At 57.9% G+C, this 57,671-nt stretch carries 48 protein-coding genes (1 of these 48 running past the window's edge); 16 read left to right on the top strand and 32 right to left on the bottom strand.

The window, feature by feature from the left end; translation table 11 throughout:
- Positions 1-124: 124 nt before the first annotated feature.
- From AC13D2_RS05440 to ltnD, 11 genes are all read right to left on the bottom strand, one after another.
- Positions 125-502 (bottom strand): hypothetical protein, encoded by a 378-nt coding sequence (locus tag AC13D2_RS05440; RefSeq protein WP_482938310.1) that lies wholly within the window; start codon positions 500-502, stop codon positions 125-127.
- A gap of 392 nt (positions 503-894) precedes the next feature.
- Positions 895-1,767: an NAD(P)-dependent oxidoreductase gene (locus tag AC13D2_RS05445; protein WP_482938311.1), complete on the bottom strand. Its 873-nt coding sequence runs from the start codon at positions 1,765-1,767 to the stop codon at positions 895-897.
- Between the two features lie 29 nt (positions 1,768-1,796).
- Complete coding sequence (locus AC13D2_RS05450; protein ID WP_482938312.1) at positions 1,797-3,245, bottom strand: aldehyde dehydrogenase family protein; 1,449 nt, start codon at positions 3,243-3,245, stop codon at positions 1,797-1,799.
- 22 nt (positions 3,246-3,267) lie between these two features.
- Positions 3,268-4,542: a TRAP transporter large permease gene (locus AC13D2_RS05455; RefSeq protein WP_482938313.1), complete on the bottom strand. Its 1,275-nt coding sequence runs from the start codon at positions 4,540-4,542 to the stop codon at positions 3,268-3,270.
- Positions 4,539-5,051, bottom strand: a complete 513-nt coding sequence (locus AC13D2_RS05460; RefSeq protein ID WP_482938314.1) for a TRAP transporter small permease — start codon at positions 5,049-5,051, stop codon at positions 4,539-4,541. Before AC13D2_RS05460 ends, AC13D2_RS05455 begins: the two co-directional genes overlap by 4 nt.
- A gap of 73 nt (positions 5,052-5,124) precedes the next feature.
- Positions 5,125-6,126, bottom strand: a complete 1,002-nt coding sequence (locus tag AC13D2_RS05465) for a TRAP transporter substrate-binding protein (RefSeq protein WP_482938315.1) — start codon at positions 6,124-6,126, stop codon at positions 5,125-5,127.
- A 62-nt stretch (positions 6,127-6,188) separates the two neighbouring features.
- Complete coding sequence (denD, locus tag AC13D2_RS05470) at positions 6,189-7,151, bottom strand: D-erythronate dehydrogenase (protein ID WP_482938316.1); 963 nt, start codon at positions 7,149-7,151, stop codon at positions 6,189-6,191.
- 5 nt (positions 7,152-7,156) lie between these two features.
- Positions 7,157-7,972, bottom strand: coding sequence for a 2-oxo-tetronate isomerase (otnI, locus tag AC13D2_RS05475; protein WP_482938317.1), 816 nt, complete (start codon positions 7,970-7,972; stop codon positions 7,157-7,159).
- Between the two features lie 20 nt (positions 7,973-7,992).
- Positions 7,993-8,640, bottom strand: coding sequence for a 3-oxo-tetronate 4-phosphate decarboxylase (gene otnC / locus AC13D2_RS05480; protein ID WP_482938318.1), 648 nt, complete (start codon positions 8,638-8,640; stop codon positions 7,993-7,995).
- A complete protein-coding gene (otnK, locus tag AC13D2_RS05485) occupies positions 8,637-9,917 on the bottom strand; it encodes a 3-oxo-tetronate kinase (RefSeq protein WP_482938319.1) in 1,281 nt (426 codons plus the stop codon). Before otnK ends, otnC begins: the two co-directional genes overlap by 4 nt.
- 2 nt (positions 9,918-9,919) lie before the next feature.
- Positions 9,920-10,891, bottom strand: coding sequence for an L-threonate dehydrogenase (gene ltnD, locus AC13D2_RS05490; RefSeq protein WP_482938342.1), 972 nt, complete (start codon positions 10,889-10,891; stop codon positions 9,920-9,922).
- Positions 10,892-10,974: 83 nt separating this feature from the next.
- Here ltnD and AC13D2_RS05495 point away from each other — a divergent pair, with 83 nt between their 5' ends.
- The gene (locus tag AC13D2_RS05495) at positions 10,975-12,015 is read left to right on the top strand and encodes a LacI family DNA-binding transcriptional regulator (RefSeq protein WP_482938320.1); all 1,041 of its coding nucleotides are present in this window, start codon (positions 10,975-10,977) and stop codon (positions 12,013-12,015) included.
- Between the two features lie 312 nt (positions 12,016-12,327).
- Here the strand turns inward: AC13D2_RS05495 and uvrD are convergent, their stop codons facing one another.
- A complete protein-coding gene (gene uvrD / locus AC13D2_RS05500; RefSeq protein ID WP_482938321.1) occupies positions 12,328-14,493 on the bottom strand; it encodes a DNA helicase II in 2,166 nt (721 codons plus the stop codon).
- A gap of 312 nt (positions 14,494-14,805) precedes the next feature.
- Here uvrD and AC13D2_RS05505 point away from each other — a divergent pair, with 312 nt between their 5' ends.
- Both AC13D2_RS05505 and AC13D2_RS05510 read left to right on the top strand, forming a co-directional pair.
- Entirely contained in the window at positions 14,806-15,990 is a 1,185-nt protein-coding gene (locus AC13D2_RS05505; protein ID WP_292048595.1) for a hypothetical protein, read from the top strand.
- A gap of 14 nt (positions 15,991-16,004) precedes the next feature.
- Positions 16,005-16,436: a phosphate ABC transporter substrate-binding protein gene (locus AC13D2_RS05510; protein WP_482938322.1), complete on the top strand. Its 432-nt coding sequence runs from the start codon at positions 16,005-16,007 to the stop codon at positions 16,434-16,436.
- On the opposite strand, the gene AC13D2_RS05515 is transcribed toward AC13D2_RS05510, so the two are convergent.
- On the bottom strand, positions 16,433-17,887 hold the full coding sequence (locus AC13D2_RS05515; protein WP_482938323.1) for an NAD-dependent succinate-semialdehyde dehydrogenase: 1,455 nt from the start codon (positions 17,885-17,887) through the stop codon (positions 16,433-16,435). The genes AC13D2_RS05510 and AC13D2_RS05515 overlap by 4 nt on opposite strands.
- A gap of 171 nt (positions 17,888-18,058) precedes the next feature.
- Between AC13D2_RS05515 and AC13D2_RS05520 the strand changes: the two genes are divergently transcribed.
- Positions 18,059-19,072: a histone deacetylase family protein gene (locus AC13D2_RS05520; RefSeq protein WP_300495032.1), complete on the top strand. Its 1,014-nt coding sequence runs from the start codon at positions 18,059-18,061 to the stop codon at positions 19,070-19,072.
- Positions 19,073-19,075: 3 nt separating this feature from the next.
- Here AC13D2_RS05520 and thiI read toward each other — a convergent pair whose 3' ends face one another.
- On the bottom strand, positions 19,076-20,530 hold the full coding sequence (thiI, locus tag AC13D2_RS05525; RefSeq protein WP_482938324.1) for a tRNA uracil 4-sulfurtransferase ThiI: 1,455 nt from the start codon (positions 20,528-20,530) through the stop codon (positions 19,076-19,078).
- A gap of 161 nt (positions 20,531-20,691) precedes the next feature.
- Between thiI and ppnN the strand changes: the two genes are divergently transcribed.
- Entirely contained in the window at positions 20,692-22,086 is a 1,395-nt protein-coding gene (gene ppnN, locus AC13D2_RS05530) for a nucleotide 5'-monophosphate nucleosidase PpnN (RefSeq protein WP_482938325.1), read from the top strand.
- Between the two features lie 12 nt (positions 22,087-22,098).
- Here ppnN and AC13D2_RS05535 read toward each other — a convergent pair whose 3' ends face one another.
- Positions 22,099-22,437, bottom strand: coding sequence for a c-type cytochrome (locus tag AC13D2_RS05535; protein WP_300495038.1), 339 nt, complete (start codon positions 22,435-22,437; stop codon positions 22,099-22,101).
- A 195-nt stretch (positions 22,438-22,632) separates the two neighbouring features.
- Between AC13D2_RS05535 and AC13D2_RS05540 the strand changes: the two genes are divergently transcribed.
- Positions 22,633-23,736 (top strand): enoyl-CoA hydratase/isomerase family protein, encoded by a 1,104-nt coding sequence (locus AC13D2_RS05540; RefSeq protein ID WP_292048602.1) that lies wholly within the window; start codon positions 22,633-22,635, stop codon positions 23,734-23,736.
- 18 nt (positions 23,737-23,754) lie between these two features.
- Here the strand turns inward: AC13D2_RS05540 and AC13D2_RS05545 are convergent, their stop codons facing one another.
- From AC13D2_RS05545 to AC13D2_RS05555, 3 genes are all read right to left on the bottom strand, one after another.
- On the bottom strand, positions 23,755-24,450 hold the full coding sequence (locus tag AC13D2_RS05545) for an ankyrin repeat domain-containing protein (RefSeq protein ID WP_292048603.1): 696 nt from the start codon (positions 24,448-24,450) through the stop codon (positions 23,755-23,757).
- Between the two features lie 73 nt (positions 24,451-24,523).
- Positions 24,524-26,665, bottom strand: coding sequence for a tRNA(Met) cytidine acetyltransferase TmcA (locus AC13D2_RS05550; RefSeq protein ID WP_292048604.1), 2,142 nt, complete (start codon positions 26,663-26,665; stop codon positions 24,524-24,526).
- 4 nt (positions 26,666-26,669) lie between these two features.
- On the bottom strand, positions 26,670-27,050 hold the full coding sequence (locus AC13D2_RS05555; RefSeq protein ID WP_041336370.1) for a DUF2237 family protein: 381 nt from the start codon (positions 27,048-27,050) through the stop codon (positions 26,670-26,672).
- A 185-nt stretch (positions 27,051-27,235) separates the two neighbouring features.
- On the opposite strand from AC13D2_RS05555, the gene AC13D2_RS05560 reads away from it, so the two are divergent.
- The 3 genes from AC13D2_RS05560 (at position 27,236) to AC13D2_RS05570 (ending at position 31,537) form a co-directional block, all read left to right on the top strand.
- Complete coding sequence (locus AC13D2_RS05560; protein ID WP_482938326.1) at positions 27,236-29,566, top strand: ATP-dependent helicase; 2,331 nt, start codon at positions 27,236-27,238, stop codon at positions 29,564-29,566.
- Positions 29,567-29,713: 147 nt separating this feature from the next.
- Positions 29,714-30,922 (top strand): OmpA family protein, encoded by a 1,209-nt coding sequence (locus AC13D2_RS05565; protein WP_292048606.1) that lies wholly within the window; start codon positions 29,714-29,716, stop codon positions 30,920-30,922.
- A gap of 141 nt (positions 30,923-31,063) precedes the next feature.
- Positions 31,064-31,537, top strand: coding sequence for a hypothetical protein (locus tag AC13D2_RS05570; protein WP_292048646.1), 474 nt, complete (start codon positions 31,064-31,066; stop codon positions 31,535-31,537).
- Positions 31,538-31,542: 5 nt separating this feature from the next.
- On the opposite strand, the gene AC13D2_RS05575 is transcribed toward AC13D2_RS05570, so the two are convergent.
- Entirely contained in the window at positions 31,543-32,790 is a 1,248-nt protein-coding gene (locus tag AC13D2_RS05575; RefSeq protein WP_292048607.1) for a methyltransferase, read from the bottom strand.
- The gene (locus AC13D2_RS05580) at positions 32,787-34,058 is read right to left on the bottom strand and encodes a D-amino acid dehydrogenase (protein ID WP_292048608.1); all 1,272 of its coding nucleotides are present in this window, start codon (positions 34,056-34,058) and stop codon (positions 32,787-32,789) included. The genes AC13D2_RS05575 and AC13D2_RS05580 overlap by 4 nt, the downstream gene beginning before the upstream one ends.
- A gap of 118 nt (positions 34,059-34,176) precedes the next feature.
- Between AC13D2_RS05580 and AC13D2_RS05585 the strand changes: the two genes are divergently transcribed.
- Entirely contained in the window at positions 34,177-34,986 is an 810-nt protein-coding gene (locus tag AC13D2_RS05585) for a TatD family hydrolase (RefSeq protein ID WP_482938327.1), read from the top strand.
- A complete protein-coding gene (locus AC13D2_RS05590; RefSeq protein ID WP_482938328.1) occupies positions 34,983-36,191 on the top strand; it encodes a cyclic di-GMP phosphodiesterase in 1,209 nt (402 codons plus the stop codon). Before AC13D2_RS05585 ends, AC13D2_RS05590 begins: the two co-directional genes overlap by 4 nt.
- Before the next feature lie 4 nt (positions 36,192-36,195).
- On the opposite strand, the gene AC13D2_RS05595 is transcribed toward AC13D2_RS05590, so the two are convergent.
- From AC13D2_RS05595 to AC13D2_RS05620, 6 genes are read right to left on the bottom strand one after another with little or no spacing between them, the layout of a single operon-like run.
- Positions 36,196-37,107, bottom strand: coding sequence for a LysO family transporter (locus AC13D2_RS05595; protein WP_300495063.1), 912 nt, complete (start codon positions 37,105-37,107; stop codon positions 36,196-36,198).
- Positions 37,108-37,141: 34 nt separating this feature from the next.
- A complete protein-coding gene (locus tag AC13D2_RS05600) occupies positions 37,142-37,513 on the bottom strand; it encodes a PA4575 family protein (RefSeq protein WP_292048611.1) in 372 nt (123 codons plus the stop codon).
- Between the two features lie 18 nt (positions 37,514-37,531).
- On the bottom strand, positions 37,532-37,852 hold the full coding sequence (locus tag AC13D2_RS05605; RefSeq protein ID WP_292048612.1) for a DUF2288 domain-containing protein: 321 nt from the start codon (positions 37,850-37,852) through the stop codon (positions 37,532-37,534).
- A 2-nt stretch (positions 37,853-37,854) separates the two neighbouring features.
- Positions 37,855-38,250 carry a response regulator gene (locus AC13D2_RS05610; protein ID WP_300495066.1) on the bottom strand — a complete coding sequence of 132 codons (396 nt, stop codon included), beginning with the start codon at positions 38,248-38,250 and terminating at the stop codon, positions 37,855-37,857.
- Positions 38,243-39,388, bottom strand: a complete 1,146-nt coding sequence (locus AC13D2_RS05615) for a response regulator (RefSeq protein WP_292048614.1) — start codon at positions 39,386-39,388, stop codon at positions 38,243-38,245. The genes AC13D2_RS05610 and AC13D2_RS05615 overlap by 8 nt, the downstream gene beginning before the upstream one ends.
- An 11-nt stretch (positions 39,389-39,399) precedes the next feature.
- Entirely contained in the window at positions 39,400-41,097 is a 1,698-nt protein-coding gene (locus AC13D2_RS05620; RefSeq protein WP_482938329.1) for a diguanylate cyclase, read from the bottom strand.
- Between the two features lie 106 nt (positions 41,098-41,203).
- On the opposite strand from AC13D2_RS05620, the gene AC13D2_RS05625 reads away from it, so the two are divergent.
- From AC13D2_RS05625 to AC13D2_RS05635, 3 genes are read left to right on the top strand one after another with little or no spacing between them, the layout of a single operon-like run.
- Positions 41,204-43,015, top strand: coding sequence for an ATP-binding protein (locus tag AC13D2_RS05625; protein WP_482938330.1), 1,812 nt, complete (start codon positions 41,204-41,206; stop codon positions 43,013-43,015).
- Positions 43,012-45,444 carry an ATP-binding protein gene (locus tag AC13D2_RS05630; protein ID WP_421911561.1) on the top strand — a complete coding sequence of 811 codons (2,433 nt, stop codon included), beginning with the start codon at positions 43,012-43,014 and terminating at the stop codon, positions 45,442-45,444. Before AC13D2_RS05625 ends, AC13D2_RS05630 begins: the two co-directional genes overlap by 4 nt.
- A 21-nt stretch (positions 45,445-45,465) precedes the next feature.
- Complete coding sequence (locus AC13D2_RS05635) at positions 45,466-47,388, top strand: ATP-binding protein (protein WP_482938331.1); 1,923 nt, start codon at positions 45,466-45,468, stop codon at positions 47,386-47,388.
- Between the two features lie 52 nt (positions 47,389-47,440).
- On the opposite strand, the gene acnA is transcribed toward AC13D2_RS05635, so the two are convergent.
- Both acnA and AC13D2_RS05645 read right to left on the bottom strand, forming a co-directional pair.
- Positions 47,441-50,200 carry an aconitate hydratase AcnA gene (acnA, locus tag AC13D2_RS05640; protein WP_482938332.1) on the bottom strand — a complete coding sequence of 920 codons (2,760 nt, stop codon included), beginning with the start codon at positions 50,198-50,200 and terminating at the stop codon, positions 47,441-47,443.
- 201 nt (positions 50,201-50,401) lie between these two features.
- Positions 50,402-52,231, bottom strand: a complete 1,830-nt coding sequence (locus tag AC13D2_RS05645) for an ABC transporter ATP-binding protein (RefSeq protein ID WP_482938333.1) — start codon at positions 52,229-52,231, stop codon at positions 50,402-50,404.
- Positions 52,232-52,350: 119 nt separating this feature from the next.
- Between AC13D2_RS05645 and AC13D2_RS05650 the strand changes: the two genes are divergently transcribed.
- Positions 52,351-53,805 carry a hypothetical protein gene (locus AC13D2_RS05650; RefSeq protein WP_482938334.1) on the top strand — a complete coding sequence of 485 codons (1,455 nt, stop codon included), beginning with the start codon at positions 52,351-52,353 and terminating at the stop codon, positions 53,803-53,805.
- A gap of 124 nt (positions 53,806-53,929) precedes the next feature.
- Here the strand turns inward: AC13D2_RS05650 and AC13D2_RS05655 are convergent, their stop codons facing one another.
- The gene (locus tag AC13D2_RS05655) at positions 53,930-55,378 is read right to left on the bottom strand and encodes a rhomboid family intramembrane serine protease (protein WP_482938335.1); all 1,449 of its coding nucleotides are present in this window, start codon (positions 55,376-55,378) and stop codon (positions 53,930-53,932) included.
- 334 nt (positions 55,379-55,712) lie between these two features.
- Here AC13D2_RS05655 and AC13D2_RS05660 point away from each other — a divergent pair, with 334 nt between their 5' ends.
- Positions 55,713-56,159: an OmpA family protein gene (locus AC13D2_RS05660; RefSeq protein WP_292048623.1), complete on the top strand. Its 447-nt coding sequence runs from the start codon at positions 55,713-55,715 to the stop codon at positions 56,157-56,159.
- 54 nt (positions 56,160-56,213) lie between these two features.
- Here the strand turns inward: AC13D2_RS05660 and AC13D2_RS05665 are convergent, their stop codons facing one another.
- From AC13D2_RS05665 to AC13D2_RS05675, 3 genes are all read right to left on the bottom strand, one after another.
- Positions 56,214-56,615 (bottom strand): MAPEG family protein, encoded by a 402-nt coding sequence (locus tag AC13D2_RS05665; protein ID WP_292048624.1) that lies wholly within the window; start codon positions 56,613-56,615, stop codon positions 56,214-56,216.
- Positions 56,616-56,617: 2 nt separating this feature from the next.
- Positions 56,618-56,860: a GlsB/YeaQ/YmgE family stress response membrane protein gene (locus AC13D2_RS05670; protein ID WP_007154902.1), complete on the bottom strand. Its 243-nt coding sequence runs from the start codon at positions 56,858-56,860 to the stop codon at positions 56,618-56,620.
- A 103-nt stretch (positions 56,861-56,963) separates the two neighbouring features.
- Positions 56,964-57,671: the 3' portion of a lysophospholipid acyltransferase family protein gene (locus AC13D2_RS05675; RefSeq protein WP_482938336.1), read on the bottom strand. It continues 3 nt past the right edge of the window; only the last 708 of its 711 coding nucleotides appear in the window; its start codon lies off the right edge, out of view; the stop codon is at positions 56,964-56,966.

The raw sequence follows: 57,671 nt of genomic DNA on the forward strand, positions 1-57,671 counted from the left end.
AAGGACAAGAAAATGGCGGGTATCGCACCGATCTCAGCCAGCAGCCAGGATCTATTAACCAACACTTAAACGCCAAGGGTGGGTCAGTTTTCAACCGGCGATATTGCCAATAAGTGGGTCACTTTTAAACCGGCGTTGACAACTCGATGCCAAAATCAAGACTGGGCGTATAGCTGTATATCAGGTTCGCGGTAGCCATTTTGAACGTATCGTCGGACACGGAAGCATCAACCTCTTCCGCTTTAACCTGGCCGTATCGGAGCGTTCCCCGAAGTTTACTGGTGAATTGATGCGTTACCCCCGCAGACAGACCGGTCGTGCAGATGAGCTCCCCGGCAGAGTTAACATCAGAGGTACTTGCACCTCTGGAGCCATTAAATCCCCAACCTGCGTAAACTGCCTGTCCCTCACCGGTGTAGGCTGTCAGCGACAAGGCGGTCTGGCCGAGACTGAACTTACTTGCCAAAGAAACAGCAGCGCCCAATTCGGAATCTCCATTCAAGGTTCCAACCTCCCGGCCCGTTACAGCTAGACTGAAGGCATGCCCGCCATCCGTGCGAACCGTATAGGATCCAATCACATCTGGATAGGCGGCGTCGTCATAAATGGGACACGTGAGTCGGTTGAGTCGTGGATCAAATATCGCGGACTATCCGGCATGGATTATCTCTGGCCGAGCCGGATCAGGAATTGTGATCACATAGATAGCTGTTGCGGTTTGATCGAAATTCAAGCCAATAAGCTATTGGGCCTGCAGGCAACCGTAGTCACCAAAACAAGTATGTTATGAGGACACTACCTACGTAATCAGCGCAGATTACAGGCTCAAACCCGATGGCAGACGGCGAATCGAAAGCGATCCCTGGACGCCCTCTGAGGCATATACGTCAAAAATCAACGTGTTTGCAGGAGTCGAATCAGTTCGGGCACAGTGGCGTCTTGATCATCGATGGAGCGGTAGAGTTCGCCAACCGTATCCGCAATGGCACTGGCGCTTTTTAAATCTTCAAGCATATCTCGATAGTAACCGACATCCTTACTGGCATTGGCAATGCTGAATCGGAAACCCGACGGATCACTCCGTTCGATATAGGGGCGCAACCTCTCCAGAATCACACCGCCGCCTCCGCCATTGCTCAGAACAGAAAGAAGCGATTCGTCATCAATGCCCGCTTTGCGGGCCGCCGCGACCGCCTCGGAAAGAACCGCCGAGAAACCGAGGGACACGAAATTATGCACAAGTTTCAGGGTATGTCCTGCTCCCACGCCACCGGCATGCGTGATGGTCTCCGCGAAACTCTGAAGCAGAGGCAAGATTTCCGAGAACAGAGCGTCAGGCGCCCCAACGATCAAATTGAGCCGCCCTTCTTCTGCTTCCTTGGGAGTCCTGGTCATAGCGGTATCCATGAACCGGCCGCCAGCTTCATTCACTCGCCTGGCAACCTCTGCTGTCGAGCTGGGCAACGCTGTGGAACAATCAATGACTGTGGCTCCCGGCTGCAGTCCCTCCAATGCACCCTCAGACTCAAAGAGCACTGCATTGACCTGAGGAGAACCGGTCACGCACAGGATAACGATGTCGGAATGCTGGGCCACCTCACAAGCACTTTTCCGAGGTGTGGCCCCAGCAGACATTAGGTCCTCAACAGGTTGATTTCCGGGATGCTCAAGAAAACTCAGAGGATGCCCTGCTCGCTGAAGGTTCCGAGCGATACCGTGGCCCATCAAGCCAACACCAATAACTCCGACTCTGTCTTTATGCGCCATTTGCTCTCTCCATAACAGCTCGTTGACGGTCAGCCATGCCGGACCGCGACCGTTTTTATGCGGGTGAAGCTGCGCAATCCTTCAAAACCCTTTTCACGGCCATGGCCCGAACGCCCAACCCCGCCGAAAGGCAGCTCTATGCCGCCGCCGGCGCCGTAATTGTTGATAAACACCTGGCCACATTGGAGCTGTCTGGCCAGGCGCCATTGCCTCCCGCCATCCGTCGTCCACACGCCCGCGCACAATCCAAAGTCCGTTTCATTGGCTAATGCCAGAGCCTCATCTTCCGATCGGAAGCGTTGTACAACCAGCACAGGCCCGAACAACTCCTCCCTCAACAGCTCATGGCCCTCCGGAATGTCAACCAGAACCTGAGGCTCTACAAAATGTCCTCCTGCGGGCGCCGTATCGGCCAGGCTGCCTTTCGCAAGAACTTTCACGCCGCTGGAAAGCGCCGCTCTGAGCCTGGATTCCAGCACGGACTTTTGCCGCGCATTAATCAAAGGCCCGCAGTCCGCATTGGCCTCACCTGCATCACAGCGTAATGCGAGAAAGCGCTTGGAAAGTCTCTCTAGAAACTGATCCGCCACCGTATCGTCGATGAGCAACCGACTCCCCGCTGAGCAGGTCTGGCCCGCGTTCTGAACAATTCCTCTTACAACGGCTTCAGGTGCTGCATCGCCATCGGCGTCTGCAAACACGATTTGTGGCGATTTACCGCCCAGCTCAAGGGTAACGGGTACGTGATGCCTGGCCGCCGCTTGAGTCACCAGGGTGCCAGTCTCCGGTGAACCAGTGAACGACAGATGATCAATTCGTGGGTGGGACGCCAATGCTGCGCCAGCCTCGCGTCCAAGACCCGGAATCACATTGAGTACACCGGCAGGAAGGCCGCAATCCATCGCCAGTTCTGCCAGGCGCAACACGCTCAGGCAGGCATCTTCGGCCGGTTTTACCACCACCGTGTTACCGGCCGCCAGCGAGGCGGCAACGCAACGACCGAAAATCTGAGCCGGATAATTCCAGGGGATAATCTGTGCGCACACCCCGAAAGGTTCCCGCAACGTCACGACTGAAAAGCCACTTTCGAAAGGGATTGTTTCCCCGTGGAGTTTATCGGCGGCACCCGCGTAGAAGCGGAAGTAGCGGGCACAGGCCTTTATATCGCCACGAGCCTGCGACATCGGTTTGCCAGTATCGGCGCACTCCAGAGCCGACAACTGTTCCTCGTTTCGTTCAATCTCCTGGGCAAAGTCCAGAAGCCACTGGCCACGTGCACGCGCCGTCCACGTCAGCCAGCCAGGGAGTGCGCCCGAAGCCGCGGCGACCGCGGCGTCGACTTCACCCGCTCCACACCTGGCAATCTGGCCGATTGATACGCCGTAGGAGGGCGCCTCAACCGTGAGCGTTGAGCGGGCGGCAACCCATTCACCGCCAATCAATGCTTTTTCTGTAGGCATATCGGGTAACGAAAGCATGTCATATCTCCGAGGTTCGCGATCAGTAGAGCAAGTCCACCAGCCCCATAGAGATCCAGGGCATATAGGTGATGGCCAGGAGGCACGCCAATACAACGAGCACAAACCGCATCAACCAGGGTAGCAGCTGATCAATAGAGAGTTTCGCGACCGCGCATGCCGCAAACAGGTTCACGCCTAGCGGCGGTGTGAACATCCCAAGTGCCAGATTCACAACAACGATAAGGCCGAAATGAACCGGGTCGATACCGTACTGGATTGCAATAGGGGTAAATATCGGCGCCAGCACCAGAATTGCTGCAGACGTCTCAATGAACATTCCGACGATGAGCAACATCACGTTAACCGCCAGCAAAAAGGTAATGGGACTCTCGAAAATTTTCGTCACCCATGCGGCAACTTCACCGGGCAGTCCGGAACGGCTGATCAAGAAGCTGAACAGCGCCGCTGCGGCTATGATCAACATCACAGCCGCCGTTGAAATCACACTTTCCCGGAAAATAGGGAACAGTTCGGCCAGTGGCAATTCCCGATAGACCAGCCCCCCAACAATCAGGGCGTAAACCACGGCAACGGCAGACGCCTCCGTTGGCGTAAACACACCACCGTAAATGCCGCCAATAACAACGACCGGCATCAGCAAAGCGGCCCAGGCACGCTTGAAGGCGGTCATAAAATCGTGACGATCCTCTCTGTCTCGCAATCCATACCCGCGCTTCTTGCAGAACAGGAAAAGGAACAGCAGTAACGCACCACCAATCAGAAGCCCCGGGCCAATACCGGCAATAAAGAGCTTTCCAATAGAGGTATCCGTGCTCACGCCGTAGAGAATCAGGGGAATGGAAGGTGGGATCAAAACGCCCAGTTCAGCCGATGAAGCCTGAATCGAGGCGGCAAGCGGTCGCGGATAGTCGTGCTTAACCATGGCGGGAATAAGAATCAAGCCAATTGCAAAGGTTGTGGCCACGCTGGACCCTGACACCGCTGCAAACATCATGCAGGTCAGCACGCAGGTCATGGCAAGACCACCCTGGAGACCACCCACCATGGATTTGGCAAGATCCACCAGCCTTCGGGAGATACCACCCGCCGACATCAGATTGCCTGCCAGAATGAAGAACGGAATCGCCATCAACGGAAAACTGTCGATACCGACAAACATTTGCTGGGGAACAAGCAACAGGGGCAAAGGCGAAAAAAACTCAATGCCGATGATGGATGCCAGCACAATGGAAATGGCGATAGGAACGCCCAGGCTGAAAAGTATGATCAGTGACAGGCCAATAGCAGCATTCATACCGGCTCCCCCTCGTGGACAGGGCCAATAGACTCCTGGCCCCTGATTTGGGCAACCAGTCGAGCCACAACGGCGATCAGAGCAAAACCCGCACCTACCGGCATCGCGGCGTAAGCCCAGGCAATGGAAATTCCAAGCCCTGAGAGCATCTGCGATTGCACCCGGATCGTCATCGCCGTACCAAAGTAAATCAGCACCACCAGAACCAGAGCGCAGCAACTCGCAATGAAGAGTTCGGCCCATACCAGTTTCCGCCGTGGCACCAGCTTATAAATCACCTCTACCGACATCATGAATCCACCCCGGAACCCCGGTGCAGCACCGAGAAAAACACACCAGATCATCGCGGACCGGGAAATCACCTCAGACCAGGTAGACGGCGCATCAAAAACAAATCGTGTGAGTACCTGGTAGAAACCAAGGGTCACAGAAATCACCAACATCACGACGGCCCCCAAAAGGGCCAAACGAGTTGTCTGGCGTTCAATGCTAAAGAGAAGTTGCAGCATCGTAGCCACCATTAGCAAGCAATCCCGGCACCGTCAAAATAACAGACCTGTGCCGGGGAATTGGATTGGTGGTTTAGCAGTCGCTGGCGCGAATACGGTCCAGCATCTCGCTTCCATACTGATCTGTGTAGATCTTGTAGGCAGGCTTGACCGCCTCCTGGAAGGGCGCCTTGTTAATATCGGTCTTGACCGTCATTCCCTTCTCACGCAACAGCTTCACACCGTCACGCTCCAGTCGGGAAACTTCTGCACGGGTCGCTTCGGCAGATGCCTTGGCGGCCTGTTCGAACCAACCCCTCTGCTCTTCAGTGAGGCCATCAAGTAGAACCGGAGAACCAAGCACCACGGCTGGAGAATAGACGTGTCCGGTCAAAGAAAGATGATCCTGAACTTCCCAGAATTTCGTGGCGACGATCACGGTGATCGGGTTTTCCTGGCCATCAACCGTGCCCTGCTGCAACGCGGTAAACACCTCCGGAAACGCCATTGGGGTTGGATGAACGCCCATCTGCTCGAAGGCTTCCATATGTACCTTGTTTTCCATGGTACGCACCTTCAGGCCCTCAGCATCCGCCGGGCTGGTCACCGGTCTGACGCTGTTGGTCATGTGGCGAAACCCGTTTTCTGACCAGGCGAGCCCCGCCAGATTGTGGTCAGACATTTTGTTCAACAGGTCCTGCCCGATCTCACCATCGAGAACGCAACGGGCCTCCTCGTAATTCTTGAATAGAAACGGCAGGTCAAGAACGTAACTCTCTGGAACGAAATTACCCAAGGGGCCAGTCGACGTAATCACTACATCAACAGTACCGATCTGCAGGCCCTCGATCATGGCCCGCTCCCCGCCCAGCGAACCGGAAGGGTGCTCAACAACTTCGAACTCTCCACCGCTGAGACGCTCGAGGGTTTCCTCGAACGCATCGGCACCCACAGAATAGTGGGAGCTGTCAGACAATGTGTGGCCAAGGTTTATAGTTCTTGCTGCTTGAGCATTCATTGCTGTCACAGCAAACAAAGCTGAAGTGACACCGGCAATGGCGATAGTCAGGCTACGGCGTGCGAACGTTGCTTTCATTGTTGTTACCTCATTTTGCATTGTCACGCTTTGGGTAAATTCCGGGGTGCGTAGGCCCGGAATCAGGCATTCTCATCCATAAAAGCCCTTACGATTTCGCGAAAGTCCGTATCGCTTCTAAACCCGAGCTTGCTCGCCCGGAGGTTACTGAATCTTGATGGCCAGCTACCGACAATCGCCTCAATTTTCGGATCCGGCCGGAACTGAACGTGGGCGAGCGCCGATTCGCCACCCACCTCACGCAATGTTTCGAGCATCTCAGAAACGCTGACAGTGATCCCCGGCAACATGAATGCGCGGAAAGCACCAAGTTCTTCACCTGCAACTCCGGCCCCATGCACAAGGGCGTCAATAACTGTTGCGGGTGACATAATGAACAGGTCCAGATCGGGCGAAACCGGACAGATCGCATCCTCACCGTTGAGGGGTTCGCGAAGGATACTGGAAGCAAAGCTGGAGGCGGCTGCATTCGGGCGCCCAGGGCGAATAACAATGGTGGGCAGGCGCAGCACCAGTCCATCGACAATGCCACGGCGACTGTAGTCATTGATCAGTAGCTCGCTCATGGCCTTCTGGGCACCGTACGAATTCTGAGGGTGCAATGCCGTCATATCGTCCAGGGTGTGAGGCAGATCCCCGCCGTAGGCGGCCACGGAACTTGCCATGATCAGCCGGGTACGGCTGAGGCCGTGCTTCCGGCAACCTTCGAGTAAATCGCGGGTTGCATCGAAATTGACCCTCATCCCCAAATCCAGATCGGCTTCCGCAGCGCTGCTGACAACCGCAGCCAGGTGGTAAATCACATTCGGCTGCTCGGCAAGGACATCATCCAGTGCACCGGGTTGACTGATATCCAGTGCGAGCGTTTTAGTGGCCAACGCGCCGGTCTCCGGACGGGGTGGCTCAGTCTGATCAATCAGAGTCAGACGGCTCAGCGATTTACCGGCCAGTTGCCCGGCGCTGACGAGATGATTAACCAACCGCTGCCCGAGAAAGCCCGCGGCTCCAGTAATGACAATATGCATAACCTTTACTGCCCTCTTGTTGTTGTGTCGGTGCTCAGCCCGTAGGCCTGCCCCCATCCAAGGCCGGATCGGGTGTTACTGGCCGGTCGATACTCACAGCCAACCCAGCCGGTGTAACCCAGCGAATCCAGTCTCGCGAGCACCTCCGGGTAACAGACTTCCCCTACATCCGGTTCGTGGCGTTCCGGCACACCGGCAATCTGCACATGGCCGATGGCGTGGAACTGACGTTCCATGTGGCGAATCAGGTCGCCGTCCATAATCTGGCAGTGGTAGAGATCGAACTGCAGTTTCAGGTTGTCGGCGCCCACAGCCTCTATCACCTTGATGGCGTCTGCTTGCCTGGACAGGAAATACCCGGGCATATCCCGTTGATTGATCGGCTCGATCAGAAGATCCCTGCCCGCATTGGCGGCCTCCCCGGCAGCAAAGCGGAGATTGTTTAGGTAGGTATGGTGGTGAGCCTCGACGGTCTCCCGATCGGCGCCCTCCGGAAGCAGGCCCGCCATCGCATGGATACTGGGGCAATCCAGCGCCTCGGCATAATGCAGCGCCTCGGCCACTGACGCCTGAAACTCCGCCTCCCTTCCGGGCAGGCTGGCAAGCCCGCGTTCTCCGGCGTCCCAGTCACCGGGCGGAAGGTTAAACAGCACCTGTTCCAGCCCGGCCTCACTCAGGCAGCGCACCAGGTCTTCCCGGCGATAGGCGTAGGGGAACAGATACTCCACGCCCCGGAAACCCGCCTCCGCTGCGGCAGCGAACCGGTCCAGAAAGTCATGTTCCTGGAACAGCATGCTCAAATTCGCGGCCAGCCTGATCATCTCAAGCACCTCCTGAAGGTTCAGTCTCTGGGGAACCGCTGCTCCAGCGCCGCAACCTGTTCAGGTGTCAGCGCTCGTGGGTTTTCCCCGCGAAGAAGCAGAAACAGCTTTGCCGTCTCCTCCAACTCCTCGGTGGCATACACCGCTGCCGCCAGGTTTTTTCCAGCCACCACCGGCCCATGGTTAGCCAGCAGCACGGCACTGTGCTCGCCGGCCAGCCCCCTAACCGCGTCGCCAAGTTCAGGATCCCCGGGCATGTGGTAAGGCACCAGAGGCAGCCGGCCCACCCGCATCACGTAATAAGCTGTTAATGGGGGAATGCAGTCGCAGGGATTAATATCCGGCAGGCAGGACACCGCCACCGAATGGGTCGAATGCAAGTGCACAATGGCGCCCGACTGTGGCCGCTCCTCGTACATGGCCGTGTGCAGAAACTGCTCCTTCGTCGGCTTATCGCCCTCCAGTAACCGGCCTGAGTGGTCAAGCCGGGAAATTCGCTGAGGATCAAGCCGTCCAAGGCAGGCGTTGGTAGGCGTCATCAGCCAGCCGCCATCGTCCAGCCGAACGCTGATATTGCCGCTCGAACCCATCGTCAGCCCGCGATCAAACAGTGATTGGCCGAGCGTTGCAATCTGCTCTCGCAGTTGATTCACTTCACTGGCATTCATGGCAGCACCTCAAACGCTCGGGTAAAGAAATCCGGCCCGCCGAAATTGCCCGACTTCAAAGCCAGAGACAGCGGCCCTGCCCCGCCGACATCCGCGGTTTGGGTCCAAGGCACGCCCGGATCAATCTGGTTGCCGATCCGCAGCGTGCGAATACCAAGCGCAGACACAACCGCGCCAGAGGTCTCTCCACCAGCCACCACCAGGCGGCCAACGCCTTCATCAACCAAGGTAACGGCGAGGTGACCGAGCGCAGATTCAACAAGCTGGCCGGCACGCTCCGTCCCCAGGACCGCCTGAGCCTGCCGTACCTGATCCGGGTCCGAGGAGGTGTACACCAGAACCGGGGCTCCTTCCTTAAGTTTCTCCCGGGCGAAGGCCAGAGCCGCATCCAGATGATCAACGTGTTCCGCAAGCTTCAAAGGGTCTAGGGCAAAACCTTCCCCCTTGCCTAGAAAATTCGCAACTTGCCCCAATGTGGCCCTTGAACAACTGCCGGATAACGCCAGCGCACCTCCAAAACCCGGCTCCAGACGCCCGGCTTCGGACACCTCCGCCAGCCAGCCTCGCGACCGGTACTCTGACGGCAGCGCCTGGCCCAGGCCGGAGCCCCCAGTCACCAGCGGCTTATCAGCAACCGTACCGGCCAGGGTAGCCAGATCCGATTCATCCAGGGTGTCACAAATCACATGCCGCACGTGGTCAGATTCCAGGGCCTTCAGCCTCTCTCCGGCGACTCCGGCCCCCTGCCTCAGTACCGGCCATGGCAGCAGGCCCACATTGTTCGGGGTTTGCCGAGCAAGTACACGCACCAGATCAGCATCCTTCATTGGGTTGAGCGGGTGTTCCTGCATGCCGCTGTCGTTCAAAAGTCGGTCGCCTACAAACAGGTGCCCCTGATACACCGTTCGCCCATTCACCGGAAACGCCGGTACCATCACCGTCTGGCTCGCGTTCAGGGCATTCAGAAGAGCATCGCTGACCGGGCCAATATTGCCGCGATCCGTGGAATCAAACGTGGAGCAGTACTTGAAGAAAATCTGTCGTGGACCGAGACCTTGCAGCCACACCAGAGCCGCCAGCGACTCGCTGACAGCCTGCTCGGCGGGGCATGAACGTGATTTAAGCGCCACTACGACGGCATCAACGTCGCTTAGATCGGGTTTGCCCTCAGGCACGCCAATTACCTGAACACAGCGCATACCACTGCGAACCAGATTGTTGGCCAGATCGGTTGCCCCGGTGAAGTCATCGGCGATTGCACCTAGCACAATACTCATTCTCACTCCTCGCCACTGTCGTTGGCGGCATCCGGCAACTTGATGCCGGCAAGCCGTTCATAGACCTTGATGACCGCTGAATCGTCCTCTTTCCCGAACCCGGCCGACTTGGCGGCCGTAAACTGCTGAAGCGCACTGGCGGCCACGGGGGTTGGCATAGCCAGCTCCCGCCCGGTCTCGTGCACAATGTTGAGATCTTTAACGAAGATATCGACGGCTGAGAGAGGGGTGTAATCGCCCTTGAGAATATGCGGGACGCGGTTCTCGAACATCCAGGAGTTACCGGCCGAGTGAGTAATGACTTCGTAAACAACCTCGGGCGGCAATCCCATACGGATCGCCATAGCCATGGCTTCGGCAGCTGCGGCAATATGAACCCCGGCCAGCAGCTGATTGACCAGCTTCATACTCGAGCCGATTCCCGGTGCATCACCCAATCGATAAACAATCGCCGCCATAGCGTCAAGGACCGGCTCGGCAAGCTCAAACACATGCGAGCTTCCTGAAGCCATCACCGAAAGCTGGCCTGCCCTCGCTTTGGCGGCACCGCCGCTGATTGGCGCATCCAGCATCTCGATACCTTCCTGGCCGAGCCGATCAGCAATAGCTCGGGCAACCGCAGGCGCTACCGTCGCGCACTGAATGACCAGACTGCCCGGTTTTAAACCGCCAACAATTCCGAACTCGCCAAAAAGCACCTGTTCGACCTGGGCCGCGTTCACTACCACCAACAACACAACATCGCTCGTGGCCGACAAGTCAGCCGGCTCACTTACACTGCGACCTCCCGCTCGTTCAAAGCCAGCTCGCGCCGCTTCATTGACATCACACCCGGTTACCTCAAACCCTTGTTCAAGCAGCGCCGTGGCTGTTCCCATCCCCATGGCGCCCAGACCTATCACGCCAACGCGGGGCTTTGCTTCGGATAAGCTTGTCACTTGCTGGTCTCCCGATTCTTGTTTTGATTGTTTTATGGTAGCGCTACCATGTTAGCGCTACCATCCTTTTAGTTGATAAGATTGCAGTCAGCAAGTTACCGTCGCGAGGACTACGACCAATGTCTAACAAGGAAGCCCCGTCTCCAGAGCCCCGCAAGCGGCGAGGTTCTGACAAACCAACCCTGAAACAGGTGGCGGAAGCGGCCGGGGTTTCACCCATCACCGTGTCCAGGGCTCTGAACACCCCAGATCGTGTGAACAAAGAAACCCGCTTGCGAGTCACCGAAGCGGTGGATCGGCTGGGCTATGTGCCCAACCTGATCGCTGGCAGTCTCGCCTCGGCCAGCTCGCGGTTTATTGCGGTTATCGTTCCGTCACTCGCCAACGCCGTTTTCATCGAAGTGATCAAGGGGCTTCAGGAAACTTTCGAAGCAAAGGGCTACCAGATACTGCTGGGTAATACTGATTATGATCTTCAGAGGGAGCACCAGCTGGTGCGAACCTTTCTGGGGTGGTCCTGTTCAGGACTGGTGATTGCAGGGTTGAGGCATAGCAAAGCCTGCCAGAACCTGCTGAAGGCCTGGAACAAGCCAATCGTTGAAATCATGGAGCTTGGGGAGGGGCTAGACCTGAATGTGGGACTGGACCACCGGGAAGCGGGCGCCTGCATGGCCCGACACCTTCTGGACAGGCACTATCGCTCTATCGTCTATGTGGGCGCGTGTATGGACAGGGATTATCGGGCGAGCATGCGATATGAGGGGCACAAGGAAGTTCTGGCGAAAGCCGGGCTGGAAGCGCCGATAATTGAACTGGACAGGCTCGGAAGTCTGGAAGCCGGGGCGGCTGCACTTGACAGGGTTCTAGCGCAATATCCCAGAACTGACGCCATCCACTTCGCCAATGACGACCTCGCCACAGGGGCTTTGCTACACGCCCAACGGCTGGGTCTTGGCGTGCCACAAGACATTGCGATTGCAGGGTTCAACGGCCTACCCCTTGGCCAGCACGTAACCCCACGACTGACAACGATCCAGTCCCCCAGGGAAATCATGGGCCGACTGGCGGCCGAGCAAATACTCGGGCGCCTGAACGAAGAAAATATAACCGACAAACAAGTGAACGTGGCATTCCGCACACTCATTGGTGAAAGTACATGAGCTGATAGAAGTGGATTAACGGCTCAACCAGTAATCAATACTCTCGGTTGCGGAAGGCAATGATTCGGGTTCTGCCCCGTTACTGCGGATCTTTCTATAAAGAGGCGGAATTTCTCCCGGGGGAAATGTTGGTCTATCCGCCTGGACGTTCGCTTTGCGACCATAGCTATTCTATGGTTTCACCACCAGCGCGTGTACGGAGCAGCCTTTAAACAAATTTATGAAGCCATGGATGCCGGAAGGTAAGCGACCTAAGATGGCTGGAGCCTTTCTTTCCAAAGGCCGCCGTATGCACTGGGCCAACTCCCGAACTCAGCAGGCCTCCAAAGGCGCATAGGCAAGAACGAGCCACTTAGCCCCCTCATCAAAGTTCACCTGTACGCGGGTATGATGTCCAGAACCCTCGGAGTTCATCACGATACCCTCACCAAACTTGGGATGACGTACCCGCTGGCCCAGGCTGAACCCCGTGCCCACGTCCGGTTCCTGGCTGAACAGGCCCTCATTGGGCCGGGCCATCATGGCTGGCCGGCTGACCGTGTTGCGCAGCCGCACTTCCTGGATGCAGTCACCGGGAATCTCGCGAACAAAGCGCGACAGCGCGTGGAATTTCTCCTGACCATACAAACGGCGGGATTCGGCGTAAGTAAGCACCAGCTTTTGCATGGCCCGGGTGATGCCCACGTAAGCCAGGCGCCGCTCTTCTTCCATCCGCCCCGGCTCTTCCAGAGACATACTGTGAGGGAACAGGCCTTCCTCCACGCCCGCCAGGAACACCAGCGGAAATTCCAGGCCCTTGGCAGAGTGCAGGGTCATCAGTTGGACGCAGTCTTCGTTGACCTCGGCCTGGGCCTCGCCGGCATCCAGAGCCGCTTGGGCGATAAATTCGGATAACGGATCAACCCCCTCCTCCGCTTCAAAGTCCGACAGGGCATTCACCAGTTCGTCCAGGTTCTCTGCCCGCGCCTGACCTTTCTCACCCTTCTCGTTGGCGTGATAATCCCTGAGGCCGCTCAGTTCCAGGGTGCTCTTCATCAGCCCATGCAGGGACGCGTCGTCCACCATTTCCGTCAGGCGTTCGATGATGCCCATGAAGGATTGCAAACCGGTTTTGGCACGGCCCTTTACCTGCCCAGCCTCCAGCAAACGCTCGGCAGACTCCCACAATGAGATGCTGCGCTCAGTGGCGAACGTCCGCATGTCCGCCAGGCTCTTGGCACCAATTCCGCGGGCGGGAATGTTCACCACGCGCTCGAACGCTGCATCATCCCGGCGATAGTGCACCAGACGCAGATAGGCGATGGCGTTGCGGATTTCCTGGCGGTCGTAGAATCGCAGGCCGCCATAAACCCGGTAAGGAATGCCCTGTCGGATCAGGGATTCTTCCAGCACCCTGGACTGGGCATTGGAGCGGTAAAGAATCGCCGACTCGCTGCGCAGGTTGCCCTCACTAACCCAACTGCTGATGGTGTCAGCGATGTAGTTGGCTTCATCCTGCTCGTTGAAAGCCGCATACAGGCTGATGGGCTCACCATCTTTTCCATCAGTCCACAGCTCCTTGCCCAAGCGCCCCTGATTGTTGGCGATGACCGCGTTGGCAGCTTTCAGAATCATCTGGGTAGAGCGGTAGTTCTGCTCCAGTCTCACCATACGGGCGTTGGGAAAGTCCCGCTGGTACTGCTGGATGTTTTCGATTTTCGCGCCCCGCCAGCCGTAGATGGACTGGTCGTCGTCCCCCACCACCGTCAGCGGCACCCGGTTTCCGGCCAGAATCTGCAGCCATGCGTACTGGATGGTGTTGGTGTCCTGGAACTCGTCCACCAGGATCTGCTGGAAACGGCTCTGGTAATGGCTCAGCAGTTCCGGACGATACAGCCACAGTTCGTGGGAGCGCAGCAACAGCTCGCCAAAATCCACCAGTCCGCTCAGGTTGCAAAGCTTTTCGTACTGGCGGTAGACCGTCAGCATGGTGCTGGTGAAATGGTCGCCGGGGTTTTCCTGGATATGTTCCGCTCGCAGCCCCTCATCTTTCTGGCCGTTGATAAACCACTGGGCTTGCTTCGGCGGCCAGCGGCTTTCATCAATCTCAAGTTCACGCATCACGCGCTTGATCAGGCGCAACTGGTCGTCGCTGTCCAGCACCTGGAAGTTCTCCGGCAGGCCTGCGTCCTGATAATGCGCCCTGAGCAACCGGTGGGCAATGCCGTGAAAGGTGCCGAACCAGAGGCCTCGGGCCGGAATGTGCATCATCTGCTCGATGCGATAACGCATCTCCTTCGCCGCTTTGTTGGTGAAGGTCACCGCGAGGATGCCCGTTGGCGGCACCTTGTCCACCTGCATCAGCCAGGCGATCCGGTGTACCAGTACCCGGGTCTTGCCACTGCCAGCACCGGCCAGCACCAGCAAATGATCATTCTGGGCCGTCACCGCCTCACGTTGGGCGTCGTTCAGGGCGTCGATAATGTGGGAGACATCCATAGAGATCCGGTCGCTACTGGTTAAATGAACAGGTGCGGAATTATAACAGGAGAAAGGAGGGTTTGCCGGGTGGGGGTGTATTGGGTTTACCGCACACATGTAGGGTGCCGATACAGAAAATGTGAACACTTTTTATGAAACTGTCGTCAACTTGGGTATACTCGCCGCCGCGGGTTGCCCGGAAGAACCTTCAGTTCCTCCGCTGGCCACCGTTTTCCCGCACCAGACAATTTGCAGGGGCAAGACATAAGTCCCCTGAAGCCAGGAAGGCGCCCGCATCTTGCGACCAGACATCAAAGGAGATGATGTACGATGTACTCCGTATACCGAAGCACTGCTCGCGTTACCTTTACGTCCCTTGCACTGACCGCCACCCTGTCGTTTCCCTCCATGGCCGATGACAGCCAGCGAATTGACCAGCTGGAACAACGGCTGGATTCCATGCAAAAGCAGATGACCGAATCCAGCCTGGAAAAGGTTCGCCTTAACGGTTTTTTCAGCACCGGCTATACCCGTTCCAATAATGACGCCGGCTACGACGAGGCAACGGAACAATCCGACCTTGAAACACTCAGCCTGTTTGGCCTGCAGACCACCTTTGCCCTGGGCCGCAACACCGACGCGGTAATGCAGCTGGTGTCCCGTGGCAACGAGGATTGGGACACCGAACTGGAATGGGGCTACCTGCGACACCAATTCGCCAATGGCTCCGAACTGAGAGCCGGTAAAATGCGCCTGCCGCTGTTTATGGAGTCCGAGACTCTGGAAATCGGCTATGGCCAGCCTTGGGCACGTCCACCGGAGGCGGTCTACGATCCGGTGCCGGTCCGCAGCTACCTGGGTGCCGATGCGGCCTACACGCTGAACCTTTCCAGTTCCTCTATCCAGGCCCGCGCTTTTGCCGGCCACCTGGACGACGATGCCGATTCCCTCGGCCGGAGCGTGAGCGTGGAACTGCGCAATATCACCGGCCTGACCGCCAACTGGACCAATTACCTGTGGACTTTCCGTGGCGTGTACGCCCATGCAGAAGCCACCATCGGCGGAACACCACCGCTGGGCGACGAAGAGAAAACCGAGTTCATGGGAGTGGGCCTGTCCTATGACGATGGCAGCTGGCTGTTGATGTCGGAACTGACACGGGTTGAGGTGGACGGCTTTTACCAGGACACCGACTCCGCCTACATCACTCTCGGCTACCGGGTAAAGGAAGTCACGCCCTATATCACGGCCTCCTGGGTCGAAAGCCAGGACAACTACGAGCGCGACGGCACACCGCTTGAGGTGCTGGACGTACGCCGCCAGGCCTACAGCCTGGGCTTCCGCTGGGACATGACCACTTCGGTTGCCATGAAGGTGGACTGGACCCACGCAAGGGGCTTTGGCAAAACCACCGGGGGCCTGATTGGCAACCAGCTGGATGCCCTGGCCGGCAATCCCGGTGGCCGATTCGACAGCACCGACGTATACACCGTCCGGCTTGATGCCGCATTTTGATCAGGAGGGACACCATGGCGATTCGACGCGTATCCATGCCCGCATTGCTCATCGCGTTATGCCTGTTGAGCAGCGTCTCCTGGGCGGAATTGGTGATCATCGGCCACCACGGTGGCCCGGATTCCATCACCGTGCAGCAGGTGAAGGACATTTACCTGAACCGCAGCTCACGAATGCCTGACGGCCAGCGCGTGGTCGCGTTCCAGCTTCCAGCGGGCAACAGTATGCGGGATGAGTTCAATGACCTGATCACCAAGCGCAACGATGCCTGGCTGAAGTCGTTCTGGTCGCGGCAGGTTCTGACCGGCAAGGGCCATCCGCCGAGGGAGGTATCCTCGGCGAACAGCATGAAGAGCGTGGTGTCATCCACCCTGGGCAGTATCGGTTACCTCGATTCCACCCTGGTGGATGACTCCGTTAAGGTCCTGTTGACGCCGGAACCCTAGAAACCACGCGGGACGGTCTGGGCCTCGACGAACTCGAACAGGCCTTCCAGCCCCCCTTCGCGGCCGATGCCGGACGCCTTCATGCCACCGAACGGCGCTTCCGGCGTGGGGCCGGTACCGGTGTTCCAGCCGCAATGACCAAAGCGCAGCCCGGCGGCCACACGTTGGGCGCGTTCCGCATCCGCAGTAAACACGTAGGAAGCCAGACCGAATTCGGTGTCGTTACCGGCATCGATGACTTCTTCCTCCGTGCGGAAGATGGCCATGGGCACCAGCGGGCCGAAGGTTTCCTCACGGGAACAGCACATGTCCCGGGTCACGCCGGAAATGACCGTCGGCGGGAAGAACAGGTGGCCATCCCCCAGATCTGCCGGCTTCTTGCCGGCTACCAGCTCCCCGCCCCGTTCAAGGGCGTCTTCCACGTGGCGCTTCACCTTGTCGAACCCGGCTTTGTTGATCAGTGGGCCAAGGTCAACGTCTTCCGTCAAACCATTACCCACGGTCATGCGATTGACCCGGTCGGCAAGTTTCTGACCGAATTCATCCACCACTTTCTCGTGAACGAAAATCCGGTTGGCGCAGACACAGGTCTGGCCGCCACCCCGGAATTTGTTGGCGATCAGGTTATCGGCTGCGGCATCCAGGTCCGCATCGTCAAAGACAATAAACGGTGCGTTGCCACCCAACTCCAGGGCCAGCTTCTTCACCTGATCGGCCGTATCCAGTATCAACTTGCGGCCCACTTCGGTAGAGCCGGTGAAGCTGAGCATGGGCACGTCGGGGCTTTCGCACAGCACCTTGCCGATCACACTGGCTTTGCCCATCACCAGATTAACCATGCCATCGGGCAGGTCGACGTGTTTGTCCATCAGCGCGAACAGCGCAATCATGGTCAGCGGCGTTTCGCTGGCCGGCTTGATCACCGACGGGCAACCGGCCGCCAGGGCGGCGGACAGCTTCTTGGCGATCATGCCAATGGGAAAGTTCCAGGGCGTGATCAGGCCAGTAACACCAATCGGGCGGTAGTGCACCGTCCAGGTACAGTCTTTCGGCTTTTCGGGAATGGTGTGGGCGTCCAGCGCCTGGATGTGTTTGGAGCAGTAATCGAAGAACCCGGCGGCGTAGTCCACTTCGCCCTGCGCTTCCTTCAACGGCTTGCCGTGCTCCATACACAGGATACGACCCACTTCCTCTTTATTGGCCTTGAGTGCATCACGAATGTCTTCCAGCCACTTGCGACGGGTTTCGATGGAATAGGGACTGGTTAAACGAAGCGCAGACTTTCCCGCTTCAACTGCGTTGTACACTTCGCTTTCGGACATCGATGCCACACTGGCAACCACCTCACCCGTGGCCGGGTTATAGACATCGAAGGTGTTACCGTCCGGCGATTCAGACCAGCGACCGCCGATGTAGCCAATCAGCTTGGGAAGCAGTGGTGACTCGATCATATCGGCTCCTTTTCAGAATGTTCTCGGAATGTGTAAATTGGGGTTTGCGTCAGTGTGATATGTCTCTCATAGTGGATGCAGAAACCGCCACTGTAAAGTCAGACTATGGTGTTTTGACCAGCGCCGGCGGGGGCCTATACTCGAACCATGTCATTATCAGGAGGCAGGAACATGAAGGCGTTTTTTCATCCCTCTCAGGATCAGCATCTTCCGAAAACCTACTTCACCCGCGGCCAGATGCGACAGCCCCAGGAAGTTCCTGATCGCACCGCACAAATGCTGGAAGGGCTGAAGGCCATGGGCATTCCGGTATTGCAGCCGGCAGACCAGGGTGCCGGAGCGATTTCCAAGGTCCACGACCTGGGCTATCTGCGCTTCCTGGAATCCGCACATCGGCGCTGGTCAAAGATGGAAGACTGGGGTGACGAAGTGATTTCCAACATCTTCGTTCGGTCACCGAATGCCCTCAAGGGAATCCTTGCCGAAGCTGCCCGCTACCAGGCCGATGGCAGTTGCCCCATCGGGGCAAACACCTGGGACGCCGCCTACTGGTCTGCCCAGACAGCGCTCGGCGCTGCTGACGCCCTGGTTGCCGGCGAGCGCCACGCCTACGCGGTGTGTCGACCGCCGGGCCACCACGCCCGAAAAGATGCCGCCGGCGGCTTCTGTTACCTCAACAATGCCGCTATTGCCGCAGAGCACTTGAAGCCCCGTTATCCCAGGATTGCCATACTGGACACCGACATGCACCACGGCCAGGGCATCCAGGAGATCTTCTACGATCGCAGCGATGTTCTCTACGTGTCGATTCACGGTGATCCCACCAACTTCTACCCGGTGGTCAGCGGCTATGAAGACGAGCGTGGTGAAGGGGAGGGGTTTGGCTACAACATCAACCTGCCGATGCCCCACGGATCGTCAGAGCAGGATTTTTTCGACAAACTGGATGAGGCACTGGCTGCCATCCGTCTGTTCCAGCCAGATGTGCTGATACTTACCCTGGGATTCGACATCTACCACAACGACCCCCAGGCCAAGGTATCGGTTTCCTCTGAAGGATTCTGCCGCCTGGGCTCTGACATCCGTCGCACCGGCCTGCCCACACTGGTTGTGCAGGAAGGCGGTTACGATTTGGAAGCCCTGAGCGCCAACGTGCAGCAGTTCTTCAAGGGACTGGAAGGGTAGGCATCAACTTGCCGGGGCGTACACCTTGATATTGGTGTGCCCCTCGGCCTTCAGATGGCAGGCATGCATCCGGCTCATGGTGCCGCGGTCACAGTACAGCAGGTACTGCTTGTCGTCCGGCATAGACTGGATTCGCTCATTCAGCTCGTAGAACGGTATCTCCATCACCTGATTGCTGGTGAGCTGCAGCGGTGACTGCTCCCCCTCCGAAGGGTGGCGCACGTCAATAATCACATCATCCACAGCCGGTGTATGAACAAGCTCCACCTCTTCTGGCGTCCGGGTGGTTTCCAGAAGGCGGTTGACCGGTGTGTCCTGACGGCTGGCGATGGCCTGCTCCAATACGCGGGCGTCCATAGCGGCCTCATCTTCCTCTACCCGATGCAGCTTGGCACGGGTGGCCGGCTTACGGGAAATCACACCGCAGTACTCCGGCATGGTTCGAGCAAACGGCTCGGTACCGATGTCCCGGGCGATGTTGATAATGGTTTCCTTGTCCATGGAAATCAGCGGCCGCAGTACCACCTCGTTACTGGCCCGGTCCACCACATTGAGGTTTGACAGAGTCTGGCTGGACACCTGAGCCACGGCATCACCGGTCACCAGGCCAGCGGCGTTATTGGCGGCCGCAATGTCAGAAGCAGCTTTCAGCATCTGGCGTTTGAGTACCACCCCCCAGTGGCGCTGGTTGACTGAACGCATGATTTCAGCGACTACGCCTTCGAAGGGTACGGAAATGAACTTGGCGCCGTGGGAGGCGCCGTAACGATCCCACAGATAATGCACCACCTGGCGCACGCCAATTTCATGGGCGGGGCCGCCAAGACTGAAAAACAGGAAATGGGAGCGAAGCCCCCGACGCATCATCAGGTAGGCCGCCACCGAGGAGTCATAACCACCGGACACCAATGTCATCACCGTTTCCACCGCGCCCAACGGGTAGCCGCCAGCACCACGGTGTTTGCGGTGGGCAATGTGGTAATGGTCCTCGTGGACCTCAAGGCGCACTTCAATATCCGGGTTGCGAAGGTTTACGCCCTTGGGCTCGGAGGCTTCAAAAAGGGCGGCCCCAACAAAACGCTCCAGATCAATCGAGCGGAATTCTTGATTACCCTGTCGGCGGACCCGAACCGCAAATGTTTTGCCGCGGATACGGCCTGCATACGCTGCCACCGCCTGCTCCGCCACGTCGTCCATACTTATCCAGGGAAATACACCGATCTCCTGGATGGTCGAAATACCCGGAATGCGACACAACTCATCAATCACCGGGCCTGCCAGACCACGCCCGTCAGGGATCGCCACGTCAACCCGATCCCAGGAACCCTCAACGTGAATATCATCGTCCAGACGTGCCAGCAGTTTGCGGATATTTTGCCGCAGGTGCCGCATCTGTTGCCGGCGAACGGGTTTACTCTTGATGGCCACTTCAGCGGCGGGGCGTATAAGGAGTTTCATAAATCGGACGTCTGTCGGGTAGCGTAATTACAGTAAAGCGCTTAGTGTAACGGTTTCACGGTTTGCCTCAAAATCGGGCATTCCCGAGACCCGCTATACTGAAACAAAAAGGAACGCCCTATCGCCAAGGGCCCGCAGCACATTCAGGAGTTCTTCCGTTCATGACCGAATCCACCATCAATGCCCTGGTATCTCCAGAAGGCAGCCTGGAAATCCTCTCCAACTTTGAAGTCAACCGGCTCAAAGACCGAAGCGAAGGAGGGCTTTATCGGCTGTTCCGGCAATGCGCCCTGGCCGTGCTCAACACCGGCGTTGAAACCGATGACTGTAAAACCCTGATGGAAGCCCATGCGGATTTCGACGTTCGCCTGGTGCCGCAGCCTCGAGGCCTGAAACTGGAATTGGTCAACGCGCCCGCCCACGCCTTCGTGGACGGTCAGATGTTGCGCGCTATCCGCGAGCATCTGTTTTCGGTATTGCGGGATATCATCTATTCCTACTCCATTCCCCAGTCCGCGGTCGGTCTTCGCCGGGACGACCCTGAGGGCATCACCAACCTGATTTTCCACATCCTCCGTAACGCCCGCGTACTGCAGGCAGGGCGTCATCCGGACCTGGTGGTATGTTGGGGTGGTCACTCCATCAACGAGCGCGAATATCAGTACAGCAAGGAAGTGGGCCACCAGCTTGGTTTGCGAGGATTGAGTATTTGCACCGGTTGCGGCCCTGGCGCCATGAAAGGGCCAATGAAAGGCGCCACCATTGGCCACGCCAAACAGCGGGTGAAAAACGGCCGCTACATTGGCCTGACGGAACCGGGCATCATCGGTGCCGAAGCGCCAAACCCGATCGTTAACGAACTGGTGATCATGCCGGATATCGAGAAACGCCTCGAAGCCTTCGTTCGGACAGGCCACGGCGTCATTGTGTTCCCCGGTGGTGTCGGCACGGCAGAGGAAATTCTCTATCTGCTGGGCATCCTGCTGCACCCGGACAATGCCGACCTTCCCTTTCCGGTCGTCTTTACCGGCCAACAGGAAAATGCGGAATACTTCGAGATGATCGACCAGTTCATTCGCAATGCACTAGGTGACGAAGCTGCCAGCAAGTACGAGATCATCATTGACGATCCGGACAAAGTTGCCCATACCATGAAACAGGGTATGAAGGACGTGGAAACCTTCCGCCGGGCCATGCAGGACGCTTATTACTTCAACTGGATGCTGAGGATCGACCCGGTGTTCCAAATGCCTTTTGAGCCCACCCATAAAAGCATGCGGGCGCTGGAGCTACACCGTCACCAGCCAGTTCACCTGATTGCAGCCAATCTGCGCAAGGCGTTCAGTGGCATCGTCGCCGGCAACGTCAAGGAAAGCGGCATACGCCACGTGCAGGCCAAAGGGCCGTTTGAAATCTCCGGCGACCCTGAACTACTGGCCCCCCTGGAAGCGATGCTGAAAGAGTTCGTCGCCCAGGACCGTATGAAACTGCCCGGTTCGGGCGCTTACGAACCCAGTTACCGAATTGTCAGCGAAGCAACGCCCGCCACATCCTGACGATGATGGGGATTATTCCCCACCATCCGCCGGAAGGCTTGCGTAGTAGGCCGCCAGGTTGGCAATGTCCTCATCACTGAGGCCCGCCGCCTGGCCCTGCATGATGGCGGCCTGGCCACCGTTACGTTGCTTGTTTTTGTACGCCTTGAGCGAAGACACCAGATACTGCTCGTTCTGTCCCGCCAGGTTGGGGTAACCCGGGATGGCAGCGATGCCATTCTTGCCATGGCAGGCTGCACACACAGCGGCCTTGGTTTTACCGGCCTCAGCATCACCAGCGGCCATGGTAACGGCGGGAGCGGCAGCCCCCAACACAAACACGGCGGCCAGGGTGTGGTATTTCAGTCTCATTGGTTTTACCCTCTCATCGTTTTATAGCCCGACAGGACCCTGCCGGTGCGCAAGTTGCACGAATTTATAGCACAGCAGGAACAAAGCACAAATGTGATGGATCAATAAACCGTACGTAGCCGGACATCATTTACGTCACTATTCCCATCACCTGTAGCCACCTTTTATCACCCCATTCGATGCGGAGAAGTCGACATGCCCATTCAGGTTCAGGAAATCGCGTGCAGGGAAGGCAACATCGGTTTGATCACCCTGGATTCCCCGACCACCCTGAACGCCCTGTCCGCGTCGATGATCCACGAAACCCAGGCCGTACTGGATCAGTGGGCCGAAGCTGACCACATCAGCCTGGTTGTTTTCCGCGGCGCCGGTGAACGAGCGTTCTGCGCGGGAGGCAATATCCGCGAACTCTATGGCGCCCTGTCCGGCGACGAAAACCCGGACGCACCGGCCGAATTCTTTGCCAGTGAGTATCGCCTGGACTATACCATCCACTGTTTCCCCAAGCCGGTGATCGCCGTTGGCCACGGCGTGGTGATGGGCGGTGGACTTGGCATTTTCTCCGCCTGCCGCTACCGCCTGGTAACGCCCGATGTCACATTGGCCATGCCGGAGATCACCATAGGCCTGTTTCCCGATGTCGGTGCAAGCTGGTTCCTCAATCGGCTGCCAGGCCGCATCGGTTTGTTCATGGGCCTGACCGGAGCCCGGCTGAACGTCTCTGACGCGTTGAGGGTTGGCCTGGCTGACATGGCCATCCTCCCCGATCAGGTGGAATCATTGATCGAGCGGTTGAAGGAGGAGCGTTGGACCGGTGAATCAGCGGCGGATGACAACCGCCTGTTCCGGCTCGTCAAGCAACTTGAGCATCCCGACTACAGGGCACTGCCAACCAGTGAACTGGCGCGGCATGAACAGGACATCGCCAGGCTCAGCGCAGGCGATGAGCTACCGGCCATTGTTGAAAATCTCCTGGCGGCGGAGATCGACAGCGACTGGTGGCAAGGCTGCGTGAATAACCTGCGCAGCGGTTGCCCGGTCACCGCCTGGCTGGTCTGGACCCAGCTAAAGAAGGCGCAGCAAATGTCACTGAAAGACGTCTTCCGGATGGAATACACCATGGCCGCCCGCTGTACCCAGCGACCAGATTTGCGGGAAGGTATCAGAGCCAGGCTGATCGACAAGGACCATAAGCCCGCCTGGTCATTCCCGAGCGTCAGTGACGTGCCTGACGCAGTCGTTGAAGAGCACTTCGAGCCGGAACTGGACGACAGCAACGACCCCATGGCACTGCGCTGAACGGGCCGCAAGACCGCATCATAGCTGGGCGCCAGCCTGGATCAGCAACATCTCGATATCCCGGTTGTTGCTGGCCCGCGCCAGATCCAGCGCCGTTCGCCCATCGCTACCGCGATAGTTGACGTCTGCACCCGCCGCCAGCAGCATCTCGGCGGTCAGCAAGTCCCCACCCTCAACAATGTGCATCAGCAGCGAATGACCGCCCTGATGCACATTGACGTTCGCCCCGGCGGCCAACAGCACCTTCACCACGGAAAGATGACCGTTACGGGCGGCACGGATCACCGGCGTTGTACCCTCAGCGTCCGATGCATTTACGCGGGCGCCGGCCGATAACAACAGCTGCACGATCCGCCGGTGGCCATTCCCTGAGGCGATCATCAGGGGCGTGACGCCACTCACCGTGGCCAGGTCCGGCGCTGCACCTTCGCTGAGCAGGAACCATACAATTCGGTCCTCGCCCGCCCTGACCGCCGCCGAGAGCGGTGTGCCGACCTCGGTCAGTGTGTTCAAAGACATGCCAGAGGCTGCAAGCGACCTGGTCCGTTCGAGGTTTCCGTTGCCGACCGCTGCCATCAAGGGCGTATCCGCCACCGACGCGCGACGCTGTTCGAGATTGGATGGATCTGTGCCTGTCGCGCACGCCGTCATCAGCACGCTTGCGACCAGGACGGCCAGAAATCTCACGAGGATGGTGCCGGTTCCCTGGGCCATGGTGATTCAGTCTCTGTTGATTTATTTTTGCGGGTATTCTGGTCAGTCGCTGGCAGCAATGAAAGCGAGCGGTTCACAAGTCCGGCCGGTTCTGCAAAATATCGCCCACCAACGAGCGCAATTCCGCTTCGCCTGCCTCCCGGCCCACGCATTCACCGTCTGCCTGCAGATCGGGCCACGACCAGCCCTGTAGCACCGCCCTGGCCCAGAGGGAGCGCGAACGTTCGTCAGTCATCCCGTTGACGACGCCTGCCTGCAATGACAGCCGCCTCAGTACCGGCAAGGCCAGATCGAAGCCACGATGACCGTTGGCAAAACTGTGCAGGTCCCTGAAGTCATCCTTATTGAGCGGTCTGCCAGCGGGAAGGCTGCAGGTTATCCGCAGAATCAACTCCGGCTCTGCGTCCATCCAGTTGCGCGGTACGAGGGTGAGCCAGTGCTCCGTCAACCTGCGACGTAAATGATCAGTCAGCGCCTTACCCTGTGCAGACACCCCGGCAAGCAACTGCAGGGGATACTCGCCGCTGCTGGCTTCGCGCTTCAGGCCAAGCCGCACTGATTCCAACCCGCACCGCTGCCAGAACGACAACAGCCCGGCGTTGCCGCCAAAACTGGTACCGATACCGTCCAGTCCCTGCTTGCACGCATAATCATTCGCAGCCGCCACCAGTGTCTGACCCACCCCCTCACCGCGAACCTCGGCACTCACGGCAACCCGCACGATGCGCAACAGGCGCTGGCAGGCTGCTTCGGCAAATCCACTGTGGGTCGCCAGGGACTGGGGCAAAAGATGTCCCCGCAAGCGGCGCTTGCCCAACATGACCTGCTCAGCAAGCTCGCTGTCCAGCCCCCCTTCCACCGTCGCCCATAGCACGCCGACCAGAACACCTCCGCGCGTCAGGCGCCAACTCACCGCAACTGGGTCGTCCATCCACTGGCGCAAGTCACCGGGAGAGGTACGGTAGTGGGCATCCACCAACAAACCGAAGGCCTCCTCCAGTTCACTGTCTTCTGCGGTGCCCGGGTTCCAGCGTTCAACGGCGATATTCACATCGTCATGACTGACGGATGGCGACTGAGCATCCAGCAAAAACATCCGCCGCGTTAACGGTTCCAGGGGGTCAGAGACGGACCACCGTATGGGCGACGTAAGCGATGTATTGCGCCAGTGAGGCGTTTCAGCATCCAGTACCGAGCGAAACCGGATGGCAAAGCCTCTACCGGAACCTTCATAACCATGCACCGTGGACGCATAAATCACCCTTGGCCAACCCAGCAGTATCCGCTTGAGCAGGTCTGCCGGCACGGCGGCGGCTTCATCCACCATCACCACCTCCGCCTCCGGCTTTTCGGCAAGCAGCCGATCCAGGGGCCAATATTCCAGCCGCCCCTGATCGCCCACCGCAACATTGTCCGTGCCCATGCCAGGATCAGAGGTCTGCCCGCAGGCCAGGCGGGCGTGGTGAAACAATGTTTTCACCGCATCCGGCCCCGGCGCCGTCACAACCACACGCCGCCGCCCTTCATTCAGAAGACGAACCGCCGACAGGCCCAGTGCCGCAGACTTACCCCGCCCCCGATCCGCCGTCACCACCAGCGGTCGCCGACGCCGCCCCAGCCCCGTTCGAACCACCTCTTCCACAAGCGCGCGCTGGTCATCGGTGGCGCCTACCCGGAAGGCATCGCCGGGTGGTACAACCGTTGGCAGTGGCGGATGAGGGTCAACAGACGGGTTGATGCGAATAATATCAGGATCACCGGCCACAACCCCGGCCAGACGAGCCGCAAACGGATGCCGATCGATTCCATCCAACCCGGTACGCCGGTAATCCGGATCGTCGAAACCGCCCCACTCTTCCAGCTTCGGCATCAGCCAGAAAAACAGACCACCGGCCGCAAGGGTTCCCGACAACGCCGCAAAGCCGTCCGGCGGATTCCCCCGCCAGCCATCCCAGACCACGCAAGCCAGTTCCTGTCCCAGCCAGCGACGTCCCTCGACCGGTTTGATCAATGCCAGCGAGGATTCCGGCTGATCCGCAACCGGCCCAGTCCAGACTCCTGGCGCTACCGACAACGCTGGAAGAAGTTCCCCCAGCCACGCGAGAGAGGCGGCGCGATCCCCTTCTAAAACCACCAACCGCCGATGCCCGGCAGCCCGCAATCTGGCTTGCAGTTCCTGCCACCCGGCCAGATCAGGCCCGATTTGATCCGCCATTCACTTAGCTCAAATCCACGGAGTGACGCTTAAGATCTTCCAGCTTTGAATACTTCAACGCTGAACGATGCGTCGCACGCAACTTCACACGCGGCGCACTATCGGCCTCAAACGCCTCCTGCCAGCGGGAGGCACACAGGCACCAGGAATCCCCCTCTTTCAACCCCGGGAAGCCAAACTCAGGCCGAGGCGTGCTGAGATCGTTACCCTGGGCGCTGGAATATTCCAGAAAATCATCGGTGACGACTGCACAGACAACATGGGCCCCCAGGTCATCCGGGCCAGTGTTGCAACACCCATCCCGATAAAACCCGGTTTCCGGATCCGTACCACAAATTTCCAACTTCTCACCCAGCACGTTCACCGGTTCTGCAGTTGTAGCCATAACATCATTCTCCAAAATCAGAGGGAGGGTTTGGATAGCCGCTTCCAAAACTGTGCGGAGCCATGGATGGCGGAGCCCAAGCGCCACATGGATGTGCTTGAGCGTGTTTTGGGAGCGGCTATCCAAACCCTCCGGCACCCAATGAGCGATTTACTCCAGATGCCGTGCACGAAAGTAACAGGATTATGCGGCACTGGTATCAGCACTACCAGTCGCCGGGTACAATACGCAGCATGTCGCCCCCACCCCAAATACCTGAAACCTCCAACCTGCCCGATTACCTCACTGACGAGCAAAGGGCCATCATCACCGCAGGTTTTGAGCATGCGGTGATTACCGCCGTGGCGGGCAGTGGAAAAACGTCCACTCTAGCCTGGCGCATCCGCTACCTGCTCGAGCAAGGGCACGACCCGGACCGCATTCTGGTGTTGATGTTCAATCGCGCCGCCCGGGTGGATTTTGAGCACAAACTTCAGGACGTAACACGTCATTTGGGCCTGGCGACACCTGAAATTCGCACCTACCACGCAATGGGGCTACGGCTGTACAAACGGTTCGTGCGGGAAGGTTTTCTTCCGGGATTCTCAGACAAGATCCTCACCGACCAGGAAATCAGCTATCAGGCCTGGCAGCTTACGCGGCGATTGGCGCCCGAGGACCTGGCCGACGAGATCCGCCGTAACAAGAAAGACTTTGTCGAAACCGCCGTTAACTTCATCGATCTGGTAAAAACCACCCTGTCCCCGGTGGACATTGTCTTCGAGGAACTGGGTTATTCCGACAAGCACCATTACCTTATCGACCTGTTCCACAGCTTTGAACAGTGGCGCAAATCCCAGAGCCGAATCAGCTACGCTGACATGCTCTACGAACCGGTGATGGCCATCCACCAGAACCCGCCCTTACAGCGTCTGGTCGGCAACAAGATGGATCTGGTACTGGTGGACGAGTATCAGGACACCAATGAAATCCAGCATCTGTTGCTGCGATACGTGGCCGGCGACCGTGCACGGGTCACCGTGGTGGGCGATCCCGACCAGACCATCTACGAATTCCGGGGCGCCAGGCCCGATTTCATTCTCAAGCGTTTCAGCGAAGAGTTTGAAAGCCCGCTGGAGCAAACCCTGAGCTATACCTTCCGGTATGGCCACCAGGTGGCGCTGCTGGCCAATCATCTGATCTGCCACAACACCGGTCGCAAGGATGTGCTTTGTCATTCCCACCCGACCACACCGGCGACAGGGATCACTCTGCACCAGCACGACAATGACAGCGATACCGTTCTGAAACTGCTGCAACCCATGGACGATGATGCCCTTGGTAACACAGCGATCCTGTTCAGAGTGTGGAGCCAGAGTGTTCCCATCGAATTAAAACTGCTTGCCCGCCAGGTGCCCTATCGCATCGACGCCGGCAAAGGTGCCCTGTTCAGCCGCGAGGTTCAGGCCATTACCAGCCTGCTGATGGCAGTGTCGGGGCGTATTCGCAACCTGCCGGACGACGACCGGCTTGATATTGCCCGGCAAATACTGCGCTTCCCCCATGTTGGCCTCAAGGAGCCCGAACTCGAACAGCTGGCCCGTTTCCTGGCTGGGTTCGGCGACGGCTGGCACGAACGGCTACTGGCCATGGATTTCGATGCCCTGGCCCCCATGGCGGCCAAAAAGCTCCGCAAGCTGGGGGAAACATTGGCACAGCTGGAGCGCTTTAAAGGCTCAGTGGCAGACCTGATTTCCCGCTATGCGGAGGAAACCGAACTCTACGAGGGCATTCGCAGCCTGGCACTGACCCATGAAACCGCGGACGAACGCATCGAGACTATCCGCGGCTTCCGGCTGTACCTATCGGGACTCGATGTCAGCATTGACGGCGCACTGGAACACCTGAAGGCGCTAAAGAAACAGGCAGGCGAAAATCGCCAGGGCGGCGCCTTGCTCTCCACCATCCACCGTACCAAGGGCCTAGAGTGGTCGACCGTTATACTGCCGGGACTGCAGGAGAAATACCTGCCCTATAGCCCGCGAGCCCAGAACGATCCCAAGGCCTTCCTGGAGAGTGAACGCCGCCTGCTTTACGTGGCCATGACCCGCACCCGGAATCAACTCCATCTGATTACCCGCCCGTTCAGTGAAAAACGGCATCTTGACGGCGACCAGGGGCCGAGCCGGTTTATGGACGAGCTGTGTTTTCCTTTATCCCGGGAGTTTGGTCATTGGCTGGACGAGCATGCTAACGAAAGCGCTGACGCATTGACGGCAACCGTGCCACTGACCCCGACCGGTCTTCGCTATGCACGTCTTCAAGGCGTCACACTACAGACAAGTGTGGCAGCAACGACCGAAGAGACGACACCACTCTGGGCAAGAACCCGCCTCAGTCATGCCATCTTCGGTCCGGGCTCAGTGACGGGGGAGGACGAGCGTTCCTTCGAAGTGGCTTTCGACAACGGTGATACCCTGAATTTCAGCAAGAAAAGTGCCCACCTGTATTTTACAGCCATGTCGTCAAGGGACTGAGTATAATTGCGGACGTAACCCTGCCTCTCTTTTTCTGTTTTTTTTGAATCCTTTAACTTAAATTTCACGTAAGTACGCTGCAGCAATGCTTTATGCGAAAGTACGGCATGAGTAACTTAAAAACGATAATTGAACAGGAGGTTCTGCATGAACATCATGCGTCCACTGGCCATCGCGGCTCTGACGACATCCCTGACAACACCCGCACTCGCCGAACGCGAGCAAACGATCTATCTGAACCCGTTTGCCGGCTTCCAGCTTTTTGACGACAAGCGCGACCTGAGTGAAACCGGAACGCTGGGCATTGGCGCGGAGTTTCGCTTCCACCCCAACTGGGCCGTGGAAGGCGTATATTCCAGGGCCGATGCCGATCGTAAGTACGTGAATGGCAGCAGCGACTTTGAAGAAGTTCGACTGGACGGCCTCTATTACTTTGCCGGCCAGGATGAAGCCTGGAATCCGTACGTCTCGGCCGGCGCCGGTCACGCTGACTTCGGCGACGATGTGCTGAGCTACCAGACCGCTGGTTCCAATCACGATGAAACGCGAGTCAACGTCGGGGCGGGCTTTCGTTACAACGTCAGTGACAGCGTTTCTATTCGAGCCGACCTGCGTGAGTTTCATGGTATCGATGAGAGCACCTTCGATACCCAGGCAACTTTGGGCCTGAGCTTTGCCTTCTCTCGCACTGTCGCAGACTCGAAGCCTTCACCGCGCAAAGCCGCAGACAGTGACAACGACGGTGTGCCCGATAGCCGCGACCAGTGTGCCGGAACACCTGCGGGCGTCAGCGTCGACAGCAATGGCTGCGAGCGTGACAGCGACGGTGACGGCGTTGCCAACAGCGCCGACCAGTGCCCCAACACACCGGCGGGCGCCAGTGTGAACAGCCGTGGTTGTGAACTGGACAGCGACAACGATGGCGTGGTTAACAGCGCAGACCAGTGCCCAGGCACGACCGCAGGCGCAGACGTGGACGCCATGGGTTGTGAAGGCGTGACAGAAACCGTCGAGACCATCGAACTGAACGTACAGTTCCCGACCAACAGTTCGGTGATTGGCAACGCCTTCGATAACGAAATTCGTCAGGTTGCCAATTTCATGCTCGAATATCCGGAAACCGATGTGGAAATCGCCGGTCACAGTGACAGCATTGGCGAGGCGGAATACAACCGCTTCCTGTCCCAGCGCCGCGCTGAAGCGGTTGCCACCCGGCTGACCGATGCCCTGGGCATCAGTGAGGATCGTGTGAATGCCGTGGGTTACGGCGAGTCCGAGCCGGTTGCCAGTAACGAGACCGCTGCTGGCCGCGCTGAGAACCGTCGGGTTGAGGCTCGTATTCAGGTTCGCCGTTAAACGTCGACGTTGTTCCTGTAAAGAGTTCCTGTACAGACGTCCTGTGCAGATCAGCTCAACGGAAAGGCGCCTTCGGGCGCCTTTTTTATAGGCGGACAGGCGCCCTTAATTTCATGCTCGCGAGAGAATACTGTGAAGCGAATGTTGTTCGTCTTTATTCTCACTTGGGGTATACCCGCTGCTGCGTGGCCCCAGGTTTACCGATGCGATGCCGGTGGTGATACTCGCTTTTCGGACCAACCCTGCGGGGAGGACTCCAAGGAAATCACCATCCGTGACAACCGGATTGGCGGCAATTTTGGCCAGAATCTCCCTCCGTCACCCAAGCCTGATGAAACAGTGGAAGAACCGGAAAAGAGCACACAGAAGTCGACCGGCGACACCTGCCGCTTCATTAACTCCACCGACCTGAGGCGCTATCTGGTACGGGAACAGGTGGTGAAAGGCATGACCAAGGAGCATGTTCTGAAAGCGTTCGGGCGACCTCCGGAAACTTACCCCACACCCCAGGAAACCTGGGTATACCAGACGAAATACTATGGCGCGCTGTATGAACTGACCTACGTGTATTTCCGGGACGGCTGTGTGGAAAACGTGGTGTACCGAAAGCCCTGAGCACTCTAGCTGGCCGGAGTCCTCTTTGTGGCGTCGATCAGCAGATTGCGGGGGGTCAGCTGACGCTCGCAGAAGGTCCCCAGCCGAACGTCATAGCCCTGTTCCTCAAGAAACATTGAATAATCCAGCACCACCCACAGTTCCAGTGGCCGCCGGAACAGGTGGCGCACAAGCTCGTGGCGACGCACTTCCTGCAGTCGCCGCTCGCCATGACGTTCCCAAACACCAAAGTCTGTGTCCGCGGGCATTTCCAGCCCCCGATTGCCGGCAGCCCAGCGACAGAAGGTGGCAAAATCGCCGTTCGTCAGTCGCGACGGGTGCGACGGCACCGGCAGGTAGGCATCCACGCCTCGAAGCTGTCTTTGAAGACCATCGAACCCAAGGCGCCAACAACTGACCCTGCGGGTTTGCTCCCGCACACGTTTCGGTGCGGTCACGGTTTCCCTGACGGCCAGTCGCAGCTCGTTGCGGGTCAGCTCCAGACCGTTCTTCGCAGCCCGAACGCGCTTGGAAAGAGGCTGGTAGGCCAACGCTTCCGTCAGGTGATAGCAGCATGGTGAAACGCTCACCCTTGGCAGGCCCTCGCCAGCCACCTTATGCATCAACCTGCGATGAAGGTCGCCACAGGCGTGCAGGGCAACACCGTGAACGTCGGTAGGCATCGTCAGGTTATCGGCCATGACATCCTGGCACTGCAGGGTAACCGCATCCCCGAACTTTCGGGCCAGGCGGTTGCCGTCGTCTACCAGGGTCGCGCTCCATTCAAACCCGGTTACATCGCCCTGGCACAGGGGCGCCAGGGTTCTGGCCAGATGGCCCTTGCCGCAACACCAGTCCAGCACGTTGTGCTTCAGGGGATGGATAGCACTTGCAAATGCACCGGCCTGAAGCCGCTTACGGCCAGGCATATCCGTCGCCCGGACCTCAGGCAAGGTGTTCTGATCGGCGGATTCAGCGGCAAGCGGCGGATTGTCGGTCAGTTCGACGACGTCCCGTAGAGATGGCAACTCCCTGGCCAACCACTCTGCCAGCGCGACTGGATCATCGTCCCATTGCTCACAGTCGCTGTCGGAGAGCCGGGCAACCCGACCCGCCAATGCCGGCCAGTTCTTCGCCCAGGCCGGGCTCGGATCGGCGAATGGCGTCGGTTGCCAGAACTCGCGATGCTGCGCCAGCCAATCGTTCAAGCGCTGCCAGCGCCGGTAAAAAGTGTCAGCGCCGTGGTGTAACCCCGCCGCCGGAGGTATCGTCATTCGGTAAACCGCCCAGGCCGAAACGCATCCAGACACACCGAAGGCGCTTCCCCATCAATCAACTGGGAAATCACCGAAGCACTGCCCGCCGACAGGGTCCAGCCAAAGGTGCCGTGCCCGGTATTGAGAAACAGGTTCTCCCGGGGGCCGCGACCAATGATGGCAGGGCCGTCCGGAGTCATGGGGCGAAAACCGGTCCAGGTTTCGGCGGACTCCAGATCGGCGCAGCCGGGAAAACGGGATTCCACGGACTTTCGAATGGTGGCCAGCCGGGCTTCCGGAATATCGCGGTTGAAGTCGTCCAATTCCACAAAGCCGGAGGCGCGTAGCCTCTCACCCAGACGGGTCGAGACCACTTTGTAGTTGTCATCGTGGATGGTCGACACCGGTGCGCGGCCAGGGTCTTTCAAGGGCACCGTAAAGCTATAGCCCTTCACCGGGTAGATCGGCAATTCAAGCCCCAGGGGGCGGGTAAGGTGCCCCGACCAGCAACCAGCACTGATAACCACGGCGTCAGCCTCAAGGGTTTCCGATGTGCCATCGTCCTTGCGGATGGTCACCCCCGTTACCCGCCGATCATCTGCCACCAAATGTTCGGTTTCCGTGTTGTAGCGGAACTGCACCCCCTTGGTTTCGCAGGCCTTGGCCAGCTCACGGGAAAACAGATGACAATCACCGGTGCCATCCGTGTCATAGCTCAGGGCGCCATAGAGCGGGCCATCCCCGACCATGCCGGGCTCGGCTTCGCGAACCTGTTCGGGAGTGAGCAGTCGGGAGGGGATGCCCAGTTCGTCGAGCAACCGTTGGGTTTCGCGGTAGCTTTCCAGGGTCTCCGGGGTGCTGGCGAGGTGAAGCAGACCCTGGTGGCCGCCGTCGAACGGCAGATCAAGCGCCTTTTCAAGGGCCAGGAAGCGTTCACGGCTATGAATACCAAGGCGTATCATGGCACGCTTGTTCAGGCCAAACAGGCCAGGCGACCAGGCGTAGCGCAGCGTTGCGAACATGAAACGCAACGTTTCCATGGACGGCGGTACTGACATTTTCAGCGGTCCGTCTTTCTTGAACAGCCAGGGTATGGCCTTCAACACCATGGACGGGTCCGCCCATGGATAGACCACGCCGTAGGAACGCTGCGCAGCGTTGCCCCTGCTGGTTTCATTCCCCGCTGTGCTGTGACGCTCCAGCACGGTTACCTGATGACCCCGGCTTTGCAGCTCGTACGCCGTGGTTACGCCAACAACGCCGGCACCAACAACAATGATGTGCATGTACTTCTCCCTATGACAGCAATGTAGGTCAACAATCGAACAAGCTGATAAACTACTGTGACAAAGTTCTCAGGATAGCAGCCAACGCTTTGGTTGCGATGGAGTGAAGTAACCGACAATGAGCAAGAAACGTCGCGACATTCCCGTTTTCGATCAACCGATTATTGAAACCCACTGCCATCTGGATTACCTCAAGGATCGCCCCCTGGCGGAAACCCTGGCGGAAGCGCAGCGGGTCAATATCGAGCGCGTGATCACCATCGCCGTGTCACCAGACAACCTGGCTACCGTGCGTGAACTGAGTCAGACAGCACCCTGGGTGTATGGCACGCAAGGGGTCCATCCCCATGATGCCGAAAAATACACAGACGCCGCCGAGGCGGAAATCCGCGCGCACGCTGGCGATGACAAGATCGTCGCCGTGGGCGAGATTGGTCTGGACTACTTTTACGACAACGCGGACCGGGACGTTCAGCGTGACGTGTTCCGCCGCCAGTTGCAGATCGCCTGTGACACCGACCGGCCCGTGGTCATCCACAGCCGCGAGGCCGATGACGACACCATCGACATCCTGAAGGAGTTCGAAGGTACTCTTAAGCAACGTGGCGTGATCCACAGTTTCACCTCCGGCCCCGGACTGGCGCAATACGCACTGGACGAAGGCTGGTGCCTGGGTTTTAACGGCATCACCACGTTTAACAAAGCGGAAAATGTGCGTGACATAGTACGCATGGCGCCCATTGGACAGATCCTGCTGGAAACGGATTCTCCGTTCCTGACCCCGGTTCCTTATCGCGGCAAGGAAAACGCGCCCTTCTACATACCGTTTGTGGCCGAGAAAATCGCCGAGGTGAAACAACTACCGTTGGAGAATGTACTGGCTACAACCTATGACAACAGTCTGAGAACGTTCTTCCAGCGGCAATGATCAAACGCATCCCCGTCTCGGCACTCAAGGTCGGCATGTACATCACCGACCTGAACAACGACTGGATTCCTCACAACACTCAGCGCCGTCGCGGCGTGATCAAAAAAGAGGACACTGTTGAAAAAATCCGCCGGATGGGAGTGAATTACGTCTACATCGATGTCTCCAAGGGCCTGGATTCCCAGGATTCGGAACCGGCCCATGAGGTCGATCGCCGCAACGAGTCCGCGCTTCAGCGCGCTGGTGAGCAGCTGCCCGGCGTTTTCAAACGGGTAGCGGTTGCCGAGGAAATGGTGTTCGCCCAGCAGGTGCACAACCAGGCCCAGGGGCTGGTAGGCAATCTGATGAATAACGTGAAGCTTGGCGGAGCCATCGACATAGCCCCCATTCAGCAGTTGGCCGACGAACTCCAGAGCTCTATCTTGCGCAACGCCAATGCCCTCAGTTGCCTGGGCCGTATCCGCGAGAAGGACAACTACCTACTGGAGCACTCGGTCAATCTCAGCGTGTTGATGTCCCTGTTTGGCAACTACCGTAAACTTCCTCCGGACGCACTGCACCAGACCATCGTTGGTGCACTGCTCCATGACATCGGCAAAATCCTCACGCCGGACGACATTCTCCACAAACCGGGACGGTTGACGCCGGAGGAATTCGAAGTCATGAAGGCCCATGCCCGGCACTCACGGGACATTCTAAAATCCACCGAGGGCATTGGCGAACTGACCATCATGACTGCCGCTGAGCACCACGAACACCTGGATGGCAGCGGCTATCCCGAAGGCCTGAGAGGCGATGAAATCTCCGTATACGGCCGCATGGTTGCCATTACCGACGTCTACGATGCCATCACCTCCGACCGCGTCTATCATAAAGGCATGACCCCAACCCAGGGCCTCAAAAAACTGCTGGAATGGAGCGGAACCCATCTGGATGCAGGGCTGGTAACAGAGTTTATTCGTTGTGTGGGACTCTACCCCATTGGTTCGCTGGTACTTCTGGAAAGCGGGCGTCTCGGCGTCGTCATCGAGACCAACGACGAGGACCAGCGATTGCCCATACTGCGGGTGATGTACAACACCCGCTTTCGCATGCCCATCACCGTCGACACCCTGGATCTGGCCGAACCGGGTACCCAGGATCGGATTCTGAGTTCAGTGGACCCGGAAGACTACAAAATCGACGTCAGAAAATTCCTGGTCTGAAACATTATCCTCCCATGGACAGAAACACCGCCATCAGGATGGGAGACAGGAACGACAGGATAAACCCCGAGGCAATGGCCACGGGCACGCAGTCCAGGCCACCACTGCTGCGGATCACCGGCAGAGTGAAGTCCATGGCAGTCGCACCGCCATAGCCAATGGCCATGGCCGGCCGCTGGCCAATCAACAGTGGGATGATCGCAAGCGCAATAATCTCCCGGATCACGTCATTGAGAAAGGCGACACCGCCCCAGGAGGGCCCCAGAGCATCGCCAATCACTATACCGGACAAGGAATACCAGCCGAACCCGGACGCCAGTGCCAATGACTCATGCCAGGCAGCATCCAGTAACGGTACCATTGCAAAACCGGCGAGCAGAGAGCTGCCGGCCATCGCCAACGCAATACCCAGTCCCTGCCGGTTGAGCAGCAGCCTACGAAGGGACAGGCCGGCATTGCGCAGTTGCAGGCCAATCAGAAACAGCAGCAACATTAACGACCAGGTCGCCACGTCTTCGGCCATGGGCAGATCCGGCAACCAGTAGAAACCGGCCAAACCACCCACCACAACCGCCAACAGTGGCTTCAACCCTGCCAGGAACAGGCGGCGGTAGCCACGAGGCTGGTCCACGTGATCCTCCCGCGCTGCCATAGGCTGCCAGCGATGAAACAACCACAGCCCCACCATGTTAGCCACAAACAGCACCATCACGAGCACCGCGACCTGGGATGCCATGTTGGCCAACTGCCCGCCAACACCCTCCATCTGCCCGAGGCTCAGTCCCAAGAGTGCCAGGATAAAATACACCAGCCCCTCAACGCCGTAGTGAATGGCCGTCATCAGATGGCGGTTCTCGAGCGCCAGGGCAAAACCCAGGAAAAGCGGTGCCAGGATCAGCAGTGCGCCGGTCAGCATGAAGTCCTCGGAAAATGTGTATGGGTGGGAAAGATCAGCCGATAGGTTCGTACTGATCGGGATCAAAATGGAACTTACCGGCACTGGCATCGCGATCGGTACGGATGGTGCGCGCCAGGCGCTGGGCCATCACTGACCAGACTACATAGTCGTTGGGCTGGGGTTGGTAATCCTGTCCCATCAGCGCACCCGCGACACTGCGCAGCACCGCTTCAGCCTGGGCAATGGAACGATAGGGGCCCTGGCAGCGGTGTTTCTCCGGTTGGCCGTCCACCGCGCCGCTGAGTGCCACCAATGCCCAGATGTCCTCACCGACGGGTTTGATGAAAAGCTCAACCCGGCGCTGTTCCCGTACCATAACCAATGCCCGTAAAGGGCCACGCCCATGAAAGTAGTGCAGTTTCACGACCTGATTCCAGGATAATCAGTGAAGTACATGCCCGGACCTGTCCTGCACCAGCACCCAGGGCGCAATCACCACTGCCCAGAGTTCCGAGTTTTCGTCATACCAGTGGCGGGCAAGATCCGGAGCAACGTCGCCCACTTTGTTGTCGGCCAACCAACGCTCAAACTGGGTCTTGTTGTCCGCAGAGAGCTCAGCCGCTACATCCAGCAGGTCCAGCTCCGGGACCACCTTCACGACATGGCCACGGGCATAATAAACCTGCAGGTCATGCCAGTTGATCCGGGACGTTTCCAGATTCAGTTTGCGCTTGAGTTCCTCTGGCGATTCTTTCGTAACCATGTTCACACCTTGGACGTCCATATTTCACGTATCTGATCGGCAAGAGTCATGGGATCGAACGGTTTGGGTATCACGTCAACCGCTCCCAATTCCCTGTAGAACGCCACCTCTTCAGTTTGCACCTTAGCGGTCATGAACACCACAGGTGTCGCGCTCAATGCCGGAATTTCCCGTAACGCCTGAAACGTAGTCGGGCCATCCATCCCCGGCATCATAACATCCAGCAGAATCAGTTCGGGCTCAAAATCCGGCCCTTCAATAAGCGCCTCCTGACCGGAGCTGCAGCTCTTTACTGAAAATCCCCCAACGGTTTCCAGTGCCAATTCCGCCACAGCCCTAATGTCGGCGTCGTCTTCCACGTAAAGAATTCGGTGAAGCTCTCCAACCGGGTTAGCCATCGTCAGACCCCCTATCATGGTTTTCCACCCCCAGTCTGCGCAGCAAGCGCAAACATTCCTCGCCTTGATTCTGCCCGTCCGCTATCAAGGCGGAAGCACGCATAACCAGTTTCGACTCGCTCGTGACTTCACGCGGCAGAAAATGGACAGCGCCAATCAGCTCCCTCAATTGCAAAGGCAGGTGCCACTGCACTTTGAGACGATTCCCATAATTCTGAGCCCAGGCCTTTAATCCGTCCTCAATCTGCTCATCCGAAACCAGGCCTTTGCGATCCAGACATTGCTGCATTACCTTGAGCACCGCCAGTTCGCCTACCCGGCTGAGCAGGGCCGCCATATGCACCTCGGATTGATCGCTCCCAACCCGCAGTGCAATTCGCACGGCTTCCTGGGCCACCTTTTCGGCGGTTTCGAGAAAGGCTGTCGCTTTTCCCGCCAAACGGGAATCCCGCAAATGGCCGCTGATATCCAGCGACATGGCCATAGCGTGCCGCAGGGCCATATCCACACCCATGGTTGCAATCGCGTCACGCAAACTGCGGACCGGCTCACCGGTCTTCTGAAACGAGGCGCTGTTGGCCACATCAAGCAGACGGGTTGTCAGTGCAACCTCGTCATTCCATCGCTCCGCGAGTTGCGATGGGGAGAGATCCTGTTTCCGTTCCATCAACTCGATAACCTGGGCCGTATCAATGGCGGAAGGCAGTTGAATAACGGATTCTACCGAGATCTGCAGCAGGTGCTCCAGATCGGGTCGCGACTCCCGATCAAGGGCTGCTGGATCCATCAGAGCGGTCAGCCTATCGTGCACCATCGCCACATCAAAGGGTTTGCTGATATAACCATTGATACCGTGACGTGCGGCTTTCAGAACGGAGTCCCGGTCAGCCCGACCGGAGACCATGACAATGATCGTCTCTCTGCTTTTCTCGCGAACCGTCCGAACAACCTCAAGGCCGGAACCATCCGGTAAATTCCAATCAATAATCATCAGGTCTGAGCCGTGTTCTGACCAATGCATCAGGGCACTCCTGACAGACGCCGTTACAAAAATGTCGACCCCGGGATAAAGCCCACCAACCACGGTCTCCATCAGATCGGCCAACAGGGAGTCATCGTCCAGAATCAGTGCTTTCATTACGTTACGCCTCATCCCTGATGAAAAATGGTTACTCCGTTACGGCCCGCTTCCTTTCGCTCGTAAAGGGCCTGATCCGCTGCATTGAGCGCATCGCTGCCAGACCCAAAAGAACTCAGCGATGCAATACCGACACTGAGGGTGACCGACAAACTTACTCCATTATTGGTGAATAGCTGATCCGAAAACGCATGGCAGATCTGGTTCATTACCGACTGCCCTTCCTGCGTTGTACACTCTGGCAATACCACCACAAATTCCTCCCCGCCGTATCGTCCGATCAGGTCAGTTGAGCGCAAGCGCCGCTTGAGCAGACTGGCAAGCGCCTTAATGACAACGTCACCTGTTCGGTGGCCATGCTGATCATTCACCTTTTTGAAATGATCCAGATCAAGCATAGCAACGACCGAGCAGTGCGACAGTCGCTTGCAACGGGCGTGCTCCTTCTCTACCTCCTGCTTGATAAATGAGTGTTTCAGCAGGCCTGTAAGGCTGTCCCGTATCAATAACTCGTTGAGTTGACGGGCGCGGTAACAGCGAATCTGAGCGGCACGTACCAGATGGCTGTCGGACATGGGCTTGGTCAGGAACTCATCAGCGCCTTTTGCCATAGCGTCGAGCTGAACCTGCTTATCCTGCTCGGACGAAAGATAAATGATCGGCAGGCTTACCCATTCCGGGTCAAAGCGTATCAGCTTTGCCACCGTCGGCCCGGAATAGGCACCCATACGAACATCCAGCAGCATTATGTCCGGGAAGAATTCCGAGAGTTCAGACAGAACCGTTTCCGGATCACTGATAGCGCGAACGATAAAGCCAGCAGCCTCCAAAACCGCCCGATAGTGCTCAGCCAGGTCTTCATCGTCATCCAGGATCAGGATTTTCCCGGAGACTGTCCTGCTCTGTTCGCTGACCAGACGTTCAATACCTTCCGCCAGCATGGTTATATCAATTGGCTCATGAAACAGTGCATCCGCACCTTTATCGGCCAAGACATACCGGGCGCGGAAGTCGTCGCTGTTTCCCACGCAAATCAGCGGAGGCTTCAGTGACTCATCTCCTCCAAAAAGCGAATCAAGCGCCGAGGATACGTCGGAAAGCCTGTCTTCACCGGTCACGACCATTGACATCAGATGCGCCTGGCTGAACGACAGAGCGGTGACCTCCTGGCGCGATACTGAAAAACCGTAGTTTGAGAGGGCGTACTCGAGAAAGACCTGCGACCCCTCTGACAGCCCGCACAGAACAACATGAATATCAGAGACTGGCAGGCCATGATTACCCTTCAACCACTCAGAATTGCTCGCGCTAGGGATGGCAGGCACCACGGGTTCATCCAGCAGAGCACGCAATCGCCCAGCCTGCACAAGCGTGTCTACAGTTTTTTGACGTTCCTCAGCGGAAACAACCAGCTTGGTATCGCCATTGCTGGCGTCTTGTTCAGTCAATGGCTTAAGGCGTTGTTCCAGCCTACGGGCCTCCGCCCCCAACATGGTGTAACCGAAGGTTCCCGCAGAACCGGCCAGACGATGAAGTAGCTGGTAGGCCGACATCACATCTTCACGCAACAGGCGCTGCTTCTGATTCCCCCCGGTAACCTTCGAAGCAACTTCGCTCAACTGATCGAGTTCACCCTCCGCCTTGCCGCGAAAACTCAGGCGCAAGTGGGCGAGTTTATCCGCAATATCCGTTGTTGGATCTTTACCCATAAGAGATCTAGCGCCTCGAATTTTTACTAATATAACCGGGTGAATTAGGCTAACCTTCGTCCATCACAGAACATTATCCGCTAAAACGCAACAGTGAGGAACTTCATTGCGGTCGCGTAAATCGCTTTCCCTCAGCAGCCGGGTGGCCGTCATCATCGTCATCGGCAGCCTTGCAACCGTTTCGGCCGTTATCGCGATCGCCTACCAGGCCCTGGTGCAGGACTTTGAAGACCTGCTCACCCAACGCCAGATTCTCGAAGCTGCACGAACCTCAGATCAGGTCGACCAGAAGCTGCAGCTCCGATTGAACTCCCTGTCGGCGTTTGCATCGCAGTTGGCCGACAACGACCGTCTTCCCGACCGACCTGCTCTCTCTGACGCGCTGGCTCGCCAGACGACGCTCCGGAATCTGTTCCCGGCGGCGCTTCTCATTTTCGATGACAAAGGGTGCGCTGTAGCGGAAAATGTTTACGTTCCAAAACGTATTGGAACCTGTTATCTGGATCGCCCCCACTTCCAGGAAGCTCTGGAAGCCCGACGCCCCATCGTCAGCAAACCCATCATCGGACGGACGACAGGCCGGCCCTTGCTGTCCTTTCTGGCACCCATCGAAACCGACGATGGCGACCTGCTTGGATTCGCTGGTGGCACCTTGGACCTGGGCAAAACCAGCCTGCTACCTGAAAATCGCCACAGGGGCTTCGGTGGTTCTCGGGGTATCGAGAGGATCATCGACACGGAGAACTTTCTGTACGTTGATTCCGGCAAGGGCTCACAGAATATCGAATCCCTGCCAGACCCTGGCACAGACACCCTGACGGACGCAGCGTTGTCCGGCATTACCTTCGGACAGGTCAGTGGTCAGGACGGCCAGCTGCTGATATACGCAACCAACCACCTGCAGCGGCTGGGCTGGGTATTCGTTCGTGCCGTTCCTTACGAGCAGGCAACCACGCCAGCCCGGCAGTCGTTTATTCAGTTTTTCAACATCAGCCTGCTGATTACCCTTGCCATCGCCGCCGTGAGTTTTCTGCTGGTCAGAACCACCATGTCACCACTTGACCGAATGACGGGGCGCATTCGGCGCATGGCCGAAAACCCGGATTCCGCCATGCGACTGAACGAATCCGGCATTCCCGAGGTCAGCAATCTGTCCAGCGCCTTCAACCAGCTGCTGGAAGAGAGGGACAACCTGGGCCGGCTCAAGGATCACTTCATGTCTTCCGTCAGTCACGAGCTTCGCACACCGCTCACCTCGTTGACCGGTGCATTGAAGCTGCTGACGTCCGGCGTAACCGGGCAGCTCAATGACAAAAGCCGGGAAATGGCAAACCTTGCACTGAGAAATGGAGAACGCCTGCAGTTGCTGGTGTCGGATTTGCTCGATTTCAACAAACTGTCCGATGGCAGTCTCAAGGTGCGAATCCGAAGTGAAGCCATCCAACCGATATTGCAAGGCGCCGTTGAGGACAACAACACCATGGCGGCCGAACACGAGGTCCGGCTCGTGTCAGACAGCGGAGATCTGCCGCCCCTGCTCTGTGACAAGCACCGGCTGAGGCAGATTCTGGACAATTACGTCAGCAACGCCATCAAATTCTCGCCCCAGGCGGGGGTGGTCAGGATAAGCGCCGGGCTTCACTCGGCAGACTGCGTCCGAATCACCGTCAGTGACCAGGGCTCCGGAGTACCGGATTCCTTTGCCGACAGCGTGTTCAAACGATTCGCACAGGCCGAAACCGGCACCACCCGTTCGGTAAAGGGCACGGGGCTAGGGCTTGCCATTTGTGCGGAATTGGCAAAACTAATGAACGCTGGTGTTGGCTACTACAATAATAAGGGTGCGCATTTCTGGGTCGATATCCCGGCATCGCGGGAAACACTGCTGACCCACGCTGACAAGGAAACGGACCGATGAAAACACCCGAAAGTCCATTTAATGAGGCAGTACGAATTCTTGCCCTGAAGCGCACCCACCTGCTTGATACACCACGGGAGGAGCGATTTGATCGCTTTACACGAATGGCCAAGCTCGCCTTCGGAGTCCCCATTGCCCTGGTGTCACTGGTCGACAACAAGAGGCAATGGTTCAAATCCAGCCAGGGGCTGGAGGCCAGGGAAACACCCAGGGATATGTCTTTCTGCGGCCACGCCATCCTTATCGATCGCCTTTTTATTGTCGAGAACACCCTTGAGGATCCCCGATTTGCCGACAACCCACTCGTTACCGGGCCTCCACACATTCGCTTCTACGCCGGTGCCCAGCTCCACAGTCATGAGGGTTATAACCTGGGCACTCTCTGCATCATAGACACCCGGCCACGATCGCTCGACCACGATCAATGTGCGCTTCTCGAGGAGTTGGCCCGGTGTGTTGATGAGGAAATCAATGACTTCGAGGCGAACAAATCCCGCCAGGAACAAATCGAAAAGACCCGGATTCTGAGTGCACTGAACAACCTGACAGTGGACGCGTCCGCCCCCCTGGAACGAAAAATAGACATGGCCCTGGATCTCGGCCGCCACCATCTTGAATTGGAGACCGGGATCGTCAGCGAAATCACCAGTGATGTTTACACAATTCGCTGGTTCAGAGCGCCTGACAACTCTCCCCTGGAGACCGGTCTGTCACTACCGGTGGCACAAACCTACTGCGCCCTGATGCTCGAAAAAGGCGACCATCTGGCGATCAGCCACATGGGCGACTCCCGATATCGCCACCAACCGTGCTATGCCCAAATGGGCCTCGAAAGCTACATTGCAGCGCCGATAGAATTTGATGGCAAGCTCTTCGGCACACTTAATTTTTCATCGGTATCGCCAAGGCTCAGACCGTTCACGGATCTGGACCGCCTGTTTATCGTGTGGCTGGCGCAATGGATGGCAGCCCTTCTCCAGCAACATTCCCATGAAGATACGCTGCGCAAGCTATCGGAGAACGTGCCCGGCATGCTCTATCAGTATCAGACGGGTTCGGATGGCCGTTCAAGGTTTCCATACAGCAGCGAAGGCATACGTGATATTTACGGCCTTTCTCCCAGAGACGTCGAGGAAGACGCAAGTGCTGCTCTCAATGTCATACACCCTGGGGACCTTGAAGATCTGGAAGAGTCCATTAAGCAGTCACACCAATCTCTGGACGTCTGGATGTGCCAGTATCGGGTCGCAGCGCCAGGGAAATCCTGGAAATGGGTTGAGGGCCGAGCAACCCCCGAAAGACGGCCGGATGGCAGCACCATCTGGCATGGATTCATTGCCGATATTGACGGCAAAAAGCGCTCCCAGCTTGCCCTTGCGGAACGAGAGCACCTGCTCCGCACCTTATTCGATCTGTCACCGATCGGCATTCTTTTGACCGATTTCAGAAGCGGGCAAAACCATGACGTTAACACCGCGTTGCTGGAACACAGCGGTTACTCCTACTCCGAGTTCCTGGCGCTGAACTACTGGAGCGCAACGCCCGAGAGTTACGCGGAGCAGACTCAACAGGCCATCACTGATTTGAAGGAACACGGGCGATACGGCCCCATGGAACAGGAGTTTATCCGCAAGGATGGCTCCCGGTTCCCGATCCTCCTCCAGGGCGTTCTGGTGGAGCGTGCCGGCAGTGAGCCACTGGTATGGTCGCTGGTTGAGGACATATCAGAGCGCCGTAAGATTGACCGAATGAAAAACGAGTTCATATCCACCGTCAGCCATGAATTGCGGACACCTCTGACCTCCATATCAGGCTCCCTTGGGTTGATCGCGGGCGGGGTTTTTGGCCCCCTGCCTGACAAGGTCAAAGCCATGGTGGCTATCGCGGCCCGCAATAGCGATCAGTTGCGACATCTGATTGACGATCTTCTCGATATAGAAAAGCTGGTATCCGGTCAAATGGACATGCAGATGCGCAGGCAAAACATCGGCACCGTTATTCAGGATAGTGTAGACCGACTCACAACCTATGCCGTTGATCGACAGGTTTCCCTTCTGTTTGAAAATCATCATCCCTGGGTCAACGCCGTTATTGATGCCCTTCGCCTGGGACAGGCGCTCGACAATCTGCTGTCCAACGCCATCAAGTTTTCCCCGGAAGGTGCCGATGTCATTATCGCCACGCGCCTTCACGAAGGCGCGTTTCGCATCGACGTAAGAGACTATGGCACAGGCATACCGGAAACGTTCAGACCCAGGATATTCGAGAAATTTGCCCAGGCCGACAGCTCTGATACCCGCGGCCGTGGCGGCACCGGTCTCGGATTGGCTATTACCTGGGAGATCATGTCCCAGATGGGAGGCAGTGTCGGGTTTGAATCGACGGAAGGGTATGGCTCTACCTTCTGGCTGGACATAAAACCCGAGTAGACCACCCATGGGCAACACATAATGACGACATTGACCCGAGCCGACGTCTTTTATCGGCTTATCTGGGCCGCCAGACTGGGCACTCTGCTGTTGGTTATTGCTGTCGCAATTACCCTGGACACCGCCAGTTCCTCCAGCCATCGCAACGACGTCCGTCAGTACTGGCAGGAGGAAGTGGATGACATTAGCCTTGAACTGCAAAGCACCATACTTCAGAACGTTCAAACGGTGTGGGGGCTAGCCGCCAATGTAGCAATACAGCCCGATATCGACGGCCAACGGTTTCGCGAACTGGCGTCGGTCATTCTCGTCCTGGCCCCGGAGCTCCGGAACATTGGTCTGGCCCCGGATTTTGTCATTCGCCATATCTACCCACTTGAAGGCAACCAGGCTGCGATTGGGCTTGACGTAGCGCAGCAAAGTTTATCGCCAGACCAGGTCGAGACACTCCTCAACAACCGCCGCGTGGTGTTCAGCGGCCCCATCAATCTGGTTCAGGGCGGAGAGGGGCTCGCCGGGCGTATTCCGATATTCGAACAGGCTTCTGGCGAATTCTGGGGCGTCGTGTCGGTGATTCTGGAGCTTGAGAAACTGTACTCGTCCATCGGGCTGGATCGATTGGAAGGTGACTTCAATGTCGCCCTGTCGTCCTCATCCGACATTCACGACACCGAATCCGTGTTTTTCTCAACACAACCGTTCCAGTGGAAAAATCCGGTAACCAGCACGATTCGAATGAGAGGCATTTCCTGGATGGTATTTGCAGAACCGCCCGGGGGCTGGCCCAATCACCCCCGACACCCCTGGTTTTTTCGCGGTAGCCTGTTTGTGCTGCTGGGCATTGTCACCGTTGGAGTATTCTGGCTCACCAGCCTGATGTCCAGGGATCGCGAGATGCAGCAGCGCCTGTGGGGGCTGTTCGAACTGGCACCCATGGGCATCGGGCTATTCAGTGTTCATTCCAATCGACTGCTCCGGGCAAACCCGACGTTCGAAAGCCAGTTTGGCAAATCCGTCCAGTCGCTGGAGTTCTTCGACCAGCCGCTTGATGTCCACGGAGAGCCGCTGGCAAACCGACCCGGGGTTCAGGAAACTCTTCGGGAGCACGCCAGAGTCAGCGGTCTTGAAGGCTATTACATGGCGCCTGGGCACGACGAGCCGGCCCCCATCATGCTCCACGGTCTGCAACTGGACAATTACGGCAATGAACCCGTTATCTGGCTGATCACTGAGGACATTTCAGAGCGGAAGCAAGTCGACCATCTGAAGAACGAGTTCATTTCCACGGTCAGCCATGAGCTTCGCACTCCACTGACCTCGATCTCCGGTTCCCTCGGGCTGCTGGCCAACAATGCCGTTGGCGAGCTGCCGGGGAAAGCCTCGAAACTGGCGCACATTGCCTATCGGAACAGCCAGCAGCTTACCTTCCTGATCAACGACTTACTCGATATGGAAAAACTGGTGGCCGGCAAAATGCCCTTCCGTAGCGAGCACTATGTTCTGCAGGATCTTGTTCACGAGAGTGTTGAGAACATCGCAACCTTTGCCCAACAGCGTGACATCGACCTTCAGGTGTCTGAACTACCAGCCGTGACGGTGCATGTGGATCGTCAGCGTCTGAACCAGGCCATCACCAACCTGTTGTCCAACGCCATCAAGTTTTCTCCGGCAGGGTCCTCCGTCGACATTTTCGTCACTCAGCACGAAGAGTCGGTTCGTTTGTGTATCAGAGACCATGGTGAGGGCATCGCCCCGGATTTTCGGGAGCAGATATTTCAGAAGTTCTCACAAGCCGATGCGTCGGACCGGAGAGCCAGTGGCGGAACCGGGCTCGGCCTGGCCATCACGCGGGAACTGATGACGCGCATGAATGGCACGGTGGACTATGAATCCACTCCGGGCATGGGGGCTACGTTCTGGCTGGAACTGCCAGTGGCGGGGTAATGGGAAACAGGATATTGAGAGGCCCGGCAGGTTGCCCCGCCGGGCCAATGAGTCACGCCGACTTGAGCATCTCCCGCACGACATAGTGCAGGATGCCGCCGTGGCGGTAGTACACCGCTTCGTTGGCGGTGTCGATCCGGGACAGCAGTTCGCAGGTCTCAGTCTTGCCGTCTGGATAAGTCACCGTCATTTCAAGTGTCTGACCCGGCTTGATATCACCGGACAGCCCCTTGATACTGATGGTCTCTTCACCCGTCAGCTTCAGACTCTTGCGGTCGACCCCATCCTTAAACTGCAGCGGCATTACGCCCATACCGATCAGGTTCGAACGGTGGATACGCTCATAGGACTCGGCAACCACGGCTTTCACGCCCAGCAGACGGGTACCTTTCGCAGCCCAGTCACGGCTGGAGCCAGTGCCGTATTCCTTGCCGGCAATGACCACCAGGGGTGTGTCCTCCTCTTGATACTTCATGGCCGCATCGTAGATGGGCATCTGCTCGCCGGTGGGGATGTGTTTGGTGAAACCACCCTCAACGCCATCCAGCATCTCGTTCCGGATGCGCACGTTGGCGAAGGTGCCACGCATCATCACCTCGTGGTTGCCCCGGCGCGAACCGTAGGAGTTGAAATCTTTCTTTTCCACTCCCCGCTCCTGCAGGTATTTACCCGCCGGGCTGTCGGCTTTGAACGACCCGGCCGGTGAAATATGATCGGTGGTAACGGAGTCCCCCAACAACGCCAGAATGTTCGCGTCCTTGATATCGTTAATGGCGTCCGGCTCTTCCTTCAGGCCCTGGAAGAACGGCGGATGCTGGATGTAAGTAGACTTGTCCGACCACTCGTACACCTTGCTCTCGGGGACCTTGATCGCCTTCCAGGTAGCGTCGCCGTCAAAGACTTCCGCATACTCTTTATGGAACATGCTGGTCTTAACCTTCTCGACCGCTTCGGCGATTTCCTGCTGACTTGGCCACAGGTCCTTCAGGTAGACGGGCTTGCCGTCTTGATCTTCACCCAGCGGATCATTGGAAAGGTCCAGGCGCACATTGCCGGCCAGGGCATAAGCAACCACCAGCGGTGGTGAAGCCAGCCAGTTGGTTTTCACCAGCGGGTGCACCCGGCCCTCGAAGTTCCGGTTACCGGACAACACCGAGGCCACGGTAAGATCACCATCGGCGATGGCCTTCTCGACCGCATCCGGCAGCGGACCGGAGTTACCGATACAGGTGGTGCAGCCATAACCCACCAGATTGAAGCCAAGCTTATTGAGATCGTCCTGAAAGCCGCCCACCTTCAGGTAATCGGTCACCACCTTGGAGCCCGGTGCCAGGGAAGTTTTCACCCAGGGTTTGGTATTGAGCCCCCTCGCCACGGCCTTCTGGGCAATCAGGCCGGCAGCCATCATTACGCTGGGATTCGAGGTGTTGGTGCAGGACGTAATAGCCGCGATAACAACCGCACCCGGGTCAAGACGGGTTTTTTCGCCATTCATTTCCATCGGCTGGCTGGCAGCGTGCTCGTAGCTGTCCTGGACGCCCACGGCGGTCTGTCCGCCTTCGGATTCCAGCTTGTCTTCACGGGATTCCGCCGGGCCTTCGGCGGTTTCCATCAGCAGTTCAAAGGAGGCCTTCATGTTCTTCAGGGCAACCCGGTCCTGGGGACGTTTGGGGCCGGCCAGGCTGGCCTCAACTTCGCCCATGTCCAGTTCCAGGTTGTCGGTATACACCGGCTCCTGGCCAGGTTGGCGCCAGAGGCCCTGGGCCTTGGCATAAGCTTCGACCAGTTCCAGCTGATCGTCTTCACGGCCAGTCAGCTGCATGTATTTGATGGTTTGCTCATCCACCGGGAAGAAGCCACAGGTGGCACCGTATTCCGGCGCCATGTTGGCAATAGTGGCACGGTCCGCAACGGGCATGTCTTTCAGCCCGTCACCGTAGAATTCCACAAACTTACCGACGACACCTTTCTTGCGCAGCATTTCGGTCACGGTCAGCACGAGGTCCGTCGCGGTAATACCTTCCCGCAGTTTACCGGTGATCTTGAAGCCGACCACCTCCGGAATCAGCATGGACACGGGCTGGCCCAACATGGCCGCTTCCGCTTCAATACCACCCACACCCCAGCCGAGGATGCCAAGGCCGTTGATCATGGTGGTGTGTGAGTCTGTTCCCACGAGGGTGTCCGGGTAGGCAATGGTTTTTCCATCCTGGTCCTTGCTCCACACGGTCTTGCCCAGATACTCCAGGTTTACCTGGTGACAGATACCGGTCCCCGGCGGCACCACGCGGAAGTTGTCGAACGCCTGCTGGCCCCAGCGCAGGAACTCATAGCGCTCCTGGTTGCGTTCCATCTCGATGGTGACGTTGTCCTTGAAGGCAGACGGATCACCGTACTTGTCCACCATCACCGAGTGGTCGATCACCAGGTCCACCGGCGACAGCGGATTGATCATTGCCGGGTCCTTACCGGCGGCTTTTACCGCTTCCCGCATGGCTGCAAGATCCACCACACCGGGGACACCAGTGAAGTCCTGCATCAGTACACGAGCAGGACGAAACTGGATTTCGGTATCGGATTTACGGTCTTTCATCCACTGAACCATCGCATCGATATGGCCCCGATCCACGGTGGCGTCATCTTCGTTGCGCAGCAGATTTTCCATCAACACCTTGAGGGAAAACGGCAACTTGTCGATGTTGCCAAGGGTGTCGGCAGCCTTGGGCAGGCTGTAATAGTGATAAGTCTTGCCGCCAGCTTCCAGGCTGGAGAGCGTATTGAGACTGTCTTTACTCAGGCTTTGTTTCGACATGAGGTGCCTCCTTTTGATGATCCGAAGATTTCGGAAGGCTTAGCAGTAGCCTTTGCATCAGCGTACTTACCGCAGATGGCAATAGACTGATGCAAAGACCCTGATTTTGAAAGTCTCCTATAACTATTGCACCGATTGACGAGACTTCAACTGCGGTTCCGTGAATGTTCAGTATTGCGGCGGTGAATACCCATATCGCCCTCAGGCCTGTCGATCCCCATAAAGCTGGGCATAAAGGCCCTGGCGGGCGATCAGCTCGTCATGATGCCCTTCCTCGGTGATGTAGCCGTCCTCGAAAACGTAGACGCGACCGGCCTGTTTCACGGCACTCAGACGATGGGCAATGATCAGGGTGGTGCGTTGACGCAGAAAAGCCTCCAGGTCCTGATGCAGCTGAAACTCGGTTTCGGCGTCCAGGGCAGAGGTGGCCTCATCCAGGATCACCACCGAGGGATCCGACAACACCATCCGGGCAATGGCCAGCCGCTGGCGCTGGCCACCGGACAAGCGCACCCCCTGGCGACCAATCAGGGTATCCAGTTGGTGCGGCATGTCCGCCACGGTCTTGTCCAGTTGCGCGATGGCCAGGGCCTGCCACAGTTCGGTGTCGGTCTTGTCGCGGCCCAGGGTGAGGTTCTGTCGCACGGTGTCGTTAAACAGGGCGGGGTGCTGTAGCACCGTGGCCACATGCTCACGCAGACACGGAAGTCCGATGCGCTGAACCGGAACACCGCCCAGCAGCACCTGCCCCTGCTGGGGTGTGTACATACCCAGAATGACCTGCACCAGGGTGGATTTGCCGCCGCCACTGGCACCCACAACCGCCACTTTCTCGCCCGGACCAAGGTGGAGATCAATGCCCTTTAGCACGGCTTCCTCACCGTAGCTGAAGTGGATGTTTTTCAGAGTCAGGCCAACGGTATGCCTGTCCCGGAAGGGGTTCTCCAGCGCTGAATAACGGGGTTCTTCTTCCAGCTCCAGCAAGCGGTTAATGCGCCCCAGTGCCGCATTGGCAGCAAACCAGGCGTACTGCATATTCAGCATTTCCTGCACGGGCGTGAGCATGAACCAGAGGTAGCCGAAGATCGCGAACATCATGCCGATACTCAGGTCACTGAACAGGACCGTCACCATCGCGGCCGCGCGAAAGGTATCGACACCAAACTGGAACAGCGCAAAGCTGGCGCGGGTGGCGGCATCGCTGCGCCATTCAAATTGAATAGCGTGGTCGCGAACCGTGCGGGCGCGGCTGATCAACTGGCGCAGGTAGTGCTGTTCCCGGTTGGCCGCCCTGAGCTGGTGTATCGCGTCCAGAGTTTCGGTCAGGTCACCCTGAAAATCCGCATAGGCGCTGTTCTCCTGACGCTTGAGTTCCTTGACCCGCTTGCCGATGAGCATGGTGGCAAAGATCACCAACGGATTGAACAGCAGGATCAGCAGCCCCAGTTGCCAGTGCACCCACATCAATACGATGGCGGTGCCCAGAACTGTCAGGCTTGCCACCAGGAACCGGCTGATCGTAGTGCCCAGAAACTGGTCGATGGTGTCCAGGTCGGTGATGAAATGACTGGTGATGCCACCTGAGCCACGGGTTTCGTACTCCGACATAGCCACTCGCTGCAGCCGGCCCAGCAGACGCGAACGGACACGGAACACCACATCCTTGGAAATCTTGGAGAACTCACGGGACTGGAGCACGTTGAAGGTAAGCGACAACGACCTTAGCAGAAACGCCGCTACCACCATCAAGCCAATGTAAACCACCGGCAGGTGCCATGCCTCGGGCAGCATCGCCTGCATCACAGGCAGTACCGGGCCCGCTTCATCAAGCAACACTTCGTCCACCAGCACCGGCAGCAGCAGCGGAATAGGCACACTGACCACCGTGGCCAGGATGGCGAGCATGTTCGCTCTCACCAGCCGCGGCTTGTGCTTGAGGGCCAGGGACAGAATGCCCTGCCAGGTGTACCGGTTGTCGTTGCGACCCGTGCTATCCGGCCCAACTGCGTTCAGATCCGCCGCCTGCTCCAAGAAACCTCCGTCAATGCGATGTCCACCCATACTGGTACGCAGCAAATTCGGTGACAGTCTACCCGACCTTCTGCCATCATTGCCCCTCGAACCCTTGATGTACCAGAACCGGGCCCATTGTGAAACACGACTGCCATTACCACCCCGGCGAACCCGCAAAATGGCATTGCGGTGACTGCCAGATACACTATTGCACCCGTTGCATGCCGGATGCGGACACTCGAAAACAACACGCCTTGTGCCCCCATTGCAGCCGTGCCATGCGCTACCTCGGTGCCGCCACGGAAGCAGTGCCATTCTGGAACCGGATTGGTGCTTTCTTCCGCTACCCGTTCCACACCGACCCGCTGATGGTTATTGCCATTTGCACACTGGTGCCACTTCTCGTCAGCGGCAACCTCATCGGCCTGATTATCACGCTGGTGCTGGCCCTGGCACTATTGAAGTATACCTATGCCGTTATCAGCCACACCGCTGAGGGCCATATGAAACCGCCTCCGGTAGCAGTGGCGTTCACCGGCAGCGGGTTTGACATTGTAATCCTGCAGCTACTGGTGTTTGCGCTTATGGGCGGCATGGTGGCGGCCGCAGCCATGGTCGGCGGGCCGCTGTTGATGTTCCTGGCCGTGGCCTTCGTGATCCTCGCCCTGCCCGCCAGCATTATGGTGCTGGCCATGGAGCGCTCGGTCATGGCCGCGGTGAACCCCATGAACCTGGCGGTGCTGATCTCGCGCATCGGCACACCCTATTTCCTGCTGTATGGTTACCTGATCCTGCTGACCCTGGCGTCCGGCGCCGCCCAGGACTTCGCGCTCACTCACTTCGCGCCGGGTGTTGCCCGCACACTGGCGGGCTTTCTCAACAGCACCTTTACGCTGATCCTGTTTCACATGCTGGGTTACCTGCTGTTCCAGTACCAGGAGGAACTGGGGTTTGCCAGTGATCTGCAGGATGATGAAAACGCCGGCGACATGCAGAACCGTGACCGGACTCAGCGGTTTGACGCCGACATTGACATGAACCTGAAGGACGGCAACTACGACCGGGTCCAGTCGATGCTCAAGGAAGCCCTGAAACGGGATTCCCAGAATGCCCTGCGGTTGGGGCAGCTGCATCAGTTGCTGACCGCCCGCAATGATATTCCGGAGCTTTATCGGTATCACCCCCGGTTGCTGAACATGCTGGCGGAACGAAACGATGGCGAGGGTATAGCCGGGTTGCTGGCAGCTATCGGGACTGTGGAGCCGGGATTCCGGCTGGAAGACCCGGAACTGTCGGTACGCTGCGCCCGTTGCCTGTACCAGCGCGGACACTTCAAACCGGCACTGAAGTTACTGCAGGATTTCCACAAGCGCTTCCCGGACAGCGAGGAACTGGCTCCAGCCTATCTGCTGGTCGCCCAGGCGCTGGCGAATGGTCTGGGGCAGTGGGAAAAAGCGTCGGCGTTCCTGAATTTCGTCAAGAAGCGATGCCTGAACCATCCCCTGCACCAGCAGGTCGATGTGTACCTGCAGCAGGTTGAGAACCGGGAGCCTTTGAAGGGGCCCAAGGCTTCGTTTGCGGTTCAGGAGTAAGGCCAAATGTTGGGCAGGCTTTCCAAAACACGCTGTGAATACATCCCTGTACGCTCGGCTCCGCCATCCATGGCTACGCACGGTTTTGGAAAGCCTGCCCAACACTCGGCCGTCAAACCGTGAGTTAGCCTTCTTGTAACAACTGCCTGTAGTGGCGAGCTTTTGGCGTCATCTGGCGCTTTTCGAACTCTTCTGCCAGCAAACGGCAGGCTTCGCTAGCCAGGAGTTGGTTACCAGCGCTGCGCAGGCGTTCGAAAGCTTTCTCCGCGGCTTTCAAATCGTCATTTCGAAGGCAGGTGAACAACACCCGGTTGTGATCCTCGGCGTCAAGCGGGGCGTGCCCCTCTCCCTTGCCCAGATATTCCTGCCAGATTTCGACCATTCGCTCCGGCTGGCGACGGCTGAGGGATTCGTTCATCAATGCCTGCGTTCGCTCGCGGTATTGCGGAAGATCCGGGCGCAGTTTCGCCAGCTGGTAAAGGTGCTCCAACAGGATGGTGCGTTCCGGATAGTGCTCTCTCAGCGCCTCGAACTGGTGCCGGGCCAGGTCGAAATCCATGCGCCCGAGGCTGGCCATGGCCTGGCTGTAGCCGGTGGTGAAACGCTCGTCCTGCTCATCTTCCTCTGGCTCGAAAAATTCTTCCTTTACCTGCAACCAGCTCTTACCCAGAAGCCAGACCATGCCGGCGCCAGCCACCAGGCCACCCGCGTGAGCCATGTAGGCAATGCCGGTGGCCCCGGCGAACCAGTAATCGTAGATTTCCTTGCCGAGCCACACTGGCAGGATCGCCAAGGCCGGGGCCCGAAAATAATTGAAGTACACACCCACGAAATAGAAGAAGCGGATTTTTTGCAGGCCGTAGATGGCCACGTACATGCCCATGAGCCCGGAGATGGACCCGGATGCACCCACCAGCGGTATGTGACTGCCCATGGAAAACGCGGTGAACACCACACCCGACAGAGCACCACACAACAGGTATGCCAGCAGGAAACGCCCTGGCCCCAAGGCCTTCTCGACGGTAAACCCCAGCAGGAACAGGAACACCAGGTTGCCAATAATGTGCCCCCAACCGCCGTGGAGGAACTGGTAGGTAATCAGCGTGTAGAGAGAAAATTCCGCTGGCACCAGCCCAAGCTGATTGGCGCTGAGCCTATCCATTAGTCGGGTCTGAATACCCCCACGCTGCTCCAGCCACAGGCGGCGCTCGGCCGGCGCCCAGAGCCTGTCCCGGTTCTGCAGCATGTACTGGTAAAACTCACGGTCTGCCAGCAGACTGTAGGCAACCCACAAGTCCCCGCCCTCTTCCTGCAGTTGCTGGAAGTTCTGCAGGTCGTAGACCCGATTCTGATTGTCTTCAAACTCGATCTGGCGTTCGAGATAGTCCTCATATACCGGGGCTTCCAGCGACTTCAGATCCGATTCAAGATACTGCTCAACAGCTTCCTCAATCAGCCGGTTGTCGTCGCCCTGGTAAAAGAAGAATACCAGCAGACACGTCGTGATCAGCCCGAGGGTAACCCAGGGTGGGCGCTTCCAGTTCACGGTGTTTTCGGCGGGGATAATCAGCATGGGCCGTCACAATTCATCATAATTTGTCCCTGAAGATGTGCTTTTTACCACAGCATGGTCAGTTTTTCGCGTTGTAATGACTCCTGAAGCGATTTAGCCGGCCACGGGCAAAACAAACTGTGCGTGGCACCACAAACAGGCTACTCTGCGGTTGTCACACGATGGTCATACAAATGACATTCAATCAGGGCAGCCGCAAAGGGGCGAATCGCACGATGCTCGAAACGAGCACGAAGTATGGGTTTCGACCAATCGCCAATTGCCGTTGTTCCGGCCACAGCCAATAGTTGCCAGGACAACAAGAAAAACAGGACGTGCAACCAAGGAAACTGCCATGACTGTACTCATACTGGACAACCCGGATCTACTTGCCAGAGCGGCCATCGAATCAGGCTTGCCAATGCCCTCACTGGCATCGGACGACACACCCCGCAAACCACACCGGTTGCGGTTCCACTACGGCTTCAACAAGCATCGTCTGGAGGAGCAGGACCTGGCCATCCTGCGCCAGCACGCGCTTTACCTGAGACACAACCCAGGTGTCACCGTGCGGATCCATGGTCATGCCGATAATTTCGGCGTTAGTGAATACAACCATTTCCTGTCCCGTCTGCGGGCCAGCAGCGCGGCCAAACTGCTGATTCGCGAGGGCGTCAGGGAAAGCCAGATTCTGGTGAGCGGTTGGGGCAGCGATCGCCCGCTGGCGCGCCCGGAAGACCGCGCCGCCAACCGCCGGCTGGAACTGGAATACGTCACCATGGAAATGGCACGGGCGCTCTAGGAGCCCGGCCTTACAAACAAAAGATCCGGGGGCCGCGTCGCCCCCGCGGGAGACTCAGCCGTAGACCTGGAATACGTTCCAGAGCAGCAATATGGCAATGGCCAGGATACCAACCCAGGTCAACAGAATACCTGTCATACGGGCAATATGGGGGCCACCCCGGCCATTGATCATGCCGAAGGCATGCAACACACGCCCCACCACAAAGGCCATCCCGGTCCAGTACACCAGCCCGCTGGGAACACCGTTCAACTCGGCAATCGCAAGCATCACCAGCCCCAGGGGGGCATATTCCACCAGATTCGCCTGGGCGCGGACAGCCGCCTCGAAGTCCCGGTCGTCGGTGACACCCAGGCTCTTTTTATATTTCAGGCGGAAACGGGAAACCATCCCCGACAACACCAGCAACAGCAGCCCGAGAACGGCTGCAAAAACGGCAGAGACAGGTACGATCATAATCAGGCCTTCTTGATCGCGCTGACAACCGCCAGCAGCAACACGGCACCCACTGTGGCGGTAACCAGTTCACCGATGGCGCCCTGCGCAGCCAGGCCCAGAAGGCGGAAAACGAAACCGCCCAGAACGGACCCGACAATACCGATACCGATGTTAGCCAATACGCCGAAGCCTCGGCCCTTCATGATCAGGCCGGCAAGCCAACCGGCCACACCACCAATAATCAGGAACAGAATCAGATTCATTGCATGCATCTCCGAGCAGCGAAACAGTCCCCGAAAGACTGCCCTGTTTTACCCGGCGCTTCAAGCACTTCCGCAAAGAGGCAGGCGGTTTCGTGGGACACGTTCAGGCGGTTGGTTCGAGGTCTGCGATGGCCGCTTCCATTTGCTGGCGGCATTGGGCCATCAACTGCGGAATATCCGCAACTGTAAGCCCGGCGGTTTCAATAGGTGGAAGCACCCGAATAGCCACCGGTTCGCGACGACCAGACCACCCCAGGGTACGATCGTAGTACTGGCTGGTGCAGACCATAGTGATAGGGGCACCAGAGGCGATGGCGGCGTGAAAAGCCCCTTTCTTGAAGGATTGCAGGCCCCGGCCGCGGCTGCGGGTGCCCTCCGGAAAGACCCAGAGGCTCTTGCGGTCACGGCTGATCGCCTCGCTGGTCGCCTGCATCACGGCAACAGCCTTGTGGGAGCGCCCCCGGTTGAGGATGACATTGCCTCCGAGCCAGAACACCTGGCCAAAAAACGGGATCCATATCAGAGATGATTTGCCCACTGTGACCGTGCGGGGCGGTAGCAAGTCCCCCATCACGAACAGATCATCGTTGTGCTGGTGATTGGCAATAACGACTGTGGGCCGGTCCTGCGGCATGTTGTCGGCCCCTTCCAGGGGGCGTTCCATACCCAGGAGAAAACGACCGACGCGGGCAATCGCTTGTGCCAGCAAGCGGTTGTTGTCCGGATTAAATGGCCGGGCGACATACAGAACCAGTGCGAGCAGACAGATGACCGGCACCATCAGCCAGGCCAACAGCTTTCTTGGCATTCC

The sequence above is a fragment of the Marinobacter sp. B-12 genome, assembly GCF_056857915.1.

Coding starts and splice junctions, on each gene's coding strand:
- AC13D2_RS05445 (WP_482938311.1), bottom strand. CDS start 1,767: ATGGCGCATAAAGACAGAGTCGGAGTTATTGGTGTTGGCTTGATGGGC.
- AC13D2_RS05450 (WP_482938312.1), bottom strand. CDS start 3,245: ATGCTTTCGTTACCCGATATGCCTACAGAAAAAGCATTGATTGGCGGT.
- AC13D2_RS05455 (WP_482938313.1), bottom strand. CDS start 4,542: ATGAATGCTGCTATTGGCCTGTCACTGATCATACTTTTCAGCCTGGGC.
- AC13D2_RS05460 (WP_482938314.1), bottom strand. CDS start 5,051: ATGCTGCAACTTCTCTTTAGCATTGAACGCCAGACAACTCGTTTGGCC.
- AC13D2_RS05465 (WP_482938315.1), bottom strand. CDS start 6,126: ATGAAAGCAACGTTCGCACGCCGTAGCCTGACTATCGCCATTGCCGGT.
- denD (WP_482938316.1), bottom strand. CDS start 7,151: ATGCATATTGTCATTACTGGAGCCGCGGGCTTTCTCGGGCAGCGGTTG.
- otnI (WP_482938317.1), bottom strand. CDS start 7,972: ATGATCAGGCTGGCCGCGAATTTGAGCATGCTGTTCCAGGAACATGAC.
- otnC (WP_482938318.1), bottom strand. CDS start 8,640: ATGAATGCCAGTGAAGTGAATCAACTGCGAGAGCAGATTGCAACGCTC.
- otnK (WP_482938319.1), bottom strand. CDS start 9,917: ATGAGTATTGTGCTAGGTGCAATCGCCGATGACTTCACCGGGGCAACC.
- AC13D2_RS05495 (WP_482938320.1), top strand. CDS start 10,975: ATGTCTAACAAGGAAGCCCCGTCTCCAGAGCCCCGCAAGCGGCGAGGT.
- uvrD (WP_482938321.1), bottom strand. CDS start 14,493: ATGGATGTCTCCCACATTATCGACGCCCTGAACGACGCCCAACGTGAG.
- AC13D2_RS05505 (WP_292048595.1), top strand. CDS start 14,806: ATGTACTCCGTATACCGAAGCACTGCTCGCGTTACCTTTACGTCCCTT.
- AC13D2_RS05510 (WP_482938322.1), top strand. CDS start 16,005: ATGGCGATTCGACGCGTATCCATGCCCGCATTGCTCATCGCGTTATGC.
- AC13D2_RS05515 (WP_482938323.1), bottom strand. CDS start 17,887: ATGATCGAGTCACCACTGCTTCCCAAGCTGATTGGCTACATCGGCGGT.
- AC13D2_RS05520 (WP_300495032.1), top strand. CDS start 18,059: ATGAAGGCGTTTTTTCATCCCTCTCAGGATCAGCATCTTCCGAAAACC.
- thiI (WP_482938324.1), bottom strand. CDS start 20,530: ATGAAACTCCTTATACGCCCCGCCGCTGAAGTGGCCATCAAGAGTAAA.
- ppnN (WP_482938325.1), top strand. CDS start 20,692: ATGACCGAATCCACCATCAATGCCCTGGTATCTCCAGAAGGCAGCCTG.
- AC13D2_RS05535 (WP_300495038.1), bottom strand. CDS start 22,437: ATGAGACTGAAATACCACACCCTGGCCGCCGTGTTTGTGTTGGGGGCT.
- AC13D2_RS05540 (WP_292048602.1), top strand. CDS start 22,633: ATGCCCATTCAGGTTCAGGAAATCGCGTGCAGGGAAGGCAACATCGGT.
- AC13D2_RS05545 (WP_292048603.1), bottom strand. CDS start 24,450: ATGGCCCAGGGAACCGGCACCATCCTCGTGAGATTTCTGGCCGTCCTG.
- AC13D2_RS05550 (WP_292048604.1), bottom strand. CDS start 26,665: ATGGCGGATCAAATCGGGCCTGATCTGGCCGGGTGGCAGGAACTGCAA.
- AC13D2_RS05555 (WP_041336370.1), bottom strand. CDS start 27,050: ATGGCTACAACTGCAGAACCGGTGAACGTGCTGGGTGAGAAGTTGGAA.
- AC13D2_RS05560 (WP_482938326.1), top strand. CDS start 27,236: ATGCGGCACTGGTATCAGCACTACCAGTCGCCGGGTACAATACGCAGC.
- AC13D2_RS05565 (WP_292048606.1), top strand. CDS start 29,714: ATGAACATCATGCGTCCACTGGCCATCGCGGCTCTGACGACATCCCTG.
- AC13D2_RS05570 (WP_292048646.1), top strand. CDS start 31,064: ATGTTGTTCGTCTTTATTCTCACTTGGGGTATACCCGCTGCTGCGTGG.
- AC13D2_RS05575 (WP_292048607.1), bottom strand. CDS start 32,790: ATGACGATACCTCCGGCGGCGGGGTTACACCACGGCGCTGACACTTTT.
- AC13D2_RS05580 (WP_292048608.1), bottom strand. CDS start 34,058: ATGCACATCATTGTTGTTGGTGCCGGCGTTGTTGGCGTAACCACGGCG.
- AC13D2_RS05585 (WP_482938327.1), top strand. CDS start 34,177: ATGAGCAAGAAACGTCGCGACATTCCCGTTTTCGATCAACCGATTATT.
- AC13D2_RS05590 (WP_482938328.1), top strand. CDS start 34,983: ATGATCAAACGCATCCCCGTCTCGGCACTCAAGGTCGGCATGTACATC.
- AC13D2_RS05595 (WP_300495063.1), bottom strand. CDS start 37,107: ATGCTGACCGGCGCACTGCTGATCCTGGCACCGCTTTTCCTGGGTTTT.
- AC13D2_RS05605 (WP_292048612.1), bottom strand. CDS start 37,852: ATGGTTACGAAAGAATCGCCAGAGGAACTCAAGCGCAAACTGAATCTG.
- AC13D2_RS05610 (WP_300495066.1), bottom strand. CDS start 38,250: ATGGCTAACCCGGTTGGAGAGCTTCACCGAATTCTTTACGTGGAAGAC.
- AC13D2_RS05615 (WP_292048614.1), bottom strand. CDS start 39,388: ATGAAAGCACTGATTCTGGACGATGACTCCCTGTTGGCCGATCTGATG.
- AC13D2_RS05620 (WP_482938329.1), bottom strand. CDS start 41,097: ATGGGTAAAGATCCAACAACGGATATTGCGGATAAACTCGCCCACTTG.
- AC13D2_RS05630 (WP_421911561.1), top strand. CDS start 43,012: ATGAAAACACCCGAAAGTCCATTTAATGAGGCAGTACGAATTCTTGCC.
- AC13D2_RS05635 (WP_482938331.1), top strand. CDS start 45,466: ATGACGACATTGACCCGAGCCGACGTCTTTTATCGGCTTATCTGGGCC.
- acnA (WP_482938332.1), bottom strand. CDS start 50,200: ATGTCGAAACAAAGCCTGAGTAAAGACAGTCTCAATACGCTCTCCAGC.
- AC13D2_RS05655 (WP_482938335.1), bottom strand. CDS start 55,378: ATGCTGATTATCCCCGCCGAAAACACCGTGAACTGGAAGCGCCCACCC.
- AC13D2_RS05660 (WP_292048623.1), top strand. CDS start 55,713: ATGACTGTACTCATACTGGACAACCCGGATCTACTTGCCAGAGCGGCC.
- AC13D2_RS05665 (WP_292048624.1), bottom strand. CDS start 56,615: ATGATCGTACCTGTCTCTGCCGTTTTTGCAGCCGTTCTCGGGCTGCTG.
- AC13D2_RS05670 (WP_007154902.1), bottom strand. CDS start 56,860: ATGAATCTGATTCTGTTCCTGATTATTGGTGGTGTGGCCGGTTGGCTT.